Annotated in this window: 59 protein-coding genes (2 of these 59 only partly in view); 40 read left to right on the forward strand and 19 right to left on the reverse strand. The window is 66.7% G+C overall.

The window, feature by feature from the left end:
* The 32 genes from rplW to IC40_RS0109530 all read left to right on the forward strand — a co-directional run.
* Positions 1-167, forward strand: the 3' portion of a protein-coding gene (gene rplW / locus IC40_RS0109375; protein ID WP_019514046.1) for a 50S ribosomal protein L23. Its footprint begins 136 nt before the window's first position; only the last 167 of its 303 coding nucleotides appear in the window; its start codon lies off the left edge, out of view; its stop codon occupies positions 165-167.
* 30 nt (positions 168-197) lie between these two features.
* Positions 198-1,034, forward strand: coding sequence for a 50S ribosomal protein L2 (gene rplB, locus IC40_RS0109380; RefSeq protein ID WP_030134463.1), 837 nt, complete (start codon positions 198-200; stop codon positions 1,032-1,034).
* A gap of 12 nt (positions 1,035-1,046) precedes the next feature.
* A complete protein-coding gene (gene rpsS / locus IC40_RS0109385) occupies positions 1,047-1,328 on the forward strand; it encodes a 30S ribosomal protein S19 (protein WP_019514048.1) in 282 nt (93 codons plus the stop codon).
* Entirely contained in the window at positions 1,328-1,789 is a 462-nt protein-coding gene (gene rplV, locus IC40_RS0109390) for a 50S ribosomal protein L22 (RefSeq protein WP_030134464.1), read from the forward strand. The genes rpsS and rplV overlap by 1 nt, the downstream gene beginning before the upstream one ends.
* Entirely contained in the window at positions 1,789-2,622 is an 834-nt protein-coding gene (gene rpsC, locus IC40_RS0109395; protein ID WP_030134465.1) for a 30S ribosomal protein S3, read from the forward strand. The genes rplV and rpsC overlap by 1 nt, the downstream gene beginning before the upstream one ends.
* A gap of 1 nt (position 2,623) precedes the next feature.
* Complete coding sequence (rplP, locus tag IC40_RS0109400) at positions 2,624-3,040, forward strand: 50S ribosomal protein L16 (RefSeq protein WP_030134466.1); 417 nt, start codon at positions 2,624-2,626, stop codon at positions 3,038-3,040.
* A complete protein-coding gene (gene rpmC, locus IC40_RS0109405) occupies positions 3,040-3,273 on the forward strand; it encodes a 50S ribosomal protein L29 (protein ID WP_023985334.1) in 234 nt (77 codons plus the stop codon). Before rplP ends, rpmC begins: the two co-directional genes overlap by 1 nt.
* Positions 3,274-3,276: 3 nt before the next feature.
* Positions 3,277-3,573, forward strand: a complete 297-nt coding sequence (rpsQ, locus tag IC40_RS0109410; protein ID WP_019514053.1) for a 30S ribosomal protein S17 — start codon at positions 3,277-3,279, stop codon at positions 3,571-3,573.
* A 356-nt stretch (positions 3,574-3,929) separates the two neighbouring features.
* Positions 3,930-5,447, forward strand: coding sequence for a hypothetical protein (locus IC40_RS0109415; protein ID WP_030134467.1), 1,518 nt, complete (start codon positions 3,930-3,932; stop codon positions 5,445-5,447).
* A 56-nt stretch (positions 5,448-5,503) separates the two neighbouring features.
* Entirely contained in the window at positions 5,504-7,501 is a 1,998-nt protein-coding gene (locus IC40_RS0109420; protein ID WP_234411697.1) for a hypothetical protein, read from the forward strand.
* A 37-nt stretch (positions 7,502-7,538) separates the two neighbouring features.
* Positions 7,539-9,032, forward strand: a complete 1,494-nt coding sequence (locus tag IC40_RS0109425; RefSeq protein ID WP_234411696.1) for a glycosyltransferase — start codon at positions 7,539-7,541, stop codon at positions 9,030-9,032.
* A complete protein-coding gene (locus IC40_RS0109430; RefSeq protein ID WP_030134470.1) occupies positions 9,029-10,690 on the forward strand; it encodes a glycosyltransferase family protein in 1,662 nt (553 codons plus the stop codon). The genes IC40_RS0109425 and IC40_RS0109430 overlap by 4 nt, the downstream gene beginning before the upstream one ends.
* A 70-nt stretch (positions 10,691-10,760) precedes the next feature.
* A complete protein-coding gene (locus IC40_RS0109435) occupies positions 10,761-13,112 on the forward strand; it encodes an arylsulfatase (protein WP_030134471.1) in 2,352 nt (783 codons plus the stop codon).
* 3 nt (positions 13,113-13,115) lie between these two features.
* On the forward strand, positions 13,116-13,835 hold the full coding sequence (locus IC40_RS0109440; protein WP_030134472.1) for a hypothetical protein: 720 nt from the start codon (positions 13,116-13,118) through the stop codon (positions 13,833-13,835).
* 253 nt (positions 13,836-14,088) lie between these two features.
* Complete coding sequence (gene rplN, locus IC40_RS0109445; protein ID WP_018601827.1) at positions 14,089-14,457, forward strand: 50S ribosomal protein L14; 369 nt, start codon at positions 14,089-14,091, stop codon at positions 14,455-14,457.
* Complete coding sequence (gene rplX / locus IC40_RS0109450; protein WP_019511000.1) at positions 14,457-14,774, forward strand: 50S ribosomal protein L24; 318 nt, start codon at positions 14,457-14,459, stop codon at positions 14,772-14,774. The genes rplN and rplX overlap by 1 nt, the downstream gene beginning before the upstream one ends.
* A 2-nt stretch (positions 14,775-14,776) precedes the next feature.
* Complete coding sequence (rplE, locus tag IC40_RS0109455) at positions 14,777-15,349, forward strand: 50S ribosomal protein L5 (protein WP_019510999.1); 573 nt, start codon at positions 14,777-14,779, stop codon at positions 15,347-15,349.
* A gap of 3 nt (positions 15,350-15,352) precedes the next feature.
* The gene (locus tag IC40_RS0109460) at positions 15,353-15,538 is read left to right on the forward strand and encodes a type Z 30S ribosomal protein S14 (RefSeq protein WP_019510998.1); all 186 of its coding nucleotides are present in this window, start codon (positions 15,353-15,355) and stop codon (positions 15,536-15,538) included.
* Between the two features lie 90 nt (positions 15,539-15,628).
* Positions 15,629-16,027 (forward strand): 30S ribosomal protein S8, encoded by a 399-nt coding sequence (gene rpsH, locus IC40_RS0109465; protein ID WP_019510997.1) that lies wholly within the window; start codon positions 15,629-15,631, stop codon positions 16,025-16,027.
* A 12-nt stretch (positions 16,028-16,039) separates the two neighbouring features.
* Entirely contained in the window at positions 16,040-16,579 is a 540-nt protein-coding gene (rplF, locus tag IC40_RS0109470) for a 50S ribosomal protein L6 (protein ID WP_030134473.1), read from the forward strand.
* Between the two features lie 3 nt (positions 16,580-16,582).
* Complete coding sequence (gene rplR, locus IC40_RS0109475; RefSeq protein WP_030134474.1) at positions 16,583-16,990, forward strand: 50S ribosomal protein L18; 408 nt, start codon at positions 16,583-16,585, stop codon at positions 16,988-16,990.
* Between the two features lie 25 nt (positions 16,991-17,015).
* Positions 17,016-17,681 (forward strand): 30S ribosomal protein S5, encoded by a 666-nt coding sequence (gene rpsE / locus IC40_RS0109480; protein ID WP_081843412.1) that lies wholly within the window; start codon positions 17,016-17,018, stop codon positions 17,679-17,681.
* A gap of 2 nt (positions 17,682-17,683) precedes the next feature.
* Positions 17,684-17,863 (forward strand): 50S ribosomal protein L30, encoded by a 180-nt coding sequence (gene rpmD / locus IC40_RS0109485; protein WP_030134476.1) that lies wholly within the window; start codon positions 17,684-17,686, stop codon positions 17,861-17,863.
* Positions 17,864-17,867: 4 nt separating this feature from the next.
* Positions 17,868-18,311 carry a 50S ribosomal protein L15 gene (gene rplO, locus IC40_RS0109490; RefSeq protein WP_030134477.1) on the forward strand — a complete coding sequence of 148 codons (444 nt, stop codon included), beginning with the start codon at positions 17,868-17,870 and terminating at the stop codon, positions 18,309-18,311.
* A gap of 155 nt (positions 18,312-18,466) precedes the next feature.
* Complete coding sequence (sppA, locus tag IC40_RS0109495) at positions 18,467-20,245, forward strand: signal peptide peptidase SppA (RefSeq protein ID WP_030134478.1); 1,779 nt, start codon at positions 18,467-18,469, stop codon at positions 20,243-20,245.
* Between the two features lie 82 nt (positions 20,246-20,327).
* Positions 20,328-20,966: a helix-turn-helix transcriptional regulator gene (locus tag IC40_RS0109500; protein WP_030134479.1), complete on the forward strand. Its 639-nt coding sequence runs from the start codon at positions 20,328-20,330 to the stop codon at positions 20,964-20,966.
* Between the two features lie 42 nt (positions 20,967-21,008).
* A complete protein-coding gene (locus IC40_RS0109505) occupies positions 21,009-22,004 on the forward strand; it encodes an acyl-CoA dehydrogenase family protein (RefSeq protein ID WP_138158164.1) in 996 nt (331 codons plus the stop codon).
* On the forward strand, positions 21,997-23,355 hold the full coding sequence (locus tag IC40_RS0109510; protein ID WP_030134481.1) for a bifunctional PIG-L family deacetylase/class I SAM-dependent methyltransferase: 1,359 nt from the start codon (positions 21,997-21,999) through the stop codon (positions 23,353-23,355). The genes IC40_RS0109505 and IC40_RS0109510 overlap by 8 nt, the downstream gene beginning before the upstream one ends.
* A complete protein-coding gene (locus IC40_RS0109515; protein WP_030134482.1) occupies positions 23,352-24,056 on the forward strand; it encodes a glycosyltransferase family 2 protein in 705 nt (234 codons plus the stop codon). Before IC40_RS0109510 ends, IC40_RS0109515 begins: the two co-directional genes overlap by 4 nt.
* On the forward strand, positions 24,056-25,174 hold the full coding sequence (locus IC40_RS0109520) for a glycosyltransferase (protein ID WP_051644296.1): 1,119 nt from the start codon (positions 24,056-24,058) through the stop codon (positions 25,172-25,174). Before IC40_RS0109515 ends, IC40_RS0109520 begins: the two co-directional genes overlap by 1 nt.
* Positions 25,167-25,529 (forward strand): STAS domain-containing protein, encoded by a 363-nt coding sequence (locus IC40_RS0109525; RefSeq protein ID WP_030134484.1) that lies wholly within the window; start codon positions 25,167-25,169, stop codon positions 25,527-25,529. The genes IC40_RS0109520 and IC40_RS0109525 overlap by 8 nt, the downstream gene beginning before the upstream one ends.
* Complete coding sequence (locus IC40_RS0109530; protein WP_372493987.1) at positions 25,522-26,985, forward strand: MFS transporter; 1,464 nt, start codon at positions 25,522-25,524, stop codon at positions 26,983-26,985. The genes IC40_RS0109525 and IC40_RS0109530 overlap by 8 nt, the downstream gene beginning before the upstream one ends.
* On the opposite strand, the gene IC40_RS0109535 is transcribed toward IC40_RS0109530, so the two are convergent.
* The 3 genes from IC40_RS0109535 to IC40_RS0109545 form a co-directional block, all read right to left on the reverse strand.
* The gene (locus tag IC40_RS0109535; RefSeq protein ID WP_030134486.1) at positions 26,966-27,877 is read right to left on the reverse strand and encodes an SAM-dependent methyltransferase; all 912 of its coding nucleotides are present in this window, start codon (positions 27,875-27,877) and stop codon (positions 26,966-26,968) included. The two genes, IC40_RS0109530 and IC40_RS0109535, sit on opposite strands and share 20 nt — an antisense overlap.
* Positions 27,878-27,884: 7 nt before the next feature.
* Positions 27,885-28,802 carry a class I SAM-dependent methyltransferase gene (locus IC40_RS0109540; protein ID WP_030134487.1) on the reverse strand — a complete coding sequence of 306 codons (918 nt, stop codon included), beginning with the start codon at positions 28,800-28,802 and terminating at the stop codon, positions 27,885-27,887.
* Positions 28,803-28,948: 146 nt separating this feature from the next.
* A complete protein-coding gene (locus tag IC40_RS0109545; protein ID WP_081843413.1) occupies positions 28,949-29,464 on the reverse strand; it encodes an Rv2240c family protein in 516 nt (171 codons plus the stop codon).
* A 399-nt stretch (positions 29,465-29,863) separates the two neighbouring features.
* On the opposite strand from IC40_RS0109545, the gene IC40_RS0109550 reads away from it, so the two are divergent.
* The 6 genes from IC40_RS0109550 (at position 29,864) to map (ending at position 34,961) form a co-directional block, all read left to right on the forward strand.
* Positions 29,864-30,622, forward strand: coding sequence for an MspA family porin (locus IC40_RS0109550; RefSeq protein WP_042510055.1), 759 nt, complete (start codon positions 29,864-29,866; stop codon positions 30,620-30,622).
* A 36-nt stretch (positions 30,623-30,658) separates the two neighbouring features.
* A complete protein-coding gene (locus IC40_RS0109555) occupies positions 30,659-31,360 on the forward strand; it encodes an MspA family porin (protein ID WP_042510054.1) in 702 nt (233 codons plus the stop codon).
* The gene (locus IC40_RS27810; protein WP_036469659.1) at positions 31,360-31,953 is read left to right on the forward strand and encodes a hypothetical protein; all 594 of its coding nucleotides are present in this window, start codon (positions 31,360-31,362) and stop codon (positions 31,951-31,953) included. The genes IC40_RS0109555 and IC40_RS27810 overlap by 1 nt, the downstream gene beginning before the upstream one ends.
* A 332-nt stretch (positions 31,954-32,285) precedes the next feature.
* Positions 32,286-33,614 carry a preprotein translocase subunit SecY gene (gene secY / locus IC40_RS0109565; RefSeq protein WP_019512380.1) on the forward strand — a complete coding sequence of 443 codons (1,329 nt, stop codon included), beginning with the start codon at positions 32,286-32,288 and terminating at the stop codon, positions 33,612-33,614.
* Complete coding sequence (locus tag IC40_RS0109570; protein WP_030134492.1) at positions 33,611-34,156, forward strand: adenylate kinase; 546 nt, start codon at positions 33,611-33,613, stop codon at positions 34,154-34,156. Before secY ends, IC40_RS0109570 begins: the two co-directional genes overlap by 4 nt.
* Before the next feature lie 10 nt (positions 34,157-34,166).
* Complete coding sequence (gene map / locus IC40_RS0109575) at positions 34,167-34,961, forward strand: type I methionyl aminopeptidase (RefSeq protein WP_030134493.1); 795 nt, start codon at positions 34,167-34,169, stop codon at positions 34,959-34,961.
* Between the two features lie 3 nt (positions 34,962-34,964).
* Here the strand turns inward: map and IC40_RS0109580 are convergent, their stop codons facing one another.
* Positions 34,965-35,630, reverse strand: coding sequence for a GntR family transcriptional regulator (locus IC40_RS0109580; RefSeq protein ID WP_030134494.1), 666 nt, complete (start codon positions 35,628-35,630; stop codon positions 34,965-34,967).
* 10 nt (positions 35,631-35,640) lie between these two features.
* Positions 35,641-37,200, reverse strand: coding sequence for a GMC family oxidoreductase (locus IC40_RS0109585; RefSeq protein WP_030134495.1), 1,560 nt, complete (start codon positions 37,198-37,200; stop codon positions 35,641-35,643).
* A 123-nt stretch (positions 37,201-37,323) separates the two neighbouring features.
* Here IC40_RS0109585 and IC40_RS0109590 point away from each other — a divergent pair, with 123 nt between their 5' ends.
* The gene (locus IC40_RS0109590) at positions 37,324-37,827 is read left to right on the forward strand and encodes a MarR family winged helix-turn-helix transcriptional regulator (RefSeq protein ID WP_030134496.1); all 504 of its coding nucleotides are present in this window, start codon (positions 37,324-37,326) and stop codon (positions 37,825-37,827) included.
* Between the two features lie 12 nt (positions 37,828-37,839).
* Here IC40_RS0109590 and IC40_RS0109595 read toward each other — a convergent pair whose 3' ends face one another.
* The gene (locus IC40_RS0109595) at positions 37,840-39,075 is read right to left on the reverse strand and encodes a GAF domain-containing sensor histidine kinase (protein ID WP_030134497.1); all 1,236 of its coding nucleotides are present in this window, start codon (positions 39,073-39,075) and stop codon (positions 37,840-37,842) included.
* Positions 39,072-39,734 carry a response regulator gene (locus IC40_RS0109600; RefSeq protein ID WP_030134498.1) on the reverse strand — a complete coding sequence of 221 codons (663 nt, stop codon included), beginning with the start codon at positions 39,732-39,734 and terminating at the stop codon, positions 39,072-39,074. Before IC40_RS0109600 ends, IC40_RS0109595 begins: the two co-directional genes overlap by 4 nt.
* A 105-nt stretch (positions 39,735-39,839) precedes the next feature.
* Here IC40_RS0109600 and IC40_RS0109605 point away from each other — a divergent pair, with 105 nt between their 5' ends.
* Complete coding sequence (locus tag IC40_RS0109605) at positions 39,840-40,637, forward strand: HAD hydrolase-like protein (protein ID WP_234797796.1); 798 nt, start codon at positions 39,840-39,842, stop codon at positions 40,635-40,637.
* Positions 40,638-40,671: 34 nt separating this feature from the next.
* Here IC40_RS0109605 and IC40_RS27815 read toward each other — a convergent pair whose 3' ends face one another.
* From IC40_RS27815 to IC40_RS0109660, 12 genes are all read right to left on the reverse strand, one after another.
* Complete coding sequence (locus IC40_RS27815) at positions 40,672-41,136, reverse strand: hypothetical protein (protein WP_081843377.1); 465 nt, start codon at positions 41,134-41,136, stop codon at positions 40,672-40,674.
* A gap of 74 nt (positions 41,137-41,210) precedes the next feature.
* Entirely contained in the window at positions 41,211-42,086 is an 876-nt protein-coding gene (mmsB, locus tag IC40_RS0109610) for a 3-hydroxyisobutyrate dehydrogenase (RefSeq protein WP_030134500.1), read from the reverse strand.
* Between the two features lie 15 nt (positions 42,087-42,101).
* On the reverse strand, positions 42,102-43,268 hold the full coding sequence (locus IC40_RS0109615; RefSeq protein ID WP_030134501.1) for an acyl-CoA dehydrogenase family protein: 1,167 nt from the start codon (positions 43,266-43,268) through the stop codon (positions 42,102-42,104).
* 7 nt (positions 43,269-43,275) lie between these two features.
* Complete coding sequence (locus IC40_RS0109620) at positions 43,276-44,796, reverse strand: CoA-acylating methylmalonate-semialdehyde dehydrogenase (protein WP_030134502.1); 1,521 nt, start codon at positions 44,794-44,796, stop codon at positions 43,276-43,278.
* Between the two features lie 95 nt (positions 44,797-44,891).
* Positions 44,892-45,494 (reverse strand): dTDP-4-dehydrorhamnose 3,5-epimerase, encoded by a 603-nt coding sequence (gene rfbC, locus IC40_RS0109625; protein WP_030134503.1) that lies wholly within the window; start codon positions 45,492-45,494, stop codon positions 44,892-44,894.
* On the reverse strand, positions 45,491-46,486 hold the full coding sequence (gene rfbB / locus IC40_RS0109630; RefSeq protein WP_030134504.1) for a dTDP-glucose 4,6-dehydratase: 996 nt from the start codon (positions 46,484-46,486) through the stop codon (positions 45,491-45,493). Before rfbB ends, rfbC begins: the two co-directional genes overlap by 4 nt.
* 33 nt (positions 46,487-46,519) lie before the next feature.
* Positions 46,520-47,368: an LLM class F420-dependent oxidoreductase gene (locus IC40_RS0109635; RefSeq protein WP_030134505.1), complete on the reverse strand. Its 849-nt coding sequence runs from the start codon at positions 47,366-47,368 to the stop codon at positions 46,520-46,522.
* A gap of 42 nt (positions 47,369-47,410) precedes the next feature.
* Positions 47,411-48,256 (reverse strand): LLM class F420-dependent oxidoreductase, encoded by an 846-nt coding sequence (locus IC40_RS0109640; RefSeq protein ID WP_030134506.1) that lies wholly within the window; start codon positions 48,254-48,256, stop codon positions 47,411-47,413.
* A 119-nt stretch (positions 48,257-48,375) separates the two neighbouring features.
* On the reverse strand, positions 48,376-52,260 hold the full coding sequence (locus IC40_RS26835; RefSeq protein ID WP_051644297.1) for an Ig-like domain-containing protein: 3,885 nt from the start codon (positions 52,258-52,260) through the stop codon (positions 48,376-48,378).
* Positions 52,190-52,495 carry a hypothetical protein gene (locus tag IC40_RS28565; protein ID WP_157837318.1) on the reverse strand — a complete coding sequence of 102 codons (306 nt, stop codon included), beginning with the start codon at positions 52,493-52,495 and terminating at the stop codon, positions 52,190-52,192. The genes IC40_RS26835 and IC40_RS28565 overlap by 71 nt, the downstream gene beginning before the upstream one ends.
* A gap of 36 nt (positions 52,496-52,531) precedes the next feature.
* Positions 52,532-53,626, reverse strand: coding sequence for a hypothetical protein (locus IC40_RS0109655; protein WP_030134508.1), 1,095 nt, complete (start codon positions 53,624-53,626; stop codon positions 52,532-52,534).
* 1,110 nt (positions 53,627-54,736) lie between these two features.
* Positions 54,737-56,167: the 3' portion of a sensor histidine kinase gene (locus tag IC40_RS0109660; RefSeq protein WP_030134509.1), read on the reverse strand. Its footprint extends 63 nt past the window's final position; 1,431 of the gene's 1,494 nt are visible here — the last part of the coding sequence; its start codon lies beyond the right edge, outside the window — the gene reads right to left on this strand; it ends in the stop codon at positions 54,737-54,739.

Consider the following 56,167-nt stretch of genomic DNA (forward strand, 5'->3'; position numbering starts at 1 on the left):
TCGAGAAGATCTTCTCCGTCAAGGTCGACTCGGTGAACACGTTGAACCGCAACGGCAAGCGCAAGCGGACCCGCAGTGGCTACGGCACGCGCAAGAGCACCAAGCGCGCCATCGTGACCCTGGCCGCCGGCAGCAAGCCGATCGACTTGTTCGGAGCGCCCGCCTAGCGGCAGGCAGAGAGACTCAGGAACTTAGAAATGGCAATTCGCAAGTACAAGCCGACGACCCCGGGTCGTCGCGGTTCGAGCGTCTCCGATTTCGCCGAGATCACTCGTTCGACTCCGGAGAAGTCGCTGATCCGTCCGCTGCACAGCACGGGTGGACGTAACGCGCACGGCCGCATCACCACTCGTCACAAGGGTGGCGGTCACAAGCGTGCCTACCGGCTGATCGACTTCCGTCGTCACGACAAAGACGGTGTCAACGCCAAGGTCGCGCACATCGAGTACGACCCCAACCGCACCGCGAACATCGCGCTGCTGCACTACCTGGACGGCGAGAAGCGCTACATCATCGCCCCCAAGGATCTGAAGCAGGGCGACGTCATCGAGCAGGGGCCGAACGCCGATATCAAGCCCGGCAACAACCTGCCGCTGCGCAACATCCCGGCCGGTACCGTCATCCACGCAGTGGAGCTGCGGCCCGGTGGCGGTGCCAAGCTCGCCCGCTCCGCCGGCGTCAGCATCCAGCTGCTCGGTAAGGAAGGCAGCTACGCCTCGTTGCGTATGCCGTCCGGTGAGATCCGGCGCGTCGACGTGCGCTGCCGCGCCACCGTCGGCGAGGTCGGCAATGCCGAACAGGCCAACATCAACTGGGGCAAGGCCGGTCGTATGCGGTGGAAGGGCAAGCGCCCCACCGTCCGTGGTGTCGTCATGAACCCGGTCGATCACCCGCACGGCGGTGGTGAGGGTAAGACCTCCGGTGGCCGCCACCCGGTGAGCCCCTGGGGTAAACCCGAGGGCCGCACTCGCAAGCCCAACAAGGCGAGCGACAAGCTCATCGTCCGTCGCCGGCGCACCGGCAAGAAGCGCTAGGAGTAAATAGCGATGCCACGCAGCCTCAAGAAGGGCCCGTTCGTCGACGACCACCTTCTCAAGAAGGTCGACGTCCAGAACGAGAAGAACAGCAAGCAGGTCATCAAGACCTGGTCGCGCCGGTCCACCATCATCCCGGACTTCATCGGTCACACCTTCGCCGTCCACGACGGTCGCAAGCACGTGCCGGTGTTCGTCACCGAGTCGATGGTCGGGCACAAGCTGGGCGAGTTCGCCCCCACCCGCACGTTCAAGGGTCACATCAAGGATGACCGGAAGGCGAAGCGCCGGTAATGACTACTGCAATTGAGTATCCGTCCGCGAAGGCGGTGGCACGCTTCGTGCCGTTCTCGCCGACCAAGGCGCGCCGGGTCATCGACCTGGTCCGTGGCAAGTCCGTGGCCGAGGCGCTCGACATCCTGCGGTGGGCACCGCAGGACGCCAGCACCACGGTGGCCAAGGTGATCGCCAGCGCGGCCGCCAACGCGCAGAACAATGACGGCCTGGACCCGGCGACCCTCGTGGTCGCCACCATCTACGCCGACGGTGGCCCGACCGCCAAGCGCATCCGTCCGCGCGCCCAGGGGCGTGCCTTCCGGATCCGCAAGCGCTCCAGCCACATCACCGTGATCGTGGAAAGCCGTCCGCCCAAGCAGAAGGGTGGCGCGTCGACCTCGACCGCGCGTACCCGTCGTGCGCAGGGCAGTAAGGCTGCTGCTGCGAAGGCCACCGATTCGAAGGAGGGCTCGGAGTAGTGGGCCAGAAGATCAACCCGCACGGCTTCCGGCTCGGTATCACCACCGATTGGAAGTCCCGCTGGTACGCCGACAAGCAGTACGCGGACTACGTCAAGGAAGACGTCGCCATCCGCCGTCTGCTGGCCACCGGTCTTGAGCGCGCCGGCATCGCCGACGTGGAGATCGAACGCACCCGCGATCGCGTCCGGGTGGACATCCACACCGCGCGTCCGGGCATCGTCATCGGTCGCCGCGGCACCGAGGCCGACCGCATCCGGACCGACCTGGAGAAGCTGACCGGCAAGCAGGTCCAGCTCAACATCCTCGAGGTCAAGCAGCCCGAGGCCGTCGCCCAGCTGGTCGCGCAGGGTGTCGCCGAGCAGCTGTCCAACCGTGTGGCGTTCCGTCGTGCGATGCGCAAGGCCATCCAGTCGGCCATGCGCCAGCCCAACGTCAAGGGCATCCGGGTGCAGTGCTCGGGCCGCCTCGGCGGTGCTGAGATGAGCCGTTCGGAGTTCTACCGCGAGGGTCGAGTCCCGCTGCACACGCTGCGCGCCGATATCGACTACGGCCTCTACGAGGCGAAGACCACCTTCGGCCGGATCGGTGTGAAGGTCTGGATCTACAAGGGCGACATCGTCGGTGGCAAGCGTGAGCTGACCGCCGCCGCGCCGGCCGCCGACCGTCCGCGTCGTGATCGTCCGTCGGGCACCCGTCCGCGCCGCAGTGGCGCGTCGGGTACCACCGCGACGAGCACCGAGGCCGGTCGGGCCGCGAGCGATGACACGGCGGGCACCCCGGCAGCAGCCGAGGCGTCCGCAGAAACCACCCCAGAGAATTCAGGGAGCTGAAATGCTTATCCCCCGTAGGGTCAAGCACCGCAAGCAGCATCACCCCAAGCAGCGCGGTACCGCCAGCGGCGGCACCGCGGTGAGCTTCGGTGACTACGGCATCCAGGCTCTGGAGCACGCCTACATCACCAACCGGCAGATCGAGTCCGCTCGTATCGCCATCAACCGGCACATCAAGCGTGGCGGCAAGGTCTGGATCAACATCTTCCCGGACCGCCCGCTGACCAAGAAGCCCGCCGAGACCCGCATGGGTTCGGGTAAGGGTTCGCCGGAGTGGTGGGTCGCCAACGTCAAGCCGGGTCGCGTGCTGTTCGAGCTGAGCTACCCCGACGAGAAGATCGCCAGGGACGCGCTGACCCGCGCGATCCACAAGCTGCCGATCAAGGCACGCATCGTGACCCGAGAGGAGCAGTTCTGATGGCAGTAGGAGTTTCGCCGGGCGAACTGCGTGAGCTCACCGAGGAGGAGCTCACCACGCGCCTGCGTGAGTCGAAGGAAGAGCTGTTCAACCTGCGCTTCCAGATGGCCACCGGCCAGCTGACCAACAACCGTCGGCTGCGTGTGGTGCGCCAGGAGATCGCACGGGTCTACACCGTGCTGCGTGAACGTGAACTGGGTCTGGCTTCCGGACCTGTTGGTGAGGATTCGTAAGACATGGCAGACACTAAAGGCCCCAACCACACGCCGGCCACCGAAACGCCGCGTGGCCGTCGCAAGACCGCGATCGGCTACGTAGTGAGCGACAAGATGGAAAAGACCATCGTCGTCGAGCTCGAGTCGCGCAAGAGCCATCCGCTCTACGGCAAGATCATCCGGACCACGAGCAAGGTCAAGGCCCACGACGAGAACGGGGACGCCGGCATCGGTGACCGCGTCTCGCTGATGGAGACCCGCCCGCTCTCGGCGACCAAGCGTTGGCGCTTGGTCGAGGTCCTCGAGAAGGCCAAGTAACCTCGACGCCAACGCTTTTGGCGTTCAGATCCCCGGTACCGCAATGCGGTGCCGGGGATCTTTGCGTTCGCGTGATCGTTCGACATGCGGCGTGTCGGATGCTGTTTGCCCGACGGGTGTCCAATGGCGTTTACCCTTTGTAAGGCCAGGTATCTGCGCGTGGAATCACTTTGCTGTATCTGCATGTGGACGTCATGTTGTTGTGACTTCAACGAAATCGGTGCCTCCCAGGGTCATCTGACCTAGCATCGCGCTCATGACGTGCAGTTTCGAGGTGGCCACGGGGTCGATGCGGCGGTGTCGCCGTAGCGACAAACAGGCCGGTAAGCGCACGGCATCTCCGGGCTGACCGGCCGATGGACACCTCCACAGCGGCCGCGGAAGTCGCCGCACCCGAACCGAAGCCGTTCCTGGAGCGCTACTACGATCTGCATCCGGCATTCCGGGCGACACTGCGCTGGGGACTGATCCTGGCGCTGTTCATCCTGGCGTTCCACGACTCGATGATCAGCCTGGCGCACACCACCGCTGCGGGCGGCATCGGCGGCTACATGTGGACGGTGCCGATAGTCTCCCTCCTGGTGGCCATCGCCGTCGCCCGTCGCCACCGCACCGAACTACCCATCCATGATCGCCAGACCGACATCATCACCGGCGGCATGGCATTGGTGCTCGCCGTCGTCATCGAATCCCAACTGCTCGACCGCTATGCCCTGTACTTCCATCTGCTGCGGCTCGACGTCGTCGCCGCGTGGCTGTTCCTATCCGGCTCGTGCGTCGTGCTTTTCGGTCTGCGACCGGTCACCCGGTTCGCCTGGGTGTGGGGCATCTTGTTGATGGCGCTTCCGTTGCCCTACTACATCGTGGTGGTGTTGCTCGGCGGAACGTCGTTCGCGGCCGGGGCGGCGAACCTGCTGGTCGCCGCGATCGGCACCGCCGTGGCGGTGGGCCGGACCTGGCGGCGCGGGGTGATCGGGTCGCTGCGGGCCTGGGCGGTCGGCTTCGCGGTGCTCATCATCATCGAGCTCGCCTTCCCGGATGCGCCGATGATCGTGTACCAGCAAGTGCCTGCGGTGACCGCCATCAGCGTGGTGGGGACGGTCATGTTCCTGCAGGCCCGCCGCGGCGCGCCGAAGAAGATCCTCGACCGCAAGGTGGAGCCGTTGGCGTCCCGGCAGGTCTGGGTGGGCGTCCCGGTGGTGGTCGTGACTGCGGTGGCGCTTGCGCTGTGCCATCTGCCGAGCGGGACGTCGACGTCGCCCGTCGCCGTCGCGGCGCCGGGCCCATTGGAGCCGGGCCGGGGGCTGACCGCGCCCTACGGATGGACGGTCACCCAACAGCAGCAGTTCTCCGATGTCGACCGGCTCTACGGCGACGGCGCCACGCTGGTCCGCCAGTACCTCGTCGCGAATGTCGGTACGGCCCGGTGGGACAAGTTGTCCCGGCCGCGCACCCTCGTGGTGGACAGCACCGTGACCCGACGCCCGTTCAGTCTCGACGTCTACCCGGGCCGGGTGTTGTACAGGCTGACCAGCGCGCGCATCAGCGAGCCGCGATACTTCGACCTCGGACACGGGGTGCAGGGCCGGCTGGTCTCGGTGGTCGACGACAGGCTGCTGGTGACCTGGAACTCGATCCAATTCGCCTGGGGAGACAAGGATCTCGCACAGCGTGTATCGGTGTTCGCGGTGGACAATCACGATGCAGATGCCCCCTTCCCGACACCGTCGACCAGTGTGGCATCCAATATCGGGGCGTTGTTCACCCTGTTGTTCCGCGGTAACGGCGTACTGGATCAGCGCACGCCCGTCTTCAAGGACGAGGACATGCTGCTGAGCTTCACGAGGTCGCTTGTGACGGCGCAATTCCCATGACCAGACCCGACGATTCTCGGGTGTCCGACAGATATCCACGCATGATGGGGAGTTCGATGAGTTCAACACGGGACGACGCCGAAGTCGGCCACGGTGTTCGGGGGATACCGCGCCTGCTGGCGGTGACCGCCGCCGTCCTGCTCGCCGGCGGACTGGCATTACCGGGGATCGCATCGGCAGAACCGGAGGCCGAGACATCGTTGGCCAACTCACCCTCGCTGAGCCTGCGCGTACTCGGCGGTGATCCGACCATCACGCTCTACGGCGTCGAGGGCACACAGACGGTGTCGATCCCGGTGCAGGCCGGGCTGCTGCCCACCGAACTGAACGTGACCGCGCGGCTGCCCGTCAACGCGCTCGGCGGCACGATCGAGGTCATCCAGGACGACCGGGTCATCTCGCGGGTGCCACTTCCTCCCGACGACGGCCGGTTTGCGATCCCACTGATCGGCGCTCGGGTGGTCGACAGTGCGGTGACCGTGCAACTGCACAGTTTCCTCACCCTGCCGGAGGGTAATTGCGTTTTCGAGGCCGACAATCCGCTGCGCCTCGGCGATGCGGAGGTCCGGTATGCCGGACAGGAGGTTGCGCCGAACTCGGTGGCCGAATTCCTGCCACCGATCCTGCGCAAACTGACGATCTTCGTTCCGCGTGAGCCGTCCTCGGCGGAATCCGATGCGGCACTGAAGCTTGCCACCGCGACCGTCGCCAGGTACGGCACCCAACGCATCGAGGTCGAACTCGTGGAGAACGACGGCGCCGCGGTGCCCGCGCCCCAGCCCCTCGAGCGTCAGATCGTCGTGCGCGAGGGCGGGGACGCAAGGCTCGCGCTGACCGGGACGAACGCGGTGCGCGCGCTGTCGGTTTCGGGCAGCGCCGGTGATCTGGCCAACCAGACCCGGTTGCTGTCCAGCGACCTGGCCCAATTGGCCGTCCAGTCCGCCGCGGTCGTCGGCCCGCTGTCGGCCGCACCCGTCCTGCCCAGCGACCACACCACGATCCGGGGGCTGGGCCAGCCCGGCGTCAACGCCACCGCGTTGGTCAACCCCAAGGTGACCATCCCGCTTGACCAGACCCGGCTGGGCCGCGCGGTCGAGGATGTGCGGGTGCATCTGCAGGGCTCCTACACCCCGCTCCCGTCGGGACTCGCCGGCCAGGTCGTCGTCAGTGTGCGCGGGGAGGTGCTCGACCGGTGGCCGACCGAGTCCGCCGGTGCGATCGATCGCTGGGTGAACGTGCCCAACCGGCTGCTGGAGCGGTACACGAACCTCGACGTCGAGGTGAACGCCGCGGGCAACACCGGCCGGTGCGGTGAGTTCCAGCCCATCACGTTGACCATCGACGGTGAGAGCGCGGTGGAAAGTGCGCCCGCCGATCCGCCCACACCGCTGGGCTTCCAATCGTTGCCCCAGGCTTTGATGCCGCGCATCGAGATCGGCGTCGGCGACGGCACCTCGGTGGAGTTCGCCGATCTGCGGCGGGCGGTCTCGATCCTGACCGGTCTGCAGCGACTCAGTGGCCTGCCCTTCGACACCGCCGTGGTATCGACCGACGACGCCATCGCGTCGGCGAATCCGGCGGTCGTGGTGAGCGCCGACGGGTGGGCCGCCGACAACGTGACACTGCCCGTCGCCGTGAGCGCCGATGGTGTGATCACCGTCGAGAACGTGGACGGCACAGGCAAGTCCACCACTTTGGCGCTCGACCCCCAGGTCGGTTTCGGTTCGCTGCAGGCCCTTTACAGCGGAGGGCGGACATTGCTGGTCGCGACATCATCCGATGCGCCGGGCGAGTTGGACCGGCTATTGCAGTGGCTGGATACCGACGTCATGCGCTGGTCCGGTCTGCGTGGCAACGCCTTGATCGCGGTGCCCGGCCGGGACGTCATCCAATTGACCACGCCCGAGTCCGTACAGCCGGATGCAGCGGCAGGGGCCGATCGAAGCTCGCGGTACCTGCTCGCCGGCGCGGCCGCGACGGCGGTGGTGGTGATCGGGGCGGGACTGGTGCTGCTCCGAGCGCGCCGATCTCGGGGCGCCGCGGATCCGTCGTGACCATGTCAGCACGTCCGGAAGATCCGGGGAGCCTGCCGTGAAGGTACGGGAAATCCTCGACGCGCAGACCGTCACCGAGGAGCAGCGGCAGTATGCGCTGAACACGGCGATCAACGGCCTGCGTGATGACGACCCGCGCGCATCGGCGTCGAAACCGTTGCTCGGCTGGCAGAAGCCGGTGCTGCTGACGATGCTCGCGCTGGTGGTGGTGCTGGCGATCTGGCGGCCGATGCAGACCACCGTCGTGGTGATCGGGCTGTGCACGGCGGCCTACCTGGTGACGCTGGGCGACCGGGTGCTGATCTTCCGGCGCGGTCTGGCGTCACGCCCCATCGCGGTCCCCGACGATATCGCCCGCGCCATCCCCGACAGCGAGCTCCCGCGCTACACCATCCTGGTGCCCGCCTACAACGAACCCGAGGTGGTCGCCGACCTGATCGGGGCGATGGATGCGCTGGAGTACCCGCGGGACAAATTGCAGGTGCTGCTGCTGTTGGAGGCCGATGATCAGGTGACCATCGATGCCGCCGAGGCGTGCGGTGAATCGGAGATCATCACGATCCTTCTCGTTCCCCCCGCCGATCCGCGCACCAAGCCCAAGGCGTGCAACTACGGCCTGCATTTCGCCACGGGGGATATCGTCACGATCTTCGACGCCGAAGACCTGCCGGAACCGCTGCAGTTGCGCCGCGTCGTTGCGGCGTTCCGCGATCTGCCCGATGACGTGGCCTGCATACAGGCCAAGCTGGTCTACCACAACGGGCATCAGAATTTGCTCACCGCGTGGTTCACCGCCGAGTACGGTCTCTGGTTCGGTTATCTGCTTCCCGGCATGATGGTGAGCACCTCACCGATCCCGTTGGGCGGCACCTCCAACCACCTGCGCCGTGACGTGCTGGTCGACATCGGGGCCTGGGATCCCTTCAACGTCACCGAGGATGCCGATCTGGGATTGCGCATCGCGGCGCACGGTATGCGCACCGCCGTCATCGACTCCTACACGCTCGAGGAGGCCAACAGCGACCCGATCAACTGGGTCCGGCAGCGATCCCGTTGGTACAAGGGCTATCTGCAGACGTGGTTGGTGCACATCCGGCGACCGGTCCAGTTGTATCGGACGTTGGGGCTACGCGCCTTCATCCGGTTCACACTGGTGCTGGCGGGCACGCCTATCATCGCGGTGCTCAACCTGTTGTTCTGGTTCATCACCGCGCTGTGGTTCCTCGGGCAGCCTGCCATCGTCGGCAGCGTCTTCCCGCCGTTGATCTATTTCCCGGCGCTCGTCGCCATGATCATCGGCAACTTCACCGTGATGTACATGAACATGATCGCGCTGCGCGAGGACGATCGCGCCGACCTGCTGCACGCGGCGCTGACGGTGCCGTTGTTCTGGGTGATGATGAGTGTCGCCGCTGCCAAGGGCTGCTATCAGATGATCCGGCAACCATCTTTCTGGGAGAAGACCTTCCACGGACTGGCAGAGAAGCCAGACGAGAAGACCGCACACGAAAAGGTGGTCGGCTCGTCGTGACGAACCGGCGGCTGAAATTCGTCATCTTCGCGTCGACCGGGATCGTGTATCTCGGTGTCGGGTGGTGGCTGCAGATCCGGCACGGCTACATCATGGGCGACACGTTGTCCCGAGTGGCGTCCACACAGGCGGTGTTGTTCAGCCGCGATCCGCACCTGGCGGCCATCGGCTTCATCTTCACCCCGGTGGCGGCGATGGTGCAGATTCCGGCCATGCTGTTCAGTGACATCTGGACCGAACTCGCCGAGCGCGCATTCTCCGGCACGTTGATGTCGAGCGTGTTCATGGCCGGAGCGGCGGTGCAGATCTTCAGCATGGGTTCCGATCGTGGTCTGCCCCGGTGGTATTCGCTCACGATCACCGCACTGTTCGCCCTCAACCCGATGATCGTGTTCTACGGATCCAACGGGATGAGCGAGGCGCCCTTCATCTTCTTCATGACCTGGGCGGTGCGCAGGCTCATCACCTGGATGGTCGACGACGATGTGCATCACCTGGTCGCCGCCGGTGGTATCGCGATGGGATTGGCCTACCTGACGCGCTATGACGCGCTGGCGTCGATCGGTGCGGCCGGTCTGATCGTCGGTGCCACCACCTATCTGCGGGCCAGGACCGCGCCGCGGGTGCGTCGGGCCGTGCTGGACATGTTGATCGTCAGCGGACCGGGCGTGGCGGCGTTCCTCGGCTGGGCCGCGGCGGGTTGGTTGATCACCGGGGAAGCGTTCGCCCAATTCACCTCGCAGTACGGCAACACCGCGATCCTGGAGCAGTCCGGCCAGACCGCACCGAACTTCGCCGAGGGTCTCGGGTTCGCCGCCGTGTGCGTCATGCTGCTCGCCCCGACACTGGTTCCGCTGTTGCTGTGGGCGACGATGCAACGCTGGGGCACACCCCGTTGGCCGATGTTGGTGGTGCCGCTGGGGATGTACGGTGCCGTGCTGGGGTTCCAGGCTTTCAGTTATGCGAACGGATCGACGTTTCCGTTCCTGCGGTTCTTCATCATCGCGATCCCGATGGCGGCGACCCTGGCCCTGCTCGGCGTGCCCGACGGCGTGCTCGCCCCGGCGAAACGACGCGGGCGCTATGCCCCGGTCGCGGCAGCCGCTCCGGTTGCCCGCCGTCGGTCTCCGGCGCCCTATATCGCGGTCGCGGCGACGCTGGCCGTCGGCATCCCGGTCACGGTGTTCGGGATGGGGCAATCGGACTATGCGCCGCAGGAGTACGGCCTCGGGGCGGTGCTGAATCCCCAGCCCGACGATGTCAGCGCGCACAAGGCCGTCGAGCACCGCATCGCCCGGACCTTCCGCACCGAGCGGCGCATCGCCGAACATCTCGATTCCCTCGACCTTCCGGAGAGCTCCGTCATCACCGACACCGTCTATGGGTTCGGCGTGCTGGCCGCCACCGACCGGCCCAAGGTGTTCGTCATCCCATCTGACCCGGATTTCACCGAGCTGCTCAACGACCCGGTCGCGAATGGCATCAAGTATCTGTTGGCGGTGCCGCCGATCGGCCGGGGTGCCTCGGACGCGCTCAATCTGCGGTATCCCACGCTGTACGACACCGGTGCGGAGGTGGCGGCACTGGAGCTGGAGATCCCCAATGACGGCGACGGACAGCCCGATTGGCGGTTGTACCGGGTGAACGAGCCGGCCTGAGCTCGATTGCACCCGCGATGCGGCCTGCGCGGGTGTACTCTCCGGTCGATGCCGATCCCCGGGAGGGCCGATGACCGCTGAATTCAAGGGCACGATCGCGCTCGACATACGCGACTCGGAACCGGACTGGGGACCTTATGCCGCGCCCAGTGCACCCGCGGATGCGCCCAACGTCCTGTATCTGGTCTGGGACGATATCGGCATCGCGACCTGGGACTGCTTCGGTGGTCTTGTCGAGATGCCGGCCATGAGCCGGATTGCGGACAAGGGCGTGCGGTTGTCGCAGTTCCACACGACCGCACTGTGTTCCCCGACGCGCGCCGCATTGCTCACCGGCCGTAACGCGACCACGGTGGGTATGGCCACCATCGAGGAGTTCACCGACGGGTTCCCCAACTGCAACGGTCGCATTCCCCGCGAGACCGCGCTGCTGTCGGAAGTGCTCGCCGAACGCGGTTACAACACCTATGCCGTCGGGAAGTGGCATCTGACCCCGTTGGAGGAATCCAATCTGGCTGCGACCAAACGCCATTGGCCGCTGGGGCGCGGTTTCGAGCGTTTCTACGGGTTCATGGGCGGCGAGACCGACCAGTGGTATCCGGATCTGGTGTATGACAATCACCCCGTCACTCCGCCGGCAACCCCGGAGCAGGGCTATCACCTGTCGAAGGACCTGGCGGACAAGACCATCGAATTCATCAGGGATTCCAAGGCAATCGCGCCGGACAAACCGTGGTTCACCTACCTGTGCCCCGGTGCGGGGCACGCACCGCATCACGTGTTCGAGGAGTGGGCCGACAGGTACGCCGGCGCCTTCGACATGGGGTACGAGAAGTACCGGGATATCGTGCTGGCCAATCAGAAATGGCTCGGCATCGTCCCGCAAGACACCGAGTTGTCGCCGATGAACCCCTATCTCGACGTCACCGGACCCGGGGGAGAGGCGTGGCCGGCGCAGGACACCGTGCGTCCGTGGGACAGCCTCGACGACGAGGAGAAGCGGCTGTTCGCCCGGATGGCCGAGGTGTTCGCCGGCTTCCTGTCCTACACCGATGCCCAGATCGGGCGTGTGCTGGACTATCTCGAAGAATCCGGCCAGCTGGAGAACACCATCATCGTCGTCATCTCCGATAACGGCGCCAGTGGCGAGGGCGGACCGAACGGATCGGTCAACGAGGTGAAATTCTTCAACGGGTACATCGACACCGTCGCCGAAAGCCTGCGCTTCTACGACCAGCTGGGCGGCCCGCAGACCTACAACCATTACCCGATCGGTTGGGCGATGGCATTCAACACTCCCTACAAGCTGTTCAAGCGCTACGCATCCCACGAAGGGGGTATCGCCGACAGCGCGATCATCTCTTGGCCCAAAGGAATTGATGCTCACGGCGCTGTTCGTGATCACTACATCAACGTCTGTGATGTGACCCCCACCGTGTACGACCTGCTCGGCATCGCCGAACCCGCCGAGGTCGGCGGTATCGCGCAGAAGCCGCTCGACGGTGTGAGTTTCAAGTCAGCTCTGGCCGATCCGGACGCCGTCACCGACAAACGCACGCAGTTCTACGCGATGCTGGGCACCCGGGGCATCTGGCATGAGGGCTGGTTCGCCAACACCGTGCATGCGGCATCGCCGGCGGGGTGGGGGCATTTCGACGACGACCGCTGGGAGTTGTTCCACATCGACTCCGATCGCAGCCAATGCCGCGACCTGGCGGCGGAGAACCCGGAGAAGCTGGCCGAACTGCAGCAGCTGTGGTTCGCCGAGGCGGCGAAGTACAACGGTCTGCCGCTGGGGGATCTGAACATCTTCGAGACGTTCGGGCGGTGGCGGCCGCTTCTGGTGTCGGGCCGCACCACATTCGTCTACTACCCGGACAACGCCGAGGTGGGCCTCGGCGCGGCCCCGGAACTGCGCGGACAGTCGTTCTCGGTGCTGGCCGAGGTCACCGTGGACACCGCCGACGCCGCGGGGGTGCTGTTCAAACAGGGCGCCGGTCACGGTGGGCATGTGCTGTTCGTCCAGGACGGCCATCTGGAGTACGTCTACAACTTCATGGGCGAGGACGAACAGCGGGTGACCGCGCAGACGCCGATCCCGTTGGGCAGTCACGTGTTCGGCGTCCGATATGAGCGGACCGGCACGGTCGAGGGCAGCCATACGCCGGTCGGGCAGGTGTCGCTCTACGTCGACGACGACATCGTCGGTCGGGCCGACGGCGTGCGTACCCATCCGGGTAGCTTCGGGCTGTCCGGCGGTGGAATCAAGGTCGGCAGCAATACCGGGCAGGCCGTGTCCGGTGCCTATTCGGCACCGTTCCCGTTCGCCGGCGGAACGATCGCCAAGGTGGTGGTCGACATCTCCGGCACCCCGTACCTGGACGCGGAGCGCGAGCTCGCACGCGCCTTCGCCAAGGATTAGCCGGTGCGTCGCGGCATCGCCGCACTGGGGTGTGTGCTGGTGACCATGGGATCGGTGCCGGGTTGTGCGCGTCCGGGTAGCGGGACGCCGGTTGCGGATACGTCCGGCACCCAGTCCGGCGCCGCTCAGCCGACCAGCATTCACCCGAGCCGCACGACGACGGCCACGACGGGGACGTCACCGGCCGGTGCGCACCCGGATTTCGGTGTGGTCCCGACCAGCGAACCGATCCGTACCGGCGCGGTGACCTGCCAGCCCTCCCAGCGTCCGCCGGTGGGGGTGACTGCGCAGGTCGCCGATCCTGGCGCACCTTTACTGACCATCGCCGTGCCCGACGGGTGGACGATGCAGGGCGGAACGGGTGACATCGGTGCGCGCATGGCCGGGCCCGAGCAGATGTCGGCGACGGTCACCATTGTGGCGACGGCGCTGTCCCCGCAGGCCGCCTTCGCCGACTACGCCGACCGGCTGACCTCGGGTTTCTCGGTCAGTTCGTTGAGCGTGCTGCCTGCCGAACTCTGTGACTACAGCGGACAGAAGATGACGGGGGTGTTCTCCGGCGGTGCAGGCGCGGCGACCGAGTTCGCCGACCGGGTGGCGCACATCCCCACCGGTAGCGGAACCTATCTGGTCTCCGTGCATACCGAGGCGCCCGTCGGAAATCCCGCATTCGACGCCGCCAGTGCCGAGCTGACCGGGCAGATCGAGGTCACGATCCCCTGACACATCCGCCCGCTGACGTGCGATTTGGGTGAGGTTTCGTGTCCCCAGCGCACGAAACCTCGCCGAAGTCGGCGGGGCATCGGCGGCGATTTGGTGCAAAGCACGTGCTCACCTAGTATGTAGGGGTTGCCTCGGGCAGACCTCGGCTGGCGTGTGCAGTTTTACTGTCAGCCCTGCGTGCCCTGAAGTGACAAAGACCGCGTACGTCCAGGTCGGTATCTGGCGTGCATACAAAACCAGGTCAGGAGATCGAGTGATTCAGCAGGAATCGCGGCTCAAGGTCGCCGACAACACGGGTGCCAAGGAAATCTTGTGCATCCGGGTGCTCGGTGGCTCGTCGCGGCGCTATGCGGGTATCGGCGACATCATCGTCGCGACCGTCAAGGACGCCATCCCCGGCGGCAACGTCAAGCGTGGCGACGTCGTCAAGGCAGTGGTGGTGCGCACCGTCAAGGAACGCCGCCGCGCCGACGGCAGCTACATCAAGTTCGACGAGAACGCCGCCGTCATCATCAAGAACGACAACGACCCGCGCGGTACCCGCATCTTCGGGCCCGTCGGTCGTGAGCTGCGCGAGAAGAAGTTCATGAAGATCGTTTCGCTGGCCCCGGAGGTTTTGTAATGAAGGTGCACAAGGGCGACACCGTGCTCGTCATCTCCGGTAAGGACAAGGGCGCCAAGGGCAAGGTCATCGAGGCCTACCCGACCCGCGAAAAGGTTCTGGTCGAAGGTGTGAACCGGATCAAGAAGCACACCGCGCAGTCGCAGAACGAGCGCGGTGCCTCCTCGGGCGGCATCGTCACGCAGGAAGCGCCGATCCACGTCTCCAACGTCATGGTCATCGACTCCGATGGCAACCCGACCCGCATCGGCTACCGCGTCGACGAGGAGTCCGGCAAGAAGGTCCGGGTCTCCAAGCGCAACGGCAAGGACATCTGAGAATGACCACAGTAGAAAACTCCGCCAAGGTTCAGCCTCGGCTGAAGCAGCGCTACCGCGAAGAGATCAAGGACGCGCTCAACAAAGAGTTCGATTACGCCAACGTGATGCAGATCCCGGGCGTGGTCAAGGTCGTCGTGAACATGGGTGTCGGCGACGCCGCCCGCGACGCCAAGCTGATCAACGGTGCGGTCAACGACCTCGCGCTGATCACCGGCCAGAAGCCGGAAATCCGCAAGGCGCGTAAGTCCATCGCCCAGTTCAAGCTGCGCGAGGGCATGCCGATCGGTGCCCGCGTCACGTTGCGCGGCGACCGGATGTGGGAGTTCCTCGACCGCCTGGTGTCGATTGCCCTCCCGCGTATCCGCGACTTCCGTGGCCTGAGCCCCAAGCAGTTCGACGGCAGCGGAAACTACACCTTCGGCCTTTCCGAGCAGTCGGTGTTCCACGAGATCGACGTGGACTCCATCGATCGCCCCCGCGGCATGGACATCACCGTCGTCACCTCGGCGACGAACGACGACGAAGGCCGTGCGCTGCTGCGCGCTCTGGGCTTCCCGTTCAAGGAGAACTGAGCAATGGCAAAGAAGGCTCTGGTCAACAAGGCCAACAAGAAGCCCAAGTTCGCAGTGCGCGCCTACACCCGGTGCAACCGGTGCGGTCGTCCCCACGCGGTGTTCCGCAAGTTCGGCCTGTGCCGTATCTGCTTGCGGGAGATGGCGCATGCGGGCGAACTGCCCGGTGTGCAGAAGTCCAGCTGGTAACCAGCATTCATTACTGATGACAAAACTCGGCAGGCCCGCTGTGTCAATTGACCAGGTGGGAACCGCCGCGAGGAAGGTGAACCGGCTGTCATGACGATGACCGATCCCATCGCAGACTTCTTGACGCGTCTGCGTAACGCCAATTCGGCGTACCACGACGAGGTGACTCTGCCCCACTCGAAGATCAAGGCCAACATCGCCGAGATCCTCAAGACCGAGGGCTACATCTCCGATTACCGCACCGAGGATGCTCGGGTCGGCAAGGCGCTGGTGGTGCAGCTCAAGTACGGCCCCAGCCGTGAGCGCTCCATCGCAGGCCTGCGCCGGGTCAGCAAGCCCGGTCTGCGGGTCTATGCAAAATCCACCAATCTGCCCCGGGTGCTCGGCGGCCTGGGCGTGGCGATCATCTCCACGTCCTCAGGCTTGCTCACCGACCGCCAGGCAGCTCGATCGGGCGTGGGCGGCGAAGTCCTCGCGTACGTCTGGTAGGGGGACGAGAACATGTCGCGTATTGGAAAGCAGCCGGTTCCGGTTCCCGCCGGAGTCGACGTCACCATCGACGGTCAGAACGTCTCGGTGAAGGGCCCCAAGGGGACCCTGACCCTGGACATCGCCGAGCCGATCCAGGTGTCGCGTAACGACGATGGCGCCATCGTGGTGGCGCGTCCGGACGACGAGCGGCGCAGCCGTTCGCTGCACGGTCTGTCCCGCACCCTGGTGGCCAACCTGGTCACCGGCGTGACCGAGGGCTACACCCAGAAGATGGAGATCTTCGGGGTCGGCTACCGCGTCGCGCTCAAGGGCGCGAACCTGGAGTTCGCACTCGGCTACAGCCACCCGGTCCTCATCGAAGCACCCGAGGGCATCACGTTCGCGGTCGAGACACCCACCAAGTTCTCGATCACGGGTATCGACAAGCAGAAGGTCGGCCAGATCGCCGCGGTGATCCGTCGTCTGCGTCGCCCCGACCCGTACAAGGGCAAGGGCGTTCGCTACGAGGGTGAGCAGATCCGCCGCAAGGTCGGAAAGACAGGTAAGTAACCCATGGCTACCACGAAGACCGAAGCTCCCACCCGGAAGCCGGTGGGGCAGAACATCTCCGAGACCCGTCGGAACGCCCGTATCCGCCGTCACGCGCGTCTGCGCAAGAAGGTCGAAGGCACCGCGGAGACCCCGCGTCTCATGGTCAACCGGTCGGCACGGCACATCCACGTGCAGCTGATCGACGATCTCGCCGGCGTCACCGTCGCGGCGGCCTCGTCCATCGAGGCCGATGTCCGTGCGGTCGAGGGCGATAAGAAGGCACAGAGCGTGCGGGTCGGTCAGCTGATCGCCGAGCGCGCCAAGGCTGCCGGAGTCGAGACGGTCGTGTTCGACCGTGGCGGCTACACCTACGGTGGCCGGATCGCCGCGCTGGCCGATGCCGCGCGCGAAGGCGGGCTGAAATTCTGATGACTGACAACGAGAGGACTGCATGATGGCCGACCAGGCTGGCGCCGGTTCGGCGCAGGACAATCGCGGTGGCCGCGGCGATCGTGGCGGCCGAGGACGCGACGACCGCGGTGGCCGCGGTCGCGGCGACGACCGTGGCGAGAAGAGCAACTACATCGAGCGCGTCGTCACCATCAACCGCGTCTCCAAGGTGGTCAAGGGTGGTCGGCGCTTCAGCTTCACCGCCCTGGTCATCGTGGGCGACGGCAACGGCATGGTCGGCGTCGGGTACGGCAAGGCCAAGGAAGTTCCGGCCGCCATCGCCAAGGGTGTCGAAGAAGCTCGTAAGAACTTCTTCCGGGTTCCGCTGATCGGTGGGACGATCGTCCACCCGGTGCAGGGTGAGGCCGCAGCCGGTGTCGTGATGCTGCGTCCGGCCAGCCCCGGTACCGGTGTCATCGCCGGTGGCGCGGCTCGTGCCGTACTGGAATGCGCTGGGGTGCACGACATCCTGGCCAAGTCGCTGGGCAGCGACAACGCGATCAACGTGGTGCACGCCACCGTTGCCGCGCTGAAGATGATCCAGCGTCCCGAAGAGGTGGCGGCCCGTCGCGGTCTGTCCATCGAGGACGTGGCCCCGGCCGGCATGCTCAAGGCACGCCGCGAGGCCGAAGCCGTTGCGGTCGCTGCGGCTCGTGAAGGAAGCGCATAGTCATGGCAGACCTGAAGATCACCCAGGTGCGCGGAACCATCGGCGCACGCTGGAAGCAGCGCGAAAGCCTGCGTACGCTCGGCTTGCGGAAGATCCGCCAGTCGGTCGTGCGTGAGGACAACGCCGAGACGCGCGGTCTGATCAAGACCGTGCATCACCTCGTCACGGTTGAGGAGGTCTAGGACGATGAGTGTTATCAAGCTTCACGATCTGAAGCCGGCGCCCGGGGAGAAGACCGCCAAGACCCGCGTCGGTCGTGGTGAGGGCTCCAAGGGTAAGACCGCCGGTCGCGGTACCAAGGGCACCAAGGCGCGCAAGAACGTCCCCGCGACGTTCGAGGGTGGCCAGATGCCGATCCACATGCGGCTGCCGAAGCTCAAGGGCTTCCGCAACCGCTTCCGGGTCGCCTACGAGGTCGTCAACGTCGGCGATATCGCCAAGGCGTTCCCGCAGGGTGGCACCATCGGTGTCGACGAACTGGTCGCCAAGGGCCTGGTTCGTAAGAACTCGCTGGTGAAGGTGCTCGGCGACGGCAAGCTGGCCGTCAAGGTCGACGTCACCGCCAACAAGTTCAGCGGCAGCGCCCGCGAGGCCATCACCGCCGCAGGCGGTTCGGCCACCGAACTGTAGGAAGCTGTACCCGAGAGGCCCCCGCCACGGCGGGGGCCTCTTGCGTTCCTGGTGTCCGCCGAATGTGCGTCCTCGTCGGCATCCGGGGTGATCTGCCGTCGACATTTCACGTTCGGCGAAAGAGCCGGGTGAAAAACCGCCGGTAGTCTCGAAAGATGTTCGGACTGCTGACCAATCTGCCCGGCCTCCTGCCTGATGCCGAGGATGTCCGCGACCTGATCCGCAAGGTCGACACCGCCCGCCACAACGGCGTCCCGCGCGGTTGTGTGCTCGAACTCGATCTCCAGCTCGCCCCGCCGGAGACAGTGGGGTTCGACCCGTTGATGCTGATCAACCTGGGCGGCAAGCCGCTGACCCTGCGCCAGGCCGTGGCTGCCATCCACCGCGCCGCCGAGGACGACAGGGTCGCCGGGCTGATCGGCCGGATCCAACTGTCCGCCGCCCCGCCCGGACCGATCCAGGAGCTGCGCGATGCGGTCCTGGCCTTCGCTGCGGCCAAGCCCACCCTGGCCTGGGCCGAGACCTATCCCGGCACCCTGTCGTACTATCTGGCTTCGGCGTTCGGCGAGGTGTGGATGCAGCCCTCGGGCACCGTCGGACTGATCGGGTTCGCCACCAACGCGCTGTTCCTGCGCGACGCGCTCGGCAAGGCCGGCGTCGAGGCGCAATTCGTCGCGCGGGGCGAATACAAGTCGGCGGCAAACCTTTTCACCCAGGACAGCTACACCGATGCGCACCGTGAAGCCGATGCGGCGTTGATCGGCAGCCTGCACACGCAGGTCACCGCCGCGGTCGCCGACGCCCGTGGCCTGGAGGTCTCGGCGGTCGACGCGCTCGCCGACAGGGCACCGCTGCTGCGCGCCGATGCCGTCGCCGGCGGTCTGATCGACCGGATCGGATTCCGGGACGAGGCCTACGCGCGGATCAGCGAGCTCGCCGGCGCGGCAGCGACGGCCGACGGACCGGACACCGCGCCGCGGCTGTACCTGTCCCGCTATGCGCGCGCCACCGCCGCCAAGCCGGGCCCGTCGATGCCCGGGCGCAAGAAGCCCACCATCGCGGTGGTGACCCTGCACGGCCCGATCGTCAGCGGGCGTGGCGGGCCGCAGGTGCTGCCGTTCGGCAACTCCAGCGCCGGTGGGGACACCATCGCAGCGGCCATCCGGGAAGCGGCCGCCGATGACGAGGTGTCCGCCATCGTGCTGCGTGTCGACAGCCCCGGCGGCTCGGTGACCGGCTCGGAGACGATCTGGCGCGAGGTCGTGCGGGCTCGCGAAGCCGGAAAGCCGGTGGTGGCCTCGATGGGTTCGGTGGCCGCTTCCGGTGGTTACTACGTCTCGATGGCGGCCGACGAGATCGTCGCCAACGCGGGCACCATCACCGGCTCCATCGGTGTGGTGACCGGCAAGCTCATCACCCGGGGACTCAAGGACAAGCTGGGCGTCGGGTCGGACTCGGTGCGCACCAACGCCAATGCCGATGCCTGGTCGGCCGACGCGGCGTTCACACCGGAACAGTACGCACAGGTCGAAGCCGAGGCCGACCTGTTCTACACCGACTTCGTCGAGCGTGTTGCCCAGGGCCGCAACATGAGTGTCGATGCGGTCGACACCGTGGCCCGCGGCCGGGTGTGGACCGGTGCGGATGCCAAGGAGCGAGGCCTGGTGGACACCCTCGGCGGGCTGCACACCGCGATCGATCGGGCGAAGGTGCGTGCCGGGCACGACGCCGATACGCAGGTGCGGGTGCTCAGCTATCCGGGCTCCTCGGTGCTGGACATGTTGCGGCCCAAGCCTTCTTCCCAACCCGTCGCCGCGACCCTGACCGAGGCCGTCGGGACGGTGCTCGGCCGGTCGGTGGTGGGGGCGGTCGACCAGGCCGAGCGGAGCCTGACCGGGGCTCACGTCCTGTGGTTGGGGGGCTACCGGTTCTGAACCCGGGCGTACCGGGTGAATGCCCGCCGGGATTGGGTCTATCGTTATCGCGGCGGAATCGGTCGGGCGAAAGGCGGGCTCCATGAGTAGTTCGCCGGTGACATTGGCGATCGTCAACGATTACGAGTTGATCGTCGCGGGCCTTGCCGCCTTGTTGCGGCCCTACGCCGACCGGGTGCGCATCGTCGAGCTCGACTCGCGCACCGAGGTTCAGATCCCCGTCGACGTCATCATCTGGGACACCTTCGCTGCAGCGCAGGGGGACCGCACCGATGTGACCGATCTGGTGGGCAACAACCACATCGGCCGGGTTGCGGTCTACTCCTGGAACATCGACCAGCTGTTGATCGACCGTTCGCTGGCCGGCGGTGTGCACGGTTACCTGGCCAAATCGTTACCGGTCGACAGGCTGGTCAGCTGCCTGGAACGCATCCACGCCGGGGAGACCGTCGTCGAACGCGGTGACGGCAGCATGTCCATGCCGATGGCGTGGCCGGGCCGGGACGCGGGTCTGTCCGCCCGGGAAGCCGAGGTGCTGGCGCTGATCACACAGGGTCGCACCAACAACGAGATCGCCGAGCGGTGTTACCTGTCGATCAACACCGTGAAGTCCATCGTCAGATCCACCTACCGCAAACTGGGAGTTACCAGGCGGTCGCAGGCCGTCGCGTGGGGGATGACACACGATTTCCAGCCCGATGTGATCCGGATCCACCCCTAGGGGTGTAGTCCGCGGGGAGGTCGAACCCGTTCAATCGACTCAGTGCAACACCTTGTCGACGAACAACTGAGAATGCGCCTGTCGGTGCTTACCGATGGGCCGGTCGAGGTGTCCACGGCATTGGGTATCGCCGGAGAACTGTCCGGGCAGCGCCCCGGCGACGGCCGGACGCTGGAATATCTGCGGGTGTTGGTGACCCTCGGTGTCGTCGACGCGTCATTGGCCCGCATCGTCGAACCGCATCTGGACGCACTGGCCATCCTGCACCAGGCGGGTGTGCCGGCCGAGAAGGGTTCGACGTGGGGCGTATACGCCTCCGGTACAACAGGTTTCGGGCTCGTCGCCCGCCGGGGTGCGCAGGGGTGGGTGCTGAACGGGACGAAAGCGTGGTGTTCGTTGGCCGGGCGGCTCTCGCACGCCGTGGTCACCGCGGAGGTCCCGGGCGCCGGGCAGCAAGCATTCGCGGTGCGCTTGGATCCGCGGCATGTCGAAGTGCAGCCGACGCAATGGGTTTCCCGCGGCCTGGTGGCCATACCGAGTGGGCCGATCACCGTGGAGGATCTTCCTGGGATACCGCTCGGCGGTCCGGGGTGGTACCTCGACCGACCGGGATTCGGTTGGGGTGGAATCGGTGTCGCGGCAGTCTGGTTCGGCATCGCGATCGGCGTGCGGGAGCGGGTACAACGGCATGTCGACGCGCACCGTGCATCGCCCATCGGGCTCTCCCAACTGGGCAGCATCGACGAAGAGATGTTCGCCGCCCAGACCTGCCTGCTGCACGCCGCGGCGGTCATCGATGATGGGATCGCTTCGTCGGCGCTGCTGGCCCAGCGGGTCCGGGCGGTGGTGGCACGGACATGTGAGAACACCGTGCGCAATGCCGGATACGTGCTCGGACCCGGCCCGTTGGTCGGTGAGGAGCCGTACGCCAGGCGGATCGCCGACCTGACCGTCTACCTACGTCAGCATCACGGGCCGCGCGACCTGGCCTATCTCGGCGAACTCGTGGTGGCCGCCGGGCAGGTGAGCCATGGTTGAGGCCAGGCCGTTCACCCATCGTGAGGCAGGCACCGACGAGCCGACCTGGTTGCTGGCCCCCGGTTGGGACGATGTGCCGCGACTGGATCTCGGTGCGCTCACCCGAGGCTGTACCCGGTTCGTCGTGCTGGCGCCGCACCCCGACGACGAGACGCTGGCACTGGGGGCGACGCTTGCCGACCTGGGGAGCGCGGACGTCGAGGTCGTCGTGGTCTTCGCAACCCACGGTGGGCGGGGCCCCGGCTCGACGCCGCGCCGCGTCGAGGCCGAACGCGCGATGGCCACGCTGGGCGCGCACGTGCGGGCCGTGTGGTGGGATCTGCCCGACGGGGGTCTGCCCGCCGCGGAGCAGGAGCTGGCCCGCCGGTTGGCGGAGTTGGTCGATGCGCACACCGTGCTGCTCGCCCCTGCCGAATGTGACGGGCACTCCGATCACGATGCTGCCGGCCGCGCGGCCGAGGCGGTCGCCAGGAGTTCGTCGGCAACACTGCTGAACTATCCGGTGTGGATGTGGCACTGGGCCACCCCGGCAGACATCGACTGGGAACGGGTGCGCACGTTGTCACCCAGTCTCGTCGCCCTGCGGGTCAAGGAATCGGCCATCGACTGCTACACCAGCCAATTGGATTCATCCGGGGATGCCCCGATCGTCGGAGACTCGGTGCTGCGCCGCGCCCACCGGTCGTTCGAGACGGTTCTGCTCCCGACGGACCCGGATCTCAGGCGCAGGGCGGCCGGCCACGTGCTCGGCGGCCGAGCCCGAGATGATGTGGCACAGCCCTTCGACGCCATGCTTGCCGGTGGTGAAGATCCTTGGCATCTCGATGATTTCGTCTATGAGCGACGCCGACTGAGTCTGGTGCTTGCCTGCCTCGGCAGGGAGCGATATCAGCGCGTGCTGGAGATCGGTTGCGCAACCGGTCAGTTGTCGGAGGAACTGACCGGCCGTGCCGACGTCGTTGTGGCCCTCGATGCCAGCGCGGGTGCCCTCCAGGTCGCACGTCAGAAAACCGATGCTGTGCAATGGATCTGGGGGGCTGTGCCGGCAGACCTTCCGAACGAGCGCTTCGACGCAATCATCCTTTCCGAGGTCGGGTACTTCCTCGACGGTCCGGAACTGGTAGCCACCCTGCGGGCCGCCCGGCGACGGCTTACCGCCCGCGGCGAGATCGTGCTGGCGCACTGGCGCGGACCGACGCGCGACATCCCGCTCGACGGGCGGGCAGTGCACCGGCAGGCGGCCGCACTGATGGATCTGCCGCTGCGCGCACGCTACGAGGACGTCGACCTGATCGTGGAAGTCTGGGGTGAACCCGTGTCGGTATACCGAGAGTACCGGGGTGCATCATGACCGCTATTCGCCATGTCGAGGTGGTGGTACCCGCCCGGAACGAGCAGGAGCACATCGACAATTGCCTGCACAGCGTCGTGCGCGCCGGTGCGGCCCTCGGCGCCGAGCTACCGGGAACGTCGTGGGCGATCACCGTCGTGCTCGACTGCTGTACCGATGACACCGGACCGCTGGCCGCCCGATTCGGTGTTCACCTACTGACCACCGACACCTGCGTGGTCGGTACCGCGCGGAAGGTGGGTACCGCGGCGGCGATCAACCGCGCGGCCGGTTGCGGGCGCGCACTCGACACGATCTGGGTGGCCTGCACCGATGCCGACACCGTGGTGCCCGAGCACTGGCTGACGCGGCAGCTCGCGATGGCGGCCGAGGGCGCGGACGCGGTCATCGGGACGGCCGTCCCCGCCGGGGTGGGTCCGGAAATATACCGCCGCTGGTTGCGTCGGCACGAGCTGACCGAGGGTCACCCCCATGTGCACGGCGCAAATCTCGGATTCCGGGCCGATGTGTACCTGCGCGCGGGCGGATTCCCCGATTGTGCCGCCGGGGAGGACGTGAAACTGGTGGAGCGGATCCGCGCGATCACCCCGCGCTGGGTGGCCACCCATCACACCAGCGTGCGCACATCGGGCCGGATCGACTCGCGGGTCGAGGGTGGATTCGCCTCATTCCTGGCCGAACTCGGGAGGGAGGCGAGCTGATGCGCATCGCCGTCATCGGCCCGTCCCGCAATCCCGTCGCCGCACCCTACGCCGGTGGCCAGGAACGCTTCACCGCAATCCTGGCCGACGGACTGCGGGCTCGTGGTCACCGCATCGAGCTGTGGGCGCGCGCGGGAAGCGACCCGATGCTGGCCGACCGGCTCCATGTCATGCCCGGCACGCCGGATCTGTCGTCCGTGGCGTCGCAGGACCCGAACATGCCAGAGCCGAGTTTTCTCGACGACCAGGTCGCCTATCTGGCGGTGATGCGAGATCTGTTGTGCCGGAGCGATATCGATATCGTGCTCAATCAGAGCCTGCATCAGTTGCCGTTGGCCCTGGCTCCCGCCTTGCCGGTACCGGTGGTGACCACATTGCACACCCCGCCCTTTCCGTGGATGGAAATCGGAGCGTGGTTGGCGGGCCCGGACGCGCACATGGTGGCCGTCAGCATGGCATTGCGCGCACAGTGGGAGACCGTGCGTCGGGTGTCGGTGATCCCCAATGGCGTGGACCCACAGATGTTTCCACCCGGACCCGGTGGCGATCACCTTGTCTGGGCCGGGCGGCTCACCCCGGAGAAGGGGGCCGATATCGCCATCTCCGCGGCGCGGGCGGCGGGCCTGCCGTTGCGGCTGGCCGGACCCATCGCCGACCCGCTCTGGTTTGGCGAGGTGATCCGTCCGATGCTCGGGGGCCAGGTCGAATATCTCGGGCAACTGGCTGACTCAGAACTGGCGCAGATGTACGGCGCCGGCCTGGCGACGCTGGTGACGCCATGCTGGGAGGAGCCGTTCTGTCTGGTGGCAGCCGAATCCCAGATGTGCGGGACGCCGGTGGCCGGCGTGCGCCGCGGCGGCCTCGCAGAAGTGGTCCAGGGTCCCGGCGGGGTCCTGGTTGACCCGGGCGACGGGGTGGCCGATCGGCTGGCCTCTGCGGTCACCGCGATGGACGCGGTCGATCGGCACGCGGTTGCCGAGTCGGCGCGGAAACGCCTCGACTGCGCGCGCACCGTCGATGGCTACGAGCAACTGCTCTGCGCCGCAATTGGATTCAATACAGTGGAGGTGCCAGCTATGTGCTGTACATATGCATCGGTCGGAGAGCCCGATGGTTAGCGGATCGCACTGTGATATCGGGCTGCGGCAGATCGGCACGGTCACGGTGGTGGGGGTTGTCGGCACCCTGGACTCGGTGACCGCTCCGCAGTTGGAGTCGGCCATCGCCGATGCCGTGGCCACCGCATCGGATGGCGTCGTCATCGACCTGGGCGGCGTGGACTTTCTGTCCTCCGCGGGAATGGGTGTGCTGATGGGCGCACACGCGGACATCACCCCGGCACGCCGCTTCGCGGTGGTCGCCGACGGACCGGCCACCAGCCGACCGCTCAGGCTTGTCGGCATCGCGGACGTGGTTGGTTTGTTCGCCACCCTCGATGAGGCACTCGATACGGTGACCGGAGGTGATGTTTAGCGCCTCTACGTCACGGGCACAGCCTCCAAGACGCGGCGCGCAGACCCGTGCGCGCGACGAAGGAGCGAGTTCACCAGTGGATACGTCCACCGATACGTCGACCGAGGCCGCCGAGCCGCCACCCGCGGAGGTGAGGCGCGCGGTGGCCGCCTCCGCCATCGGTAACGCCACCGAATGGTTCGACTATGGGATCTACGCCTTCGGTGTCACCTATATTTCGGCGGCGATCTTTCCCGGCGACACTCAGCGGGCCACCCTGTTGGCGCTGATGACCTTCGCGGTGTCCTTCCTGGTGCGTCCGCTGGGCGGCTTCGTCTGGGGACCGCTGGGTGACCGAATCGGGCGCAAACAGGTTCTGGCGCTGACCATCCTGCTGATGGCAGGTGCCACGCTGGGTGTCGGCCTCGTTCCGTCCTACGCCACGATCGGGATGTGGGCCCCCGTGCTGCTGGTGTTCCTGCGGATGGTCCAGGGCTTCTCGACCGGTGGCGAGTACGGCGGCGCGGCGACCTTCATGGCCGAGTACGCGCCGGCACGGCGACGCGGATACTTGGGCAGCTATCTCGAATTCGGGACCCTGGCTGGATTCTCGCTGGGAGCATCGCTGATGCTCGGCTGCTCGCTGGTGCTCGATGAGGATCAGATGAGCTCCTGGGGGTGGCGGCTGCCGTTCCTGATAGCGGCGCCGCTGGGGTTGATCGGGATCTATCTGCGCTCGCGCCTCGATGAGACACCGGTGTTCAAAGAGGTTGCCGATTCTGCCGATACGGCCGCGGACACCACAACTCAGTTCAGAGAGTTGATCGCCGACTACTGGCGGACCATTCTGCGTCTCGGTGGGCTTGTCGTCGCGCTCAACGTCGTCAACTACACGCTGCTGACCTATATGCCGACGTATCTGGAAGGCACGATCGGCCTGTCGAAGGACGTGTCGCTGGTGGTCCCCATCATCGGCATGGTGTCGATGATGGTCTTCCTGCCGCTTGCCGGCATGTTGTCCGACCGGCTGGGTCGAAAGCCGTTGTGGTGGTTCTCGCTCGCCGGGTTGTTCGTGGCCGGGGTGCCGATGTTCATGTTGATGGGCACCGGTCCGGCGGGCGCGATCATCGGCTTCGCAGTGCTCGGCCTGCTGTATGTGCCGCAGCTGGCCACGATCTCGGCCACCTTTCCGGCGATGTTCCCGACCCAGGTGCGCTTCGCCGGTTTCGCGATTGCCTACAACGTGTCGACATCGATCTTCGGCGGAACCGCGCCCGCCGTGAACGAGTGGCTCATCGGTGCGACCGGAACCAACCTCGTCCCGGCGTTCTACATGATGGCGGCGTGCGTGATCGGTGCGGTCGCGCTGGTCGGGATGCCCGAAACCGCGCGATGTCCCATCGACGGCACGCAGACTCCCGGAACCGCTACTGCGCCACCGCCGCTGGACTACGAGGTCAGCTCAAGCGGCCGCTGATATAGACGATTTCGCCCAGCACGTCTCCGGCGCCGAGGTCTGGTTTGCCAAGGCCGTAATCGGTGAACAGCTCGGCTCTGGGCTTTTGCGTCATCTGCCAGCCTCGGGACCGGAGATAGTCTGCGGCGGAAGTGCGTTCACCCCGGTAGACCAGGGACGGCATGTCCATCTCGAGGCCCAGCTTGCTGAACGTCGCGGCGGCCGCGCGGGCTTTCTCCGGGTCGAAGTCCTTCATGCCGGGTACGAACTCGGTGGCCACGGTGCTTCCCGGGGCACTGAGCGCGTGAATATTGTCGAACAGCCGATCCTGCGCCTCCGGTGGCAGGTAGATCAGCAGCCCCTCGGCGCACCACGCGGTGGGCTGGTCGGGATCCAGCCCGGCGGCCCGCATCGCGGTGGGCCAGTCGTCGCGCAGATCCACCGGCACCGTGCGTCGCTCGGCGGTCGGTGCGGCACCGAGGTCGGCCAGGGTGCGGGTCTTGAATTCGATGACTGCGGGCTGGTCGACCTCGTACACGGTGGTGCCGTCGGCCCACGGGAGCCGATAGGCACGTGCATCCAACCCCGCGGCCAGGATGACCGCCTGGCGTACCCCGGATTCACCCGCCGCCATGAAGTAGTCATCGAAAAACTTTGTCCGGACCGCCATCTCGTCGATGTTCGACCGAACCTGAGCCGCGGACTCTGGAGCGATCTCGGCCAGGTCGACGGAACCGTCGACCATCATGGTGAAGGCCGGGATGCCGACCGCACGCACCAGCGGCGCGGCGTACGGATCATCGATGAGCGGATTCTCGGCCGCGCTGGCGATGGCCCGGCCGGCCGCCACCATGGTCGCCGTGGCACCCACGCTGGATGCCAGATCCCAGCTGTCACCCTCGGTGCGCACCATCTTCGCCCTACTGCTTGATCGCGGTGATGTAGGACGGGTGCCCGAACTGCTCCTGCTCGTCGGGCACGGGCAGGCCGTAGCGCTCCAGCAGAGCATTTGTGGTGAGGGCGGAGGTCTGCCAGCCCAGCTCGACCAGATGGGCGTCGGCATCGGTGCGGTCCCCGAGATAGACCAGTTCACTGAAGTCCAGATCGAACCCGTGATCGGACCATTGGTCGCGGACGGCCTGCATCCGTTCGCGTGCCTGCTCCTGCTGCTCTTCGGAGATTCCCGGCACGGCCTCGGCGGCCAATCGACTGCCCGGCGCGCTGTGTTCGGTGATGACCGCAAGGAGCCGGTCCTGTGCCTCGGGTGGCAGATAACCGAACAGCCCCTCGGCGATCCACGCCGTCGGAGCCGACGGGTCGAAACCGGCCGAGCGCAACGCGGTCACCCAGTCATCGCGCAGGTCGACGGCGACGGTGCGGCGGTCCGCGGTGGGCGTGGCACCCAGGTCGGCCAGGGTGCGGGTCTTGAACTCGATGACCTCGGGTTGGTCGACCTCGAAGACCACGGTGCCCGCCGGCCACGCGAGCCGATAGGCGCGCGCATCGAGGCCGGCCGCCAGGATGACCGCCTGGCGCACGCCGGCACCGGCCGCGTCGGCGTAGAAGTCGTCGAAGAACCGGGTGCGCGCCGCCATACCGTTGGCGAAGCGGGCGATGTTCATCTGCGGGTCGTCGCCCAGCTCGGACTCGGTGATCTCACCGTCGACGAGTTTGGTGAAGAAGTCGACGCCGACGGCTCGTACCAGGGGAGCGGCGTACGGATCGTCGATCACCGGCGTGGGTCCCGACGAGGCCATGGCGCGGGCGGCGGCCACCATCGTCGCGGTGGCGCCTACGCTGGAGGCCAGGTCCCAGGTGTCGCCGTCGGTGCGTGCCATGGATCCTCCTCGGATTGCGTTGTCAATCCATTTAATTAGATGACGTAAATATCACCATCGACTGTACGCCGCTCCCTAGATCGTGCCCAGTCCGCCGGATCGGTCGCCGGGGGCGAACCGTGCGTCGGCGGCCCAGGACGGCGGGATCAGGGTTGCGCGACGATCCTTGCGCAGGCCAGCTGCGCGTTCTGTGCGTCGGTGTTCATCTGCGAGGCGGCGGTGTTGAGTGCATCACCGCCGCGGTGTAAGCCCATGTCCAGGAGAAGTTTCGTGGCATGCAGCGACCAGGCCTGCATCGGATCGCTGATATCCGGCGGCAGCCCGGGCGTGCGGCCGGCCGTCAAGGCGGTGGCGGCAGCCTCGCGCAACGCGGTACGCCCGGTCGTGTTCGAGTCGACGACATCGGGCTTGCTGTAGTCGACATGATTGCCGGTTCCTGCGGTGGCGTAGGCGAAGTCCTCATAGTTGGTGGTGGCGTAGTTCAGTGCCGAGGTGAACTGTTGGCAGGCCGCGGATGTGGAATCGGATGTGGGGTCTGTCGGTGCAGCGCCCGGCTGCGCGGCATCGGACATCGCCGGTTCGAATGGTGCCGCAGGAGTGGCAGGACCGGGCTCGACGGGCTCGGCAGCCGCGACACCCGCCGTCGCCGGGATGAGTGTCATGGAAATGGCCATAAACGCCCAAGCGGCTGGTCTGCTCAGCACCGGAATTCTCCCGAGATCGATGTCGTCAAATGCAGTGACAATATAAGCAGTGGGCCGCAATCCGGCAAACGCTCCGATCGCCATTAGTATTTCGAGACAGCGCGATTTTTATATTGTCGAGCGTCGCGGGTCAAGCTCCTGTGAGCGGCGTCATGCCGTGAGCTGTAATCCGACGTCGAAACTGTGAAAATGCCGTTTTTACACAGGTTTTCGGTAGCGAACAAACAGCGGATGTCCATTTCGGCGGCGCGATCACGACTTGTACTGTTCACCGTCAATCTACCGATCCGACACGCGTCGAAGAAAAGATCTCGGATCAGATTGCCGGTTTTCTGCTGACAAAAGTGAGGGAATTGCATGCATTACTTGGCGCCGAATACACCGAAGAAATGGCATCGCATTCCTGCGATCGTGGCGGCCTGCCTGGTCGCCACCACCGCCGGGGCCGGGCCGGCATCGGCAGACCCGTCGACCGATGCCGCGATCGCTCCGGTCGCGGCGAACTCGGATGCCACGGACGCTCCGCCGCCCCCGCCGCCAGGGGCCATGCCTTCGGCCGCACCCGGAGTTCTCACCACACCGGACGGGTGGGTGCTCAATGTCGTCGGAAAGGACGAGTCGCTGGCGCCGGTCGCCCCGCTGACCGGTGCCCCCACCTCACGCGAGTATCTGGTCGACGGGACCTTCACCGGCTCGATCACCGGCTCGGGGAGCACTGCGTTGGCCGGCGGCACGCTGGAGGCCGGTTACCAGATCGGTTGCGGTATCGCCCAGGACGATATCGAGTCGATCACCGGCGGGGGGATCTCGCCGTTCATCACCCCGCCGTTCGGCTTCAAGTCGGGCCTGCGACCCGAGTTCCTCTTTCCGATCGGTGTCACGGCCAACCTGAGTCAACAGATGAAGATCGACCTCAAGCCCGGGACGGTCAACATCGTGCCGGTGGGCAAGAAGTCGTTCAAGGGCGAGAACCCTCGAGTCTCGATCACCGGTTTCCGGATCAAGATCGACGGATGCGCCGGGCAGTCCTTCATCAGGTCCTACGCCACGCTCACCAGCTCGACCGACAACACCGATGACGTCATCACCTATCTCGGCGTGACCAAAGCCGTCTGACGGCAACTACTCGAACTTCGACATGGAGGCTGTCTGATGAACCTGCACCGTTTCGCCGCGATCGCCGTGACACTTGCGCTACCCCTGGCGATCACCCCCGTTGCGGCGGCCGACCCGGCCGACGATCCCGCGGCGCCGGGCGCCGACCCGCTGTCCGCGCCGGCGGTACCCGGGCCGGCACCCGATACCGGCGCCGTCGCCTCCGAGGTTCCCGGAATCGCACACACCCCGGACGGTCGGACACTGACCGTGCTGGCCAAGGAGGAGACCCAGCTGCCGGTGGCACCGCTGACCACCTCGCTGTCGTCGAGAGAGTGGTTGGTCGGTGGCACCTTCACCGGCAGCGGCATGGGTTCGGTCAAGGGCGGCACCTTGGAGGTCGGCTACCAGATCGGCTGCGGTATCGAGATGGACAAGGTCAAACTCAACGGCTCGATCGGCGTCAGTGGCGGCAACATCGCCGTCGACAACGGCGGCAGATTCTCCGACTTCGGCGCGCTGAGCTTTCCCATCTCGGGGCAGATCGAGGTCGAACCCCGACCGGGCACCGTCACCAACGTGCAGGTGGACAAGAAGTCCTACAAGGGCAACGAAGTCCGCGTGACCGTGAAGGACGTGCACATCAAGGTGGACAACTGCGTGGGTGCGTCGTCGTTGCGGTCCTATGCCGTACTGACCAGCTCCGGTACCGACGCCGACGATATCGTCGCGTACTACGGCGTGGCGAAGGTCTTCTGATGCGGGCCATCGTCCCGCTGGCGGTGGCCGCGACTGTCGCGGCCACCCTGTGCACCTCGGCCACCGCAGCCGCCGATCCGGGCGCGGGCGAACCGCCCGACCCGGCGGTGCCACCCGCGCCGGCTGCCCCGCCCCCTGCCGATCCCGCGGCGCCGCCGCCGGGGCCGGCATCAGCACTCGGTCCCGCGCTGCAGGGCCCGGTGGCGGCACTCACCCAGAACACACAGGAACTGATGCTCGGTCAGTACGCGGTGCCCTCGGTACCTGGATCTACCCCGGCCCTGGCCCCCGATGCCTCGGTGCTCGCCATAAGCCAGTTCCTGAACCCGCTGAACTTCCAGGTCCAGCATCCCGGTCCGGACGCGGCACCGACCTCGCCGTACCCCCTCGATCCGATGCAACCGGGCCCGTTCGACCGCGTGAACGACCTGCGTGCCACCCATGCGATGGTGCACGGCGCGCTGGGCCGGATGAACATCGCCGACCTCGGTCAGCCGCTGCCCGGTACCGCACCGCCGGAGGGGACGAACATCCCGCCGGGACCGGTTCAATTTCTGCCCGACCCCGCCGGGCCCGAGGCACCGCTGCCCTAGGGCTCTGGGCGACGCCTGTCCCGAGTCGTCGCGACCTTGTCACGCACCCTGTCACGCACCCTGTCACGCACCCTGTCACGCACCCGCGCATGCCGGGGCGGTTGGATTGCGCGACCGGTTTTCCTGCCGGTCGATTCTCTGCGAGCCGTCGACGCCGGCGGCGATCGGTACCGGGCAGACGGCGCGCAGCTGTTACTCTCGTAGACTGTTTGACGCACGCCTGCGTAGGTTGCAAACCTGCAGCTAGGTGGCGCGAGACTTTAACCAGACGCTGGTAACGACCAGCCCCATCGGCACGCCGCGTAACGAAGCCGGCCTGCGCAGGAGGAAGAGTGCTTTCGGCTTTCATCTCGTCGCTGCGGACTGCCGACCTCCGAAAGAAGATTCTCTTCACTCTCGGTTTGGTCGTGCTGTACCGCGTCGGCGCGGCGGTTCCGTCGCCCGGCGTGAACTACCCGAACGTCCAGCAGTGCATCGAGCAGGTCTCCGGTGGTGACTCGGCGCAGATCTACTCGCTGATCAACCTGTTCTCCGGCGGCGCGCTGCTTCAGCTGTCGATCTTCGCGGTGGGCGTCATGCCGTACATCACCGCAAGCATCATCGTCCAGCTGCTGACCGTGGTGATCCCGCGTTTCGAACAGCTGCGGAAAGAGGGTCAGGCCGGTCAGGCCAAGATGACCCAGTACACCCGCTATCTGTCGGTCGCGTTGGCGATCTTGCAGGCCACCAGCATCGTCGCGATGGCCGCCAACGGCGCACTGCTGCAGGGCTGCTCGCTGGAGATCATCGACGACTCCTCGATCTGGGGCCTGGTCGTCATCGTCCTGGTCATGACCGCCGGTGCGTCGCTGGTGATGTGGATGGGCGAGCTGGTCACCGAGCGCGGAATCGGCAACGGCATGTCGCTGCTGATCTTCGCCGGCATCGCCGCGCGCATCCCGTCCGAGGGCAAGATGATCCTGGACGCCCGCGGTGGCCTGGTCTTCACCTTCGTCTGCATCGGTGCCCTGGCCATCCTGGTCGGCGTCGTGTTCGTCGAGCAGGGCCAGCGCCGCATCCCGGTCCAATACGCCAAGCGCATGGTCGGCAGGCGCATGTACGGCGGAACGTCGACCTACCTGCCGCTGAAGGTCAACCAGGCCGGCGTCATCCCCGTCATCTTCGCGTCCTCGCTGATCTATATCCCGCAGCTGATCACGCAGTTGATCGACAGCGGCCGCAGCAACCCGGGCACCGGCTGGTGGAGTTCGTTCGTCGCCAATCATCTGTCGAACCCGACCAGCATCACCCACATCGCCATCTACTTCGGCCTGATCGTCTTCTTCACCTACTTCTATGTGTCGATCACGTTCAATCCCGAGGAACGTGCCGACGAGATGAAGAAGTTCGGCGGCTTCATCCCGGGCATCCGCCCCGGTAAGCCGACCGCCGATTACCTGCGCTACGTGCTGAGCCGGATCACCCTGCCGGGGTCGATCTACCTGGGCGCCATCGCCGTCCTCCCGAACGTGTTCCTGCAGGCCGGTAGCGGTGGTGCCACCCTGCAGAACCTCCCGTTCGGCGGTGTCGCGGTGCTGATCATGATCGGCGTGGGTCTGGACACCGTGAAGCAGATCGAGAGCCAGCTGATGCAGCGCAACTACGAAGGATTCCTCAAGTGAGAATTGTTTTGCTCGGTCCCCCCGGCGCCGGAAAAGGCACCCAGGCGGAGAAGCTCGCGGCCCAGCTCGGCATCCCGCAGATCTCGACCGGCGACCTGTTCCGCCACAACATCAGCAATGGCACCCCGCTCGGTGTGGAGGCCAAGAAGTATCTCGACGCCGGTGACCTGGTCCCCGCCTCGCTGACCAACGCGCTGGTCGACGACCGTATCGATCACGACGACGCGGCCGGCGGGTTCATCCTCGACGGTTTCCCGCGTTCGGTGGAGCAGGCCGAGGCGCTCAAGGAGATGCTGGCCAAGCGCGGTCTGAAGCTGGACGCCGTGGTCGAGTTCCGGGTGCCCGAGGACGAGCTGGTCGAGCGGCTCAAGGGCCGCGGTCGTGCCGACGACACCGAGGAAGTCATCCGCAATCGCTTCAAGGTCTACCGCGACGAGACCGCGCCGCTGCTGGACTACTACGCCGGTGAACTGAAGACCGTCGACGCCGTCGGCAGCCTCGACGAGGTGTTCGCCCGGGCGCTGGCCGCCCTCGGCAAGTAACAGACCGCCGGTGATCAACGTGCCAGGCCTGCGTCGCAAGGTCGTCCCGCAGCGCAGCCCCGGTGAGCTGGATGCGATGGCCGCGGCCGGAGCGCTCGTCGCCGCGGCATTGCGTGCCGTGCAGCAGGCCGCCGAGCCCGGCGTCTCCACCGGAGAACTCGACCGCGTCGCCGAAGCGGTCATCCGCGACGGGGGCGGCGTGCCGTCCTTCCTCGGATATCACGGTTTCCCGGCCACCGTCTGCGCCTCGGTCAACGACCGCGTCGTACACGGCATCCCGTCGGACACCGAGATCCTGGCCGATGGTGGCTTGGTCTCCATCGACTGCGGGGCCATCCTCGACGACTGGCACGGCGACTCGGCGGTCACCTTCGGGGTGGGCACCCTGATCGAGGCCGACGAGAAGCTCTCCGCGGCCACCCGGTTCTCGATGGAGGCCGGCATCGCGGCGATGCTGCCCGGCAACCGGTTGACCGACGTCTCCCACGCCATCGAGAAGGGCACCCGCGCCGCCGAGGTCCGCGACGATCGCCGCTACGGCATCGTGGCCGGCTACGGCGGACATGCCATCGGCCGCGAGATGCACATGGACCCGTTCCTGCCCAACGAGGGATCGCCCGGGCGGGGCCCCTACCTGGAGATCGGTTCGGTGCTGGCAATCGAGCCGATGCTCACCCTCGGCACCACCAACACCAAGGTGCTCGACGACGACTGGACCGTCGTCACCACCGACGGCTCGCGGGCGGCGCATTGGGAGCACACCGTCGCCGTCACCGCCGACGGGCCGCGCATCCTCACGCTGTAGCGCTCAGCCCGGCTCGCTCGACCCGTCGAGCAGGGTCAGGGTCTCCCAGTTCTGCTGGGTCGCCGCAGCCGCCGCCTCGGCGTCGCGGCGGCGGCAGCACTCGATGATCCGCTCGTGTTGGGCTATCGACTGCCGGCCCGACAACGAGGAGAATCGCTGGTACTCCAGGCGCCGCAACACCGGGGTCACCGTTTCCAAAGCCACCGAGATCGCGTGGTTGCCACTCGCCGCCACGGCGACATCGTGAAAGCGCGCATCGGCGCGCATGGCGGCGGCCGGATCCTCCAGGTCGAGTGCGTCGGCGAACTCGGCATTGGCCGCGACCATGGCGTCGATATCGGCTTCGGTCAACACCGGGACGGCGAGCCGGACGGCCAGCGCGTGCATCGCGGCCGCGACGGCCTGGGCGTCCAGGGCCGCCTTGCGTTCGATGGTGGAGACCACCGTCGAACGACCCGGCATCGTCTCCACCAGACCGGCGGTCTCGAGCCGGGCGATCGCCTCCCGGATCGGGGTGCGGCTGATCCCGAGCCAGCGTTCCAGCTCGGGATCACGCAGCTTCTCCCCGGGTGCCAACGTGCCGTTGACGATGGCGTCCCGCAGTGACAGGTAGGCCTGATCACGCAGCAGCGACCTCTTGTGTCTACCCTGTTCACCCGGCACCGGCATGCACCGAATCCTATGTCGGGGTGCAGATGCCACGGATGAGGTCGGCGGCCTTCTCACCGATCATGATGGTCGCCGCGTTCGTGTTCACCGACACGATGGTCGGCATCACCGACGCATCGGCCACCCGTAGGCCCTGCAGGCCGTGCACCCGTAGCTCGGGGTCGACGACCGACTCCGGGCCGGTGCCCATCGCCGCGCTGCCGACCGGGTGGTAGTAGGTGCTGGTCGCCCGCACGACATGGCGGCGCAACCCGACCTCGTCGACGGTGTCCGGGCCCGGCAGCACTTCGCGGCCACACCAGGGCGCGAAGGCATCGGTGGCCGCGATCTCACGGGCCAGCCGGACGCCCTGGATCAACCTGCGCACGTCGGATTCCGTGCCCAGATAGTTCGGATCGATGAGCGGGGCCGTCTCCGGATCCGGTCCGGCGAGCCGGATACTGCCGCGGGCGTGCGGGACCGCCGCGACGGCGATCGTAAAGCTGTTGGCCGGCGAGCTCAGATGTGGCGGATGGAACGGGACATGGATGAACATCAGCTGCATGTCCGGTCCGGTCAGCGCTGCGTTGCTGCGCCAGGCGAGCGATGTTTCGGCATGGTTGGTGAGCCCGGGTGGGATGGGTCGCGACGCCTCGAACACCACCGGACACAGCGGATGATCGTGCAGATTGCGGCCAACACCGGGTAGATGGTGGCGCACCGATATGCCGACCGATCGCAGTTCGGGGTCCGGGCCCACCCCGGACAGCAGAAGTAGACGAGGGGTGTCGACCGCCCCGGCACTGAGGATCACCTCGGCGTCGGCCATACCGCGGCACAGGCGGCCATCCATCGCGAATTCCACACCGATGCAACGGGTGCCGGAGAAGAGGAGTCGTCGTGCGCGAGATCCGGTGGAGATGGTCAGATTGGGGCGGGCCCGCACCGACGGAGGCAGGTAGGCCACGGCGGTACTCTGCCGGCGTCCCTGTGCTATCGCCAGATCATGCCAGCCTGCGCCCTCCGGGTCGGCGCCGTTGAAGTCATCGGTCACCGCGAAACCCGCCTGCTGTGCGCCGTCGAGGAACACCTGGGACAGCGGATTCGCGGTGTCGGGTGAAACCGGGGCCGGTGACATCGGGCCGCCGGTGCCGCGGTAGCGGACATCGCGCCCTGGCACGGTTTCCATGCGTCGGAAGTAGGGCAGCAGCGACGCGTGATCCCAGCCGTGGCAACCGGCCTTCGCCCAGGTGTCGAAATCGTCGGGATGTCCACGCAGGTGCACCATGGCGTTGATGCTGCTGCTGCCGCCCAGGGTATTTCCCCGTGGCCAATTATGTTGCAGTCCATCGGTTCCCGGCTGAGGGACGGTGCGGTAGTTGTGGTCGACCGGGCTGCCCCACAGCGTCGGCCATGCCGGTGGCGTGGCCACGGCCGGGTCGGTGTCCGGCGGGCCGGACTCCAGCAGGAGCACCGTGGTGCCGGGATCTTCGGAGAGTCGGCTGGCGATGACACTGCCTGCCGAACCGGCGCCGATCACGACGAAGTCGTACGTGTCGTTGATGGCGGTGTCGGTGGTGCGGATGGTCATGGGAACCTCTCGTGGTCGGGAAATGCAATATATTGGATATCGCTATTCGGACGGAGTTTGTTCCCCGTCGCGCCGATCCCGCTCGGTTTTGTCTCGTCAGGTGGTCAGACGGTAAGAAAAGGGATGCCCTCACACCCCGGTAAGCGCGACCCGATAGCTCTGGCGCGCGCCAACTGGGAGCGCGCCGGCTGGTCCGATGTCGCCGACGGCATGGTGGCGGTCACCTCGGTGATGCGGGCCCACCAGATCCTGCTGGCGCGCGTGGAGAACGCCCTGCGCCCCTACGATCTGAGCTTCTCCCGCTTCGAGCTGCTACGGCTGTTGGCATTCAGTAGGAACGGCGAGCTGCCGATCACCAAGGCCTCCGACCGGCTCCAGGTGCACGTCACCAGCGTCACCCATGCCATCCGACGGCTCGAGGCCGACGGGCTGGTCGAACGGTTGCCGCACCCGACCGATGGCCGCACCACCTTGGTGCGACTGACCGACCTGGGTCGATCGACGGTCGAGGACGCCACCGAGACGCTCAACGCCGAGGTGTTCGCCGATATCGGCATCCCCGACGAGGATTCGCGCTCGCTCGCCGCGGCGATCGAGGCGCTGCGCCGGCACAGCGGGGACTTCTGACAGCCCGCGAGACTACGGGTTCTGCTGCCCGGCGGCGGATTCCCCAGCAAAACCCGTAGTGTCGGCGGCCGGGATCGGGATGCTGGCGGTGACAGTGGTACCCGCGCCCGGCCGGGACCGGATATGCAGGCGACCGCCGACGATCTCGGCGCGCTCGGCCATCGACAACAATCCGTAGCCGCCCATCTCGTCGCCGCCGAGGGGATGCTCGAATGTGTCGAATCCGATTCCGTCATCGGTGATTTCGAGTCGGGCCTGCTGATCGGAGACCGAGAACGTGAGTTTCGCGCGGGTGGCGCGGGCGTGTTTGACGACGTTCTGCAGGCATTCCTGGGCGATCCGGTACAGCGCGAGCTCGATATGGTCGGGCAACCGTCGATCGGCGAGTTCGACCGCCAATTCGAGCTCGGGGATGGAGCGCGCCAGACTGGCCAGTCCGCCGGCCAGGCCGAGATCGTCGAGCACCGGCGGGCGCAACCCGCTGATCGCCGCGCGTGCCTCCTGCAATGTCAGGTCGGCCAATTCGCGGGCCTTGGCCAACTGGTCGGCCGCGGTCACCGGATTGTCGGCGACGGCGCGCCCCGCGGCATCGAGCCAGTAGGACAGCGTCACCAGGCGCTGGGAGATGCCGTCGTGGATATCGCCGGCCAGCCGCCGCCGTTCCAGCTCTTGGGCCTCGATGACCTGCTCGACGAAATTCTCGTGGGCGCGTTCGCGGGCCACCAACTGGCGGTGTAGGCGGGCCTGGTGCAGTGCACCCGCGATGAGCCGCCCGATGACCAGCAACAGCTCGACATCGCGTCCGGTGAACTCGCGGCGCTGCACGGTGTGCACATTCAGTACGCCGACCAGACCGCCCGGATCGGTCTGCATGGGCACCGAGACCATCGAGGTGAAATCCGAACCGCGCAGCGACTCGAAGGGCAGGTAGCGCGGATCGGATTCCTTGTCGTGACCGATCACCACCGGCTGACGGTTGCTGGCGACCCAACCGGATATCCCGTGGCCGAGCGGCAGGCGGATCTTGCCGACCTCACTGTCGAACGGAGGGGTCGCGCCGGTCAGCGTCAGCGACCGCTCGGTGTCGTCGAGCACGTGCACGAAACACACGTCGGTGGCCGTGGCATCGGTGATCATCCGGGCGGCGGCCGCAGCCAACGGCTCCACACCGGGACCGCTGGAGGTCGCCTGGATCAGTTCGCGCAGCAGGGCCAGCTCCCGGTCGGCGGTCAGGATGGGGCTCGTCACCGGTAGATGCCCTCCCGTAGAGCGGTGGCCACCGCGCCGGTGCGATCGCCGACGCCGAGCTTGCGATAGATCGAACTCAAGTGGGTCTTGACCGTTTCCTCACCGATCACCAGCTTGGCGGCGATACCGCGGTTGGACAGCCCGCTGACCACATACGACAAGATCTCGCTCTCACGCTGGGTGAGCCCCTGCCGGGCACCCGGCCAGAACTCGTCGCGCTGCAGGCGGGCCGCGGTATCGGCGGCGCGTGCCGCCATGCCGGGGTCGATGGCCGTCTGGCCGCGGTGGGCCAGTTCGAGCTGGCGGACCAGTTCGTCACTGCTGATGCTCTTGAGCAGATAGCCCGATGCGCCGACCCGAAGTGCCTGGAACAGGTACTGCTCGTCCTCGTATACCGACAGCATGACGATCTTGCGGTCGGGATCGCGCTCCCGCAGCGCCAGGCACAGATCCAAGCCGCTGGACCCCTGCATCCGGACATCGCACAGCACGATGTCCGGGTCCAGTTCGGCGACCACCACGAGGGCCCGTTCGGCGCCGACGGCCTGCCCGACGACCTGCACACGATCCTCGAAGCTCACGAGCATGGCCTTGAGCCCCTCGATGACCATCTCGTGGTCGTCGACCAGCACAAGGCGCATCGGGCTGGACGGCGCCATGCCAACAACCATAGGGTCGCCGGGCGGCCGGCAGACCCAACTTGGCCCACCCAATCCCCCTTCTGGGGGACGCGCCACAAATGTGAGCTGGGCCACTCTTGTGCGATGACGACGCCACTGGATAGTGCCGGACCCGCCGCCACCTACCTGTTCCGCCGTACCGACCCGTTGCGCGCGCTGGTGCTCGATCTCGATGCCCTGGCCGACCTGCGTTTCGATGGCTACCGCGCGGTGTTCAACGCCGCCTTCGCCGCCCTCGGCCTTCCCGTGCAGTGGAGCGTCGAGCGCTACCGGCAGCTCCTGGCGCTGCCCGACGAACGGCTGCGGGTCGCGGCCGAGCTGCGTAAACGATGTATCGGCACCGACTGCGATGTGCTGGTGCGGGTCCTGGTCGAGCAGGTGTGCGAGACCAAGGAGGCCCTGCTGCAGCGGGTGATGCTCGACGCGGGGCTCAGCCCGCGCACCGGGCTCAACGATCTGGTGACCGATGCCTTCGTCGCGCAGGTGCCGATCGCGGTCATCACCGACGGCCGCCGGCGCTGGGCGCAGCCGCTGGTGAGCCAGCTGGTGGGGGCCGGTCTGGTGGAGGCCGTGGTGACTGCCGACGATATCGGTGTGCCGCCGCGCGGGGATGCCCTGATCCGGCAGGCGCTGGTCGAACTGGGCGTGGCGCCGCATGACGCACTGGCCATCGTCGGGTCGGCCACCGGCCTGCGCGGCGCCGACACCGCGGGCCTGGCCACCGTGCTGATCGACGGCGACGCGCACCCCGCGGCCGCGGTTCCGGCTGCCGCGGCCGCGGTGCGTCGCGATTACAGCGGGACCGACGGCGGCCTGCGGCTGGCCCAATGCCGCCGACTGCACGCGCAGTGGTGGGCCGAACACAACGTTCCGGCGGCCTGACCGCGCCGACGCCGCTTGTCGCCGGTGCCTGCGATCACAGCGGCACCCAGATCCCGAAGAACCAGAACCCCCACTGGTTGAACCCCGGGTCCCAGACCGGAGTCACGGTCTGTCCCCAATAGTCGAAGGGTGCCGGTGGCGGCGCCCACGGTGGCGGGGGCGGGTCGAATCCCCACGGCCGCGGCGGTGGGGGCGGTGGTCCGAAACCCCATGGGGCCGGCCCGTTGCCCCATGGCGGGGGATGTCCGTGCCAGTGCGGGTCACCGGGCGGACCACCGGGACCACCCGGATTGCCAGGCCCACCCGGGCCACCAGGGCCACCGGGATTGCCCGGCGGGGGCGGTGGCCCGGCCGGGCCACAGTGCACGCCAGGCGGACCGCATGGTGGACCCGGTGCGGCGTAGGCCACGCCGGACCCCACCCCGATGGCAGCCATACCGATCACACCGGCCGCGCCCACGGCGAGCAGCCCCGCCGTGCATCGCTTCGTCACGCTCATGTCGAACTCCCTCGACGATCAGGTTTCCCGACCTGGAGTCCACAGTCACCCTCGAACCTGCAAGCAGGCTGTGACTATCCCGCGCGCAACGCCTCGATGACGGCGCTGAAATCCAACCCGCTGTGCTCGGCGTTGAAATCCGCGTAGATCTGCGCCGCATGAGTGCCCAGCGGGGCGTTGGAGCCGGTCGATTCGACCGCTGCCATCGCCAGCCCGAGGTCCTTGTGCATCAGGGCGGTCGCGAACCCGGGCTTGAAATCGTTGTTGGCCGGTGAGGTCGGAACCGGCCCTGGCACCGGGCAATTGGTGCTCACTGCCCAGCAGTTACCGGTCGCCCCGGTGATCACGTCGAACAGCTTCTGTTTGTCCAGATCCAGCTTCTCGGCCAGTACGAACGCCTCACCGATGGCGATCTGCTGCACGGCAAGGACCATGTTGTTACACACCTTGGCGGCCTGGCCGGCGCCCGAGCCCCCGCAGTGGATGATCTTGCCTGCCATAGGATCCAGCGCCGCGGTGGCTCTCGCGAATTCCTCCTCCTCGCCACCGACCATGAATGCCAGCGTGCCCGCCGCGGCACCCTTGATGCCGCCGGACACCGGGGCATCGAGCTGGGCGAAGCCGGCGTCGAGGGCCTGCCGGTGGATCTCGCGGGCGTCATCGACGGAAATGGTGGAGGTGTCGATGAACAACGCACCGGCCTTGGCCGCCGGCAGCACCTCGGCATAAACGGACTTCACGATGGCACCGTTGGGCAGCGAGGTGATGACGATATCGGCCTCGGCCACCGCCGCGGGGCCGGTGTCGAAGGTGATGATGCCCTTGCCGGCCGCGGCGTCCCGCAGGTCGGCAACGGGGTCGTACCCGTGCACGGTGAAGCCGCCCGAGACCAGGTTGGCGGCCATCGGACCGCCCATGTTGCCCAGCCCGAGAAATGCGATGGTGCTCATCTGCTGTCGTCCCTTCTATCCGGCGGCCCGGGCCCGCGCGGCTTCCGCCCGGCCGATGACCACCCGCATGATTTCGTTGGTGCCCTCCAGGATTCGGTGCACCCGCAGGTCCCGGACGATCTTCTCCAGGCCGTACTCGTTGAGATAGCCGTAGCCGCCGTGTAATTGCAGTGCCGAATCGGCGACGTCGAAACAGGAGTCCGTGACGTAGCGCTTGGCCATCGCGCACAGTTCGACCTTGTCCGGTGCGTTCGCATCGAGTGCCGACGCCGCACGCCACAACATGTTCCGGGATGTCTCCAGAGCGGTGGCCATATCGGCCAGGGAGAACCGGATGGTGGGCTCGTCGATGAGTGCGCCGCCGAAGGCCTCCCGATCACGCAGATAGGCGGCCGCCTTCTGATGCGCGGTCCGGGCGCCGCCGAGTGAACAGGCGGCGATGTTGATGCGGCCACCGTTGAGCCCGTTCATCGCGATACCGAACCCGGTGCCCTCACCCTCGGGCCCGCCGAGCAACGCATCGGCGGGCACCCGAACCTGCTCCAGGATGACCTGCGCGGTCGGCTGGGTGTTCCACCCCATCTTTGCTTCATTCGGTCCGAAACTCAGTCCAGGGGTGCCCTTTTCGACAAGGAATGCCGAGATGCCCTTCGGGCCCTCCGCGCCGGTGCGCGCCATCACCAGATAGACGTCGGACACTCCCGCACCCGAGATGAACTGCTTGACACCGTCGAGCACCCAGCCGTCGGAGTCGCGAACCGCCTTGGTACGCAATGCCGAGGCATCCGAACCGGCACCCGGTTCGGTCAGACAGTAGCTCGCGATGGTCTCCATGGTCGCCAGCCGCGGCACCCAGGTCTTGCGCTGTTCCAGGTTGCCGTAGGTGTCCACCATCCATGCGCACATGTTGTGGATGGAGATGAACGAGGCAAGTGCCGGATCAGCCGCGGACAATTCCTCGAAGATCCGCACGGCATCGATGCGACGCAATCCGCTGCCGCCGACATCTTCACCGCAGTAGATCGCGGCCATGCCCAGCTCGGCGGCCGCGCGCAGCACATCGGTGGGGAAGTGCTTGCTGTGGTCCCACTCCAAGGCGTGTGGCGCAAGACGTTTGGCGGCGAACGCGGCCGCCGTCTCGGCGATCACCCGTTCGTCGTCGGTCAGATCGAATATCGACATGCCGGCACTATTGCATCGTGGGAATGACGAACTCGGCGCCGTCCTTGATGCCCGACGGCCAGCGCTCGGTGACGGTCTTGACCTTGGTGTAGAACTGGATCGAGGCCGGACCGTGCTGGTTGAGATCGCCGAAGCCGGAACGCTTCCAGCCGCCGAAGGTGTGATAGGCCACCGGGACCGGGATCGGCACGTTGACGCCGACCATGCCGACCTGAACGCGGGAGACGAAGTCGCGGGCGGCGTCGCCGTCGCGGGTGAAGATCGCGACACCGTTGCCGTATTCGTGCTCTGTCGGGAGCCTCAACGCGTCCTCATAGTCCTTGGCTCTTACGATGCACAGCACCGGGCCGAAGATCTCGTCGGTGTAGATCGACATGTCGGTGGTGACATGGTCGAACAGGGTAGGGCCGATGAAGAATCCCTTGGACAGATCCTGACCGTCGAAGCTCAGTTCGTCGGTGGCGCGCTCGCGACCGTCGACCACCAGTTCGGCTCCGGCTTCTACGCCCTGGCCGATGTAGTCGCGCACCCGCTCGAGGGCGGCACCGGTGACCAGCGGTCCGTAATCGGCCTTGGGATCCAGGCTGTGCCCGACGCGCAGCTGGTTGACGCGCTCGACCAATCGATTTCGAAGCCGTTGCGCTGTCTCTTCGCCCACCGGGACCGCGACGCTGATGGCCATGCACCGCTCGCCGGCGCTGCCGTACCCGGCGCCGATGAGTGCGTCGACGGCCTGGTCGAGATCGGCGTCGGGCATTACGATCATGTGGTTCTTGGCGCCGCCGAAGCACTGGCTGCGCTTTCCGTTGGCCGCGGCCGTGGAGTAGATGTACTGGGCGATATCAGAGCTGCCGACGAAGCCGACGGCCTGGATGTCGGGATGGGTCAGGATCGCGTCGACAGCCTCCTTGTCGCCGTGGACGACCTGGAAGACGCCTGCGGGCAGGCCCGCCTCGACGAACAATTCGGCCAGCCGCACCGGTACCGACGGGTCGCGCTCGGAAGGCTTGAGGATGAAGGCGTTGCCACATGCGAGCGCCGGACCGGCCTTCCACAGCGGGATCATCGCCGGGAAGTTGAACGGCGTGATCCCGGCGACCACACCGAGCGGCTGACGGATCGAGTACACGTCGATACCGCCTCCCGCGCCCTCGGTGAACTCACCTTTGAGCAGGTGCGGGATGCCGATCGCGAACTCGATGACCTCGATGCCGCGCTGGATGTCGCCCTTGGCGTCGGGCACGGTCTTGCCGTGTTCGATGGAGAGCAGCTCGGCCAGCTCGTCGACGTTCTCGTTGACCAGCGCGATGAACTTCATCAGCACGCGGGCCCGCCGTTGCGGGTTCCACGCCGCCCATTCCTGCTGGGCGGTCACCGCGGAGGCGACCGCGGTGTCCACGTCGGCCTTACTTGCCAACAGGACCTGTGCCTGCACCTCGCCGGTGCTGGGGTTGAGGACATCCGCGGTGCGGGTGGAGGCGAGATCGCTGCGCTTGCCGTCGATGAAGTGCTGAATTCTGGTGGTCATGAGATCCGTCCGAAGTGTGCGTGCCCGATGTGATCCAAGATACTTGGATATCCTAGTAATGGGTCGGGCCGCACGCAAGGAGCGGGGGTGAAGGCTCAGCCGATCCGGGCGCGCAGCTGCTCGACGTAGGCCCGGGTGTCCGCCCACGACGGCAGCACACCCTGGGCGAGCGCCTCAGCGAGGGTCGGCGCGGCCGCATCGCGCTCGGAGAGGATCAACCGATGCTGCAGGGGCCAGTCGATGCCGACGGATGTGGGTGAGATGGTGCGCTCGCGATCCGGGGCGTACCCGGCCGAGCACAGATACATCACGGTCGAATCATCCTCCAGCGCAAGGAAAGCGTGGCCGAGTCCCTCCGAGAGGTAGACCGACCGTCGCTGCCGGTCGTCGAGCAGCACCCCGTCCCAGTGCCCGAAGGTGGGCGAGCCGACCCGGATGTCGACCACCACGTCGTACACCGCGCCGCGCAGGCAGGTGACGTATTTGGCCTGGCTCGGCGGGACGTCGGCAAAGTGCACACCGCGCAACACCCCGGCCGCCGAGATCGAACAGTTGGCCTGGTGCAGCTCGAAACGGTGACCGGTCATCGCCTCGAAGGACGCGTCGGTGAACCACTCGAAGAAGGCCCCCCTGGCGTCGCTGTGCACCGTCGGAGTGATCTCCCACGCTCCGGGAACCGCCAGTTCCCGTGCGCTCACTGGCCGCGCTCCGCGTACTGTGCCTCGATCGTCGATTTCAAGGGCCCCCACCACTTTTCGTTGTTCCGATACCAGTCGATCGTGGCCAGCAGGCCTGCCTCGAAATCGGTGTGCATCGGAGCCCACCCCAGCTCCTCGCGCAGCACCGACGCATCGATGGCATAGCGCAGATCATGCCCCACCCGGTCGGTCACCTGGTCGAAATCGTCGGGATCGCGGCCCATCAGCGTCAGCAGCGTCCGCAGCACGCTGCGGTTGTCGCGCTCACCGTCCGCCCCGATCAGATAGGTCCGGCCGGGCGTGCCGTCGATGAGGATGCGCCACACCGCCGCATTGTGATCATCGACGTGGATCCAGTCGCGCACATTGGCGCCGGTGCCGTACAGCTTGGCGCGTCGGCCGGTCAGGATGTTGGTGATCTGGCGAGGGATGAACTTCTCGACGTGTTGGTATGGGCCATAGTTGTTGGAGCAGTTGGAGATCGTGGCAGCCACGCCGTAGGAGCGAACCCAGGCGCGCACCAGGAGATCGGCGGCCGCCTTCGTCGAGGAGTACGGACTCGACGGGTTGTAGGGGGTGGACTCGGTGAATCGAGCGGGATCGCTGAGCGCCAGGTCGCCGTACACCTCATCGGTCGACACATGGTGCAGTCGTGTCCCGTGCCTGCGCACCGCCTCCAACAGCGTGAAGGTACCCAGCACATTGGACTGCACGAACGGCGTCGGGTCGGCGAGACCGTTGTCGACATGGGTCTCGGCGGCGAAGTGCACCACCGCATCGGCCGCCGCGACGAGATCGGAGACCAGATCGCTGTCGGTGATATCGCCTTCTACCAGCCGGATACGGTCGGCCATCGGCGCCAGCGACTCACGGCTACCGGCGTAGGTCAGCGCATCCAAGACCGTCACCTGGGTCTCGGGTCGTTCCCGAAGGGTGAGGTGCACGAAGTTGGACCCGATGAAACCGGCGCCCCCGGTGACCAGCAACCGCATGGCCCAACCCTAGAGGTGCTCCGCCCCGCCGATCTAGGTCAGGCCCAGCGGGCCGGCCAACTCGGTCAACGTCGGCAGCAGCTCATCCCAGCCGCCCAGCACCTGGATCGCCACATGATCGGCGCCGGCATCCAGATGCTGGTTCAGGCGCGCGGCGACATCGGCCGCGGTGCCGTGCGCGACGACGGCGTCGATCAACCGGTCGCTTCCCGGTTTGGCGATATCGTCCTCGGTGAAGCCAAGGCGGCGCCAGTTGTTCAGGTAATTGCTCAGATTCAGATAGAAGTCCACGGCGCCCCGACCGATCTCACGGGCGTGCTCGACATCGGTGCTGAGGACGACCTTGTGCTCGGGCGCCAAGAAGACGGTGTTACCGATCAGGTTGTGGGCCTGGCCGGTGTGCTGCGGGGTGGTCAGGTAAGGGTGGGCACCCGCGCTGCGGGCGGCCGCCAGCTTGAGCACCTTGGGCCCCAGCGCGGCGATGACCCGCCGACTGGTCGGCACATGCGCGGCGTCGAGTGCATCCAGGTACTCGACCAGTACGTCATAGGGTTTGCGGTATTCCTCGGTGTGCTCGGGATGACCGACGCCGATACCGAGCAGGAAGCGACCCGGATGAGCCTTCTCCACCCGGTGGTAGGCCTCGGACACCTCACCGGAATCCGCCTGCCATACGTTGATGATGCCCGTGGCGACCTGCAGATTGTCGGTCGCCTCCAGTAGCGGCTCGACATAGTTGAGGTCACCCTTGGGCGACCCGCCGATCCACAGCGCGCCGTAACCCAACTTCTCGATCTCGGCCGCCTGCTCGGGCTTCGGCACACCGAAGGTCCAGACGCCGTAGCGACCGAAGTCGGGTTTGAGGGTCACGGCGTCGGTCATGGCGATCTCCATCCTCGTCGGTGTGTCATGGCCCGGTTCATCTCACCGCAGGCCCAGCGGTCCGGCCAACTCGGTGAGCGCCGGCAACAGGTTGTCTGTACCCGTCAGCACCTGAACCGGAACATGATCGGCCCCGGCGTCGAGATGTTCGGTCAACCGCGCGGCGATCGCATCGGTGGTGCCGTGGGCGACCACGGCATCGACGAGCGCATCGCTGCCGGGCTCGGCGAGATCGGCGTCGGTGAAGCCCAGCCGTTTCCAGTTGTTCAGGTAGTTCGCCAGATTGAGGTAGATCTCCAAGGCCTTGCGGCCCACCTCGCGGGCGTGTGCCTCATCGGTGGTGAGCACGACTTTGTGTTCGGGCGCCAGGAACGCGTCGGGTCCGATCAGCGCGCGCGCCTGGGCGGTGTGTTCGGGGGTGGTCAGATAGGGATGCGCGCCGGCACTGCGGCGTGCGGACAGTTTGAGCACCTGCGGGCCGAGCGCGGCCACCACCACCCGATCGCGCGGAACGCCGTGACCGTCGAGTGCATCCAGGTACTCGACCAGCGCGTCATAGGGCTTCTTGTACTCCGAGTGCGCCTCGGGATGGCCGACGCCGATACCGAGCAGGAAGCGGCCGGGGTAGCGCTTTTCGATGCGGTGGAAGGAATCGGCCACCGGCGCCGCCGGTGCCGACCAGATGTTGACGATGCCGGTGGCCACCTGCAACGTTTCGGTCGCGCCCAGGATCGGATCCACCCAGTCCAGGTCGGCGGGCGGTGAGCCGCCCGCCCAGATCGCACCGTAACCCAGCGATTCGATCTCTCGGAGCTGTTGTTCGGGGAGCTGCCGCCACTGCTCGTAGTGACCGAACACGCCGAACTTGCCCAGAGCTGGTTTCGTCATGGTCGGCACAACCGCCGAAAGGGTGCTGCGCATTCCGAGCGGCGCACGCTGTGTGCTTCTGACGATCGATGGCCGGCCCGCGTATCGCGGACCGGCCATCGACGTGCTGCGCGTGCGTGCTAGGTGATCGGCACCGTGACGCTCACGGGGGTGAGTCCGCCGTGTCCGTCATCGAGCATCACGATGAACGTGTCGGACTGATCGGCTGCCGACGCCCCCGCAGCGGTGGCTGCCGCCCGCGCCGCGGCGGTCGGGGTGTAGGAGAAGGAACCGGTCGCCGAGTCGAGGATGACCGTGCCCTTGCCCGTGCTGCCCGGTCCGGTGTAGGTCAGGGTGTCGCCGTTGGCATCGCTGCCGGTGACGGCCCCGTTGACCACGCCGGTCGGGTTGTTGTTGTTGAGCACCTTGACGTTGTCGATGCTCAGCCGCGCCCCGGCCGCCTCACCTCTGGTGGCATCCCAGGTTCCGGAGACGAACACGAACCGGTAGTTGCCTGTGGTGTTGACCAGATAGTTGACCACCGTCACGGGTTGAACGGTCTGCGCGTTGGCGCCCGTGGCATTGAGCATGATCTCGGTGCGGCCGGTGTCGACGTCGACGATGTAGCCCACGACATCGAAGGCGTCCCAGCCGCCGCTGGCCTCCCAGTCGAACTGCACCGTGGCCCCGGCGTAGATCGCCAGCGGATTGTTCGACACCACGACGGGTCCGTGCACCACGCCGCCACTACCTGCCGGGGTGTTGCTGACCCCGCTCAGTTCGGAGACCATGACGGCCCGGCCGTTGGTGACCGTCGTGGTGTAGGTGCCGGTGCCGCCGGTGGATTCGATACCCCCGTCGGGTGCTCGGGTCGGGTCGACCGGCGTGGGCCATCCGGCGACGGTCCCGGCGCCGCCGAGTTTGACCCGGCCGTCGATGGCCGTCCAGCCCGTCAGGGAGTTCGAGAAGTCGCCGTTGGGGAAGGTGTTGATACTCGCCGTTCCCGTCGGGGCGGTGTTGCTCGGGCTGATGGTGACGCTGACCGGCACCACGAGCGTGCCGCCGTGGCCGTCGCTGATGGTCACGTTGAAGGTGTCGGTCAGTGCCGACGCCGGGGCGTTGGCGGCTGCGGCGTTGTGCCGTGCCGCCGCGGTGGGCGTGTAGCTGAACGTCCCCGTCGTCGTGTTGACCGTGACCGTCCCGCCGAGCGCGGTCGTGGTCGATCCCGAGAACACCGGGGTGTCCTGATCGGCATCGGTGACGACGACCGACCCGGTGACGTTGCCATTCGATGCGTTCGGGGTGTTGACGTTCACCGCCGCTGTCGGCGTGCTGTTGGCCGGGTCGACATCCACCAGGATGGTGACCACCATGGTGCCGCCGTGGCCGTCGTCGACCGTCAGGTCGAAGGTGTCCTTGCCCGCCGATGCCGGAGCGCCGGTGGCTGCGGCGGCGTGGCGGATGGCGGTGGTGGGGGTGTAGGTGAAGGCGCCGGTGGTGGGGTCGACGGTGACGGTGCCGCCCTTGGTGCTGGTGAGCGGTCCGGTGATGACGGGGGTGTCGTTGTCGTTGTCGGTGATGTTGAGGGTTCCGGTGACGGTTCCCTGTGTGCCGCTGGGGTTTCCGATGGTGGCGCTGACGGTGGGTGCGGTGTTGGTCGGGTCGATGTCGACGGTGACCGCGAGGGTGGTGGTGCCGCCGTGGCCGTCGTCGACGGTGATGGTGAACGTGTCGGTCTGGTCGGCCGTGGTGGCGCCGTTGGCTGCGGCGGCGTGGCGGATGGCGGTGGTGGGGGTGTAGGTGAAGGCGCCGGTGGTGGGGTCGATGGTGACGGTGCCGCCCTTGGTGCTGGTGAGCGGTCCGGTGATGACGGTGGTGTCGTTGTCACTGTCGGTGACGTTGACGGTCCCGCTGACCGCACCGCCGGGCCCACTGGGGTTGCCGACCGACGTCGACACCGATGGTGCGGTGTTCGACCCGCTGACCTGAACGGTCACCGGTACTTCGATGGTGCCGCCGTGTCCGTCGCTGACGGTGATGGTGAAGGTGTCGGTCTGATCGGCGGTGGTGGCGCCGTTGGCTGCGGCGGCATGCCGGACCGCCGCCGACGGTGTGTAGACGTAGGTTCCGGTCGACGGATCGATCGTGATCGTGCCGCCCTTGGTGCTCAGCGCCGGTGCGCTGTAGCTGGGAACGTCGTTGTCCGGGTCGACGATGCTGACCGTCCCGGTGACCGTTCCCGCGGGGCCGCTCGGTGAACCGACCGTTGCGCTGCCCGACGTGGGCCCGGTGTTGGTCGCGCTCAGTGCGATCACCACCACCACCGATGTCGTGCCGCCGTAGCCATCGCTGACCGTGGCGGTGAACGAATCCACCAGATCGGAACCGGACGCGCCGAGGGCCGCGGCCGCATGCCGTGCCGCCGCGGTGGGCGTGTAGACGAATGCGCCGGTGGCCGCGTCGATGGTGACGGTGCCGCCCTTGGTGCTCAGCGTCGACCCACCGAAGACGGTGGTGTCACCGTCGGAATCGGAACCGGTGATGGAACCGGTCGCCGTGCCCGTCGTGTGGCTCAGACCGGTCACGGTGGCGCCGGCCACCGGTGCGGTGTTCGCGGCGACGATCGACACGCTGACCGGCACTTCGACGGTGCCGCCGTGTCCGTCGCTGACGGTGATGGTGAAGGTGTCGGTCTGGTCGGCGGTGGTGGCGCCGTTGGCTGCGGCGGCGTGACGGATGGCGGCGGTGGGGGTGTAGGTGTACGCACCGGTGGTCGCATCGACGGTGACGGTGCCGCCCTTGACGCTCGTGGCCGGGCCGGAGTAGCGCGGGGTGTCGCCGTCGGCATCGGTGGCGCCGCCGACGCTGCCGGCGACCACGCCGGAGCCGCCGTTGACATTGGTCACCGTCGGGGTGCCTGCGGTCGGGTTGGTGTTGAACGACGAGATGCCCACGGTCACCGGCACTTCGATGGTGCCGCCGTGTCCGTCGCTGACGGTGATGGCGAAGGTGTCGGTCTGGTCGGCGGTGGTGGCGCCGTTGGCTGCGGCGGCATGTCGGATGGCGGCGGTGGGGGTGTAGGTGTACGCGCCGGTGGTGGGGTCGACGGTGACGGTGCCACCCTTGGTGCTCGACGTCGGCCCGGTGAAGCGCGGGGTGTCACCATCGGCGTCGGTGACCGAGACCGCACCGGTGACGGCACCGTTGGTTGGATTGGTGATGGTCGTTCCGGGCGCTCCGACAGTGGGATTCGCATTGTTGGGAAGGATGTTCAGGCTTACCGGCACCGTGAAGGTGTTGTATCCGTCGGTGACGGTCACCGAGAAGGTGTCCAGCTTGTCGGCGGCGCTGGCCGCGTCGGCGGCTGCGGCGTGGCGGGCCTCCTCGGTGGGGGTGTAGGTGAAGGCGCCGGTGGTCGGGTCGATGGTGACGGTGCCACGGGTCGGGGCACCGGTGCCCAGCGTGTAGGTCAGGGTGCCGTTGGCGGGGTTGTTGACCGTGACGGATCCGGATGTGCTCCCCGTGGTGGGGTCCGAACCGGTTGCCGTATAACCATTTCCGGCGGAGCTGGGCAGAATGGGGTCGACGTGGACCACGATGGTGGTCTGGCGGGGCCCGAGCCAGCCCAGCAGCCCGAACAGTCCGCGGAAGTGCGTCGGTGTGCCGATGATGTCGTTGACGATCACGCTGAACTGATCGTTGCCGCCGAGGGCTGCGGTCTGTGCGTTGGGGGTGTAGGTGAAGTTGCCATTCGCATCGACGGTGACCACACCGTTCTTGGGCTGGCCGGCGACCGTGTAGACCGGTGCCGCGTCGTCGTAGTCGACGGCGTTCAGCGAGCCGGTGATGGTGCCGTCGGCGGCTTGTCCGAGGACGATCGGATTCACGGTGGCGCGCTGGTTGTTCCAGGTGTATTGGAAGGTGCGGATGGCGTTCCACAGCGACACCACGGGCTCAGGCATCGCGATGGCGGGCATCGGCAGCCGGTTGGCCAGCCAACCGAGGCCGACCCAGCATGGCGTCACTGATCATGCTGCCCAGCGTCACCTGGGCCAATTGGCGTCCGGCGGTGGGAAGCGGTGCGCCAGTGAGCGACACGTTGACGATGGTGTCGAGAGCGCTGTCGTTGGCGAACAGGTCGAGCAGGCCCGCCCGGTGCGGTGCGTTGCCCGGCTTGTCGTCGATGGTGACGGTGAAGGTGTCGAAGAGTGCGTTCGTCCCGGCAGTCGGGGTGTAGACGTAGTTGCCGTTCGCGTCGATGGTGACGGTCCCGTGCGCGGGCCCGGCGCTGACCGTCTAGGTGATATTCGTGTCGTCGTAGTCGGTGCCGTTGAGGCTGCCGGTGATGGTGCCGTTGGCGCCGGGGCCCGATGTGGTGGGCGCGGCGGTGGGCCGCTGATTGTTCAATGTGTAGTTGATGTTCCGGACGAAGAGCCATAGTGACTCGACGAACATTCCGACCGGGCTCGGTGGGACCGGCAGGTTTGCCGATAGTGAGCCGAGACCGATCCAGTGCATGATGTCGGTGAAGATGCTCTGCAGCGTGACATCCGTCGCCTGCCGGATGACCGTCGGTGCTGCCGCGACCGCGGTGGTGGACGCGGCGGCGGTGGTGGCCGCCGCCGCCGATCGCAGGGCGATCGGGGCCACGGTGGTGGTGGCGGAACTCTGCGGTTGGGCAAGACCGCCGCCGCCGGTGGACTGCCCGGATACCCGCGGGGTCGCGGTGCTCTGCACCGCGGCAGGGCTCGTCGTGGTGGGTGACGCGTCCGGAGTGCTCTGCGTGTGTCCCGCACCGCTGGTGCCCGTGTCGGGAACCTCGATGGTGGGCTGAACCGTGGGCGGAGTGGATTCGCCACTGCCGGAATCACTGCCGGAATCGCTCCCGCCGGGGCTGACCTCGGTGCCACCGGTGCTGCCGGGTTCGGTCAGCTCACCGTTTGACGGGTCCGGCTCGGCGAGCTCGCTGTCGGCGTCGTCGGAGGCCCCGGTATCGGTGTCAGTGTCGTCGGCGGTGTCGTCGGCGTCATCGTCGAAACCGTCGAGACCGGACGCTGATTCCCTGCCGTTCGGCTGTTTCGGGGATTCCGGCTCGGTCGAGGATCCGGTGGCCGAGCTCTCCGATGCCGAGCTCCTGGAGTCGTTGCGATCGTCATTCGCGGAGGACTCACCCGCCGACGAAGACGAAGACGAAGATGAAGAAGACGACGACGCACCGGAATCCGGCGTATCAGCCGCCGCGACGGCCGGAGCGGCGAACGCGCTGGCGCCCAAGGCAAATGCGACGGCGCCCACGCGCAGCCATCGGGCGAAGGACTCGTAATCCAACCCGGTTCCTGCGTGCCGATGCACGAGGTCATGGCGTGAGATATCGGCGCGTTCTTTCTTCATGGGATCCCCGGTCTGTGATTTCTCGGTGTGTGGTGCTGAACAAAGAAGCTGAGGGAGCTGAGGGCGCTTAGGCGGGCACCGAACGGGGTGCTGAATGCGACGGTTTCCTGAGTTTTACCTGAGAATCTTGCTCAGGAGTCGAAAGTTAGCACATCAAATTCCGACTGTTCAACGATTTATCTAATAAATGTTTTGTGAGGAGCGTTGCTGGTTAAATGGCCGAGAGCGGAATGTGAAAACAGCATTATGCCAATATGTTTGGCTTCCCTAACTGGGCACTCTGGTTAAGGCAACAACGTGTACCGGGCGTCAAGAAAGACACGTTGTTTATTGAGTAATAAATATCGCAACCGCGCATTACTCGCCGGACCCATTCGGCAATTCGATAAGACCGCGGCATGCGCGTATATCCGAGTGGGTCGGTGTGATCGGTCGATCGGCGACGGTCCGGGGCGCATGAGCGCATCGAGAATGGGTCGCCGGGAGGGCCCGCCGATGGGGCTGTATGTGACGTCGATGGCCGATCGCCGACAGGGGCGCGGCGCGTGCCGACGTTCTTATGGGAGCGCCGTGATGGGCCCGTGTTCCCTTCCCGTGAGGGTGGTGCGTTCGGCCGCTACCGGCTGCGACACGGATCGGGTGGGGCGGAGCATGCTCGCGTGACGCTTGCTGGCGTCGGCGGGGCCGCCGCGAAAAGCGTTACGAGTCATGGGCATAAGGGTATAACGCACGCGTCAATTAAATAGCGTTTGGAAAATTTTCCCACGCCCCTCGGCGGCGCATTACCCCCGTCCAGGGGGTGAATTTCCCTGGACGGTCAAAATCAGCAACGTTGGCGACGGTGTTCGCGCCGCCGGTTGCTGTGCGCTGTTCGACGGGCCCAAACCGCCTACGGTGGACCCGCTTTGGCCACCCGACCAGCGCATGTCGTGAGTTGCTGGCGACCAACAAATGCGGCCGTGGAGGACTGTGCCGAGCGACAGCGGCTTCGCACGCACCGCCGCGTGTTGATTCAGCAACAAATCAGGTGGCATGGGCAGCGATCGGCCGTTGGTGAAAAAATCTCACGCAGGGCGACCACGCAGCGGGCCGCCGCACGCCGAGCAGCTGCTACTCGGTCCCCGCTGCCGACAACTCACCCGGGGTCGGGATCACCGGAGCCGGCGCCACCAACGGCAGGCACACCGCGAACCTGGTGTCGCCGGGCTTGGACTGCACCGAGATGTTGCCCCCGTGCTTCTCGACCACTATGCGCCAGGCCAGATCCAGTCCGAGACCGGTGCCTTCGCCGAAGGGCTTGGTGGTGAAGAACGGCGTGAAGATGCGGTCGATGACGTCCTCGGGGATGCCGGGACCGTCATCACAGATCTCGACGCGGATCATCTGCTCGTTCTCGCGGCTGGTGCGGATGGTCAAGGTGCCGTGGCCGCCCATCGCCTGGATGGCGTTGTCGATGATGTTGGTCCACACCTGGTTCAGGTCGCCGGGATAGCACTGCAGTTCGGGCAGCGTCTTGTCCAAGTCCTTGACGATCGTCACCGGACGATCCTTGCCCGGTCCGCCGATCTTGTCACCGAACATCATCACGGTGCTGCGGATCAGTTCGTGCACATCGGCGCTGCCGTAGGAACCGCGGTCCATCTGCGAGTACTGCTTGGCTCCCGCCAGCAGCGCCGAGATGCGCTTGCTCGCCTCGGCGATCTCGTTCATCCGCAACTCGTTGTCGATGGTGTACTTCAGCCAGCCGATGGCGCCCTGCAGCGAGGCGGTGGAATCCAGATCATCGACCAGTGCCGACACCCTCTCCAACCAGTCGGTGTCCAAACCTGCCTCGACGAACGTCGGAGCGTAGTCCCAGGCGCCGGCGATACCGTGATCCTCGAGCCAGTCACCGAGTTCATCCTCGCGATCGGAGGCTTCCAGGGCGGTGAGTTCCAGGTCCTTGTTCTTGGCGACCTGTTCGGCGACCTGATCCTGGATGTTGACCAGGGCGCGCAGCGATTCGGGGCTGAACTTCGCCTCGGCGACCATGGCGAGTTTGTGGCGCATGTGACCGACGCTTTCGCGAAGGTCGGATACCGCGCGCGCGGTGGCGGCCGCCGGATTGTTCAGCTGGTGGGTCAGCCCCGCGGTGATGGTGCCCAGTGCCAGCAGCTTCTCCCGCTGACCGATGATCTGGCTCTGTCGGCGGCCACCGACGAGCTGGCCTTCCATGAGGTGCACGGCCATCGGGAACTGCGCGCGCATGAACTCGGCGAACGCCCGCGCCTCCAGCACGAACACCCGTGACTCGGACACCAGACGTACCGAGGCCTGGTAGAGCTGCTCCTCACCGGGGATGTACGCCGACCAGGCACCGAAATAGACGCCGCGTTGCGAGGTCCGGTTGGTCTGGATGTCGACGCCACCGGAGCGCTTCGACATGATCAGTTCACCGTCGATCAGCACGTAGAAGCACGTCGCCTGGTCGCCCTCCTGCACGATCGGGCCTGCCGGGAACGTCTCGATGGAACCCGCCTGGCAGAGCGTGTCGAGCTGCTC

It is taken from the genome of Mycolicibacterium neoaurum ATCC 25795, assembly GCF_000691525.1.
Taxonomy (GTDB): Bacteria; Actinomycetota; Actinomycetes; order Mycobacteriales; family Mycobacteriaceae; genus Mycobacterium; species Mycobacterium neoaurum.

Excerpts from the sequence above, each read along its gene's own strand:
- rfbB (WP_030134504.1), bottom strand. The coding sequence starts at position 46,486 with ATGCGGTTGCTGGTCACCGGGGGCGCCGGTTTCATCGGGTCCAACTTC.
- rplB (WP_030134463.1), top strand. The coding sequence starts at position 198 with ATGGCAATTCGCAAGTACAAGCCGACGACCCCGGGTCGTCGCGGTTCG.
- IC40_RS0109655 (WP_030134508.1), bottom strand. The coding sequence starts at position 53,626 with ATGAAGAAAGAACGCGCCGATATCTCACGCCATGACCTCGTGCATCGG.
- rpmD (WP_030134476.1), top strand. The coding sequence starts at position 17,684 with ATGGCAGACCTGAAGATCACCCAGGTGCGCGGAACCATCGGCGCACGC.
- IC40_RS0109500 (WP_030134479.1), top strand. The coding sequence starts at position 20,328 with ATGAGTAGTTCGCCGGTGACATTGGCGATCGTCAACGATTACGAGTTG.
- rplX (WP_019511000.1), top strand. The coding sequence starts at position 14,457 with ATGAAGGTGCACAAGGGCGACACCGTGCTCGTCATCTCCGGTAAGGAC.
- rpsS (WP_019514048.1), top strand. The coding sequence starts at position 1,047 with ATGCCACGCAGCCTCAAGAAGGGCCCGTTCGTCGACGACCACCTTCTC.
- rpsQ (WP_019514053.1), top strand. The coding sequence starts at position 3,277 with ATGGCAGACACTAAAGGCCCCAACCACACGCCGGCCACCGAAACGCCG.
- IC40_RS0109585 (WP_030134495.1), bottom strand. The coding sequence starts at position 37,200 with ATGACCATCCGCACCACCGACACCGCCATCAACGACACGTACGACTTC.
- rplO (WP_030134477.1), top strand. The coding sequence starts at position 17,868 with ATGAGTGTTATCAAGCTTCACGATCTGAAGCCGGCGCCCGGGGAGAAG.
- IC40_RS0109515 (WP_030134482.1), top strand. The coding sequence starts at position 23,352 with ATGACCGCTATTCGCCATGTCGAGGTGGTGGTACCCGCCCGGAACGAG.
- IC40_RS0109530 (WP_372493987.1), top strand. The coding sequence starts at position 25,522 with ATGTTTAGCGCCTCTACGTCACGGGCACAGCCTCCAAGACGCGGCGCG.
- IC40_RS0109420 (WP_234411697.1), top strand. The coding sequence starts at position 5,504 with ATGAGTTCAACACGGGACGACGCCGAAGTCGGCCACGGTGTTCGGGGG.
- IC40_RS0109550 (WP_042510055.1), top strand. The coding sequence starts at position 29,864 with ATGCATTACTTGGCGCCGAATACACCGAAGAAATGGCATCGCATTCCT.
- IC40_RS0109605 (WP_234797796.1), top strand. The coding sequence starts at position 39,840 with ATGACGACGCCACTGGATAGTGCCGGACCCGCCGCCACCTACCTGTTC.
- IC40_RS0109635 (WP_030134505.1), bottom strand. The coding sequence starts at position 47,368 with ATGACCGACGCCGTGACCCTCAAACCCGACTTCGGTCGCTACGGCGTC.
- IC40_RS0109640 (WP_030134506.1), bottom strand. The coding sequence starts at position 48,256 with ATGACGAAACCAGCTCTGGGCAAGTTCGGCGTGTTCGGTCACTACGAG.
- rplP (WP_030134466.1), top strand. The coding sequence starts at position 2,624 with ATGCTTATCCCCCGTAGGGTCAAGCACCGCAAGCAGCATCACCCCAAG.
- IC40_RS0109580 (WP_030134494.1), bottom strand. The coding sequence starts at position 35,630 with ATGCCGGTGCCGGGTGAACAGGGTAGACACAAGAGGTCGCTGCTGCGT.
- sppA (WP_030134478.1), top strand. The coding sequence starts at position 18,467 with ATGTTCGGACTGCTGACCAATCTGCCCGGCCTCCTGCCTGATGCCGAG.
- IC40_RS0109415 (WP_030134467.1), top strand. The coding sequence starts at position 3,930 with ATGGACACCTCCACAGCGGCCGCGGAAGTCGCCGCACCCGAACCGAAG.
- IC40_RS0109510 (WP_030134481.1), top strand. The coding sequence starts at position 21,997 with ATGGTTGAGGCCAGGCCGTTCACCCATCGTGAGGCAGGCACCGACGAG.
- IC40_RS0109540 (WP_030134487.1), bottom strand. The coding sequence starts at position 28,802 with ATGGCACGCACCGACGGCGACACCTGGGACCTGGCCTCCAGCGTAGGC.
- IC40_RS0109435 (WP_030134471.1), top strand. The coding sequence starts at position 10,761 with ATGACCGCTGAATTCAAGGGCACGATCGCGCTCGACATACGCGACTCG.
- IC40_RS27810 (WP_036469659.1), top strand. The coding sequence starts at position 31,360 with ATGCGGGCCATCGTCCCGCTGGCGGTGGCCGCGACTGTCGCGGCCACC.
- IC40_RS0109460 (WP_019510998.1), top strand. The coding sequence starts at position 15,353 with ATGGCAAAGAAGGCTCTGGTCAACAAGGCCAACAAGAAGCCCAAGTTC.
- rpmC (WP_023985334.1), top strand. The coding sequence starts at position 3,040 with ATGGCAGTAGGAGTTTCGCCGGGCGAACTGCGTGAGCTCACCGAGGAG.
- rpsH (WP_019510997.1), top strand. The coding sequence starts at position 15,629 with ATGACGATGACCGATCCCATCGCAGACTTCTTGACGCGTCTGCGTAAC.
- IC40_RS0109620 (WP_030134502.1), bottom strand. The coding sequence starts at position 44,796 with ATGACCACCAGAATTCAGCACTTCATCGACGGCAAGCGCAGCGATCTC.
- IC40_RS0109600 (WP_030134498.1), bottom strand. The coding sequence starts at position 39,734 with ATGGCGCCGTCCAGCCCGATGCGCCTTGTGCTGGTCGACGACCACGAG.
- IC40_RS0109525 (WP_030134484.1), top strand. The coding sequence starts at position 25,167 with ATGGTTAGCGGATCGCACTGTGATATCGGGCTGCGGCAGATCGGCACG.
- rpsE (WP_081843412.1), top strand. The coding sequence starts at position 17,016 with ATGGCCGACCAGGCTGGCGCCGGTTCGGCGCAGGACAATCGCGGTGGC.
- IC40_RS0109555 (WP_042510054.1), top strand. The coding sequence starts at position 30,659 with ATGAACCTGCACCGTTTCGCCGCGATCGCCGTGACACTTGCGCTACCC.
- IC40_RS0109535 (WP_030134486.1), bottom strand. The coding sequence starts at position 27,877 with ATGGTGCGCACCGAGGGTGACAGCTGGGATCTGGCATCCAGCGTGGGT.
- IC40_RS0109590 (WP_030134496.1), top strand. The coding sequence starts at position 37,324 with ATGCCCTCACACCCCGGTAAGCGCGACCCGATAGCTCTGGCGCGCGCC.
- IC40_RS0109545 (WP_081843413.1), bottom strand. The coding sequence starts at position 29,464 with ATGACACTCATCCCGGCGACGGCGGGTGTCGCGGCTGCCGAGCCCGTC.
- rplR (WP_030134474.1), top strand. The coding sequence starts at position 16,583 with ATGGCTACCACGAAGACCGAAGCTCCCACCCGGAAGCCGGTGGGGCAG.
- IC40_RS27815 (WP_081843377.1), bottom strand. The coding sequence starts at position 41,136 with ATGAGCGTGACGAAGCGATGCACGGCGGGGCTGCTCGCCGTGGGCGCG.
- IC40_RS0109615 (WP_030134501.1), bottom strand. The coding sequence starts at position 43,268 with ATGTCGATATTCGATCTGACCGACGACGAACGGGTGATCGCCGAGACG.
- mmsB (WP_030134500.1), bottom strand. The coding sequence starts at position 42,086 with ATGAGCACCATCGCATTTCTCGGGCTGGGCAACATGGGCGGTCCGATG.
- rplE (WP_019510999.1), top strand. The coding sequence starts at position 14,777 with ATGACCACAGTAGAAAACTCCGCCAAGGTTCAGCCTCGGCTGAAGCAG.
- IC40_RS0109520 (WP_051644296.1), top strand. The coding sequence starts at position 24,056 with ATGCGCATCGCCGTCATCGGCCCGTCCCGCAATCCCGTCGCCGCACCC.
- rplF (WP_030134473.1), top strand. The coding sequence starts at position 16,040 with ATGTCGCGTATTGGAAAGCAGCCGGTTCCGGTTCCCGCCGGAGTCGAC.
- rplV (WP_030134464.1), top strand. The coding sequence starts at position 1,328 with ATGACTACTGCAATTGAGTATCCGTCCGCGAAGGCGGTGGCACGCTTC.